The sequence below is a fragment of the Micromonospora sp. NPDC048830 genome, from assembly GCF_043198215.1.
Classification (GTDB): Bacteria; Actinomycetota; Actinomycetes; order Mycobacteriales; family Micromonosporaceae; genus Micromonospora.
This window is the reverse complement of record NZ_JBICUP010000043.1, coordinates 1-52,409: the sequence shown is the minus strand read 5'-3', so window position 1 is coordinate 52,409 and position 52,409 is coordinate 1. Positions and strand designations below refer to the sequence as shown.

The 52,409-nt window shown below is 73.7% G+C and carries 43 protein-coding genes and 2 pseudogenes; 23 read left to right on the top strand and 22 right to left on the bottom strand.

Annotated elements, in window-relative coordinates; genetic code table 11:
- Positions 1-2: 2 nt before the first annotated feature.
- The gene (locus tag ACGFIZ_RS27795; protein WP_393424070.1) at positions 3-224 is read left to right on the top strand and encodes a zinc ribbon domain-containing protein; all 222 of its coding nucleotides are present in this window, start codon (positions 3-5) and stop codon (positions 222-224) included.
- Positions 225-268: 44 nt separating this feature from the next.
- Positions 269-553 carry a hypothetical protein gene (locus ACGFIZ_RS27790; RefSeq protein WP_393424067.1) on the top strand — a complete coding sequence of 95 codons (285 nt, stop codon included), beginning with the start codon at positions 269-271 and terminating at the stop codon, positions 551-553.
- Here ACGFIZ_RS27790 and murD read toward each other — a convergent pair.
- The gene (gene murD / locus ACGFIZ_RS27785) at positions 478-1,827 is read right to left on the bottom strand and encodes a UDP-N-acetylmuramoyl-L-alanine--D-glutamate ligase (protein ID WP_393424064.1); all 1,350 of its coding nucleotides are present in this window, start codon (positions 1,825-1,827) and stop codon (positions 478-480) included. The genes ACGFIZ_RS27790 and murD overlap by 76 nt on opposite strands.
- A 72-nt stretch (positions 1,828-1,899) precedes the next feature.
- Here murD and ACGFIZ_RS27780 point away from each other — a divergent pair, with 72 nt between their 5' ends.
- The gene (locus tag ACGFIZ_RS27780; RefSeq protein WP_393424085.1) at positions 1,900-3,225 is read left to right on the top strand and encodes a hypothetical protein; all 1,326 of its coding nucleotides are present in this window, start codon (positions 1,900-1,902) and stop codon (positions 3,223-3,225) included.
- Positions 3,226-3,291: 66 nt separating this feature from the next.
- On the opposite strand, the gene ACGFIZ_RS27775 is transcribed toward ACGFIZ_RS27780, so the two are convergent.
- Together ACGFIZ_RS27775 and ACGFIZ_RS27770 are read right to left on the bottom strand one after the other, a co-directional pair.
- Entirely contained in the window at positions 3,292-5,145 is a 1,854-nt protein-coding gene (locus ACGFIZ_RS27775) for a PucR family transcriptional regulator (protein WP_393424061.1), read from the bottom strand.
- A gap of 98 nt (positions 5,146-5,243) precedes the next feature.
- A complete protein-coding gene (locus ACGFIZ_RS27770; protein ID WP_393424058.1) occupies positions 5,244-6,215 on the bottom strand; it encodes a TrmH family RNA methyltransferase in 972 nt (323 codons plus the stop codon).
- On the opposite strand from ACGFIZ_RS27770, the gene ACGFIZ_RS27765 reads away from it, so the two are divergent.
- On the top strand, positions 6,145-6,486 hold the full coding sequence (locus ACGFIZ_RS27765; protein WP_393424055.1) for an ArsR/SmtB family transcription factor: 342 nt from the start codon (positions 6,145-6,147) through the stop codon (positions 6,484-6,486). The genes ACGFIZ_RS27770 and ACGFIZ_RS27765 overlap by 71 nt on opposite strands.
- 3 nt (positions 6,487-6,489) lie before the next feature.
- On the top strand, positions 6,490-6,975 hold the full coding sequence (locus ACGFIZ_RS27760; protein WP_393424052.1) for an SRPBCC domain-containing protein: 486 nt from the start codon (positions 6,490-6,492) through the stop codon (positions 6,973-6,975).
- A 45-nt stretch (positions 6,976-7,020) separates the two neighbouring features.
- On the opposite strand, the gene ACGFIZ_RS27755 is transcribed toward ACGFIZ_RS27760, so the two are convergent.
- Entirely contained in the window at positions 7,021-7,584 is a 564-nt protein-coding gene (locus tag ACGFIZ_RS27755) for a dihydrofolate reductase family protein (protein WP_393424049.1), read from the bottom strand.
- Positions 7,585-7,719: 135 nt separating this feature from the next.
- The gene (locus ACGFIZ_RS27750) at positions 7,720-10,998 is read right to left on the bottom strand and encodes an NACHT domain-containing protein (RefSeq protein WP_393424046.1); all 3,279 of its coding nucleotides are present in this window, start codon (positions 10,996-10,998) and stop codon (positions 7,720-7,722) included.
- A gap of 655 nt (positions 10,999-11,653) precedes the next feature.
- Here ACGFIZ_RS27750 and ACGFIZ_RS27745 point away from each other — a divergent pair.
- The 8 genes from ACGFIZ_RS27745 to ACGFIZ_RS27710 all read left to right on the top strand — a co-directional run bounded on the left by ACGFIZ_RS27745 (position 11,654) and on the right by ACGFIZ_RS27710 (position 23,658).
- The gene (locus ACGFIZ_RS27745) at positions 11,654-14,251 is read left to right on the top strand and encodes a lantibiotic dehydratase (RefSeq protein ID WP_393424043.1); all 2,598 of its coding nucleotides are present in this window, start codon (positions 11,654-11,656) and stop codon (positions 14,249-14,251) included.
- Positions 14,252-14,284: 33 nt separating this feature from the next.
- Positions 14,285-15,640, top strand: coding sequence for a B12-binding domain-containing radical SAM protein (locus tag ACGFIZ_RS27740; protein ID WP_393424040.1), 1,356 nt, complete (start codon positions 14,285-14,287; stop codon positions 15,638-15,640).
- Complete coding sequence (locus tag ACGFIZ_RS27735) at positions 15,637-16,722, top strand: arginase family protein (RefSeq protein WP_393424038.1); 1,086 nt, start codon at positions 15,637-15,639, stop codon at positions 16,720-16,722. Before ACGFIZ_RS27740 ends, ACGFIZ_RS27735 begins: the two co-directional genes overlap by 4 nt.
- Positions 16,719-17,780, top strand: a complete 1,062-nt coding sequence (locus ACGFIZ_RS27730; protein WP_393424035.1) for a hypothetical protein — start codon at positions 16,719-16,721, stop codon at positions 17,778-17,780. The genes ACGFIZ_RS27735 and ACGFIZ_RS27730 overlap by 4 nt, the downstream gene beginning before the upstream one ends.
- Entirely contained in the window at positions 17,780-18,712 is a 933-nt protein-coding gene (locus tag ACGFIZ_RS27725) for a PHP domain-containing protein (RefSeq protein WP_393424032.1), read from the top strand. The genes ACGFIZ_RS27730 and ACGFIZ_RS27725 overlap by 1 nt, the downstream gene beginning before the upstream one ends.
- The gene (locus ACGFIZ_RS27720; RefSeq protein WP_393424029.1) at positions 18,709-21,309 is read left to right on the top strand and encodes a lantibiotic dehydratase; all 2,601 of its coding nucleotides are present in this window, start codon (positions 18,709-18,711) and stop codon (positions 21,307-21,309) included. The genes ACGFIZ_RS27725 and ACGFIZ_RS27720 overlap by 4 nt, the downstream gene beginning before the upstream one ends.
- The gene (locus ACGFIZ_RS27715; RefSeq protein WP_393424026.1) at positions 21,309-22,547 is read left to right on the top strand and encodes an MFS transporter; all 1,239 of its coding nucleotides are present in this window, start codon (positions 21,309-21,311) and stop codon (positions 22,545-22,547) included. Before ACGFIZ_RS27720 ends, ACGFIZ_RS27715 begins: the two co-directional genes overlap by 1 nt.
- Before the next feature lie 172 nt (positions 22,548-22,719).
- A complete protein-coding gene (locus tag ACGFIZ_RS27710) occupies positions 22,720-23,658 on the top strand; it encodes a phosphotransferase family protein (RefSeq protein WP_393424023.1) in 939 nt (312 codons plus the stop codon).
- 107 nt (positions 23,659-23,765) lie between these two features.
- Here ACGFIZ_RS27710 and ACGFIZ_RS27705 read toward each other — a convergent pair whose 3' ends face one another.
- From ACGFIZ_RS27705 to ACGFIZ_RS27690, 4 genes are all read right to left on the bottom strand, one after another.
- Entirely contained in the window at positions 23,766-25,943 is a 2,178-nt protein-coding gene (locus ACGFIZ_RS27705) for a transglycosylase domain-containing protein (protein WP_393424020.1), read from the bottom strand.
- A 259-nt stretch (positions 25,944-26,202) separates the two neighbouring features.
- Positions 26,203-27,018: a hypothetical protein gene (locus tag ACGFIZ_RS27700; RefSeq protein ID WP_393424017.1), complete on the bottom strand. Its 816-nt coding sequence runs from the start codon at positions 27,016-27,018 to the stop codon at positions 26,203-26,205.
- Between the two features lie 152 nt (positions 27,019-27,170).
- Positions 27,171-28,277, bottom strand: coding sequence for an SPFH domain-containing protein (locus ACGFIZ_RS27695; RefSeq protein WP_393424014.1), 1,107 nt, complete (start codon positions 28,275-28,277; stop codon positions 27,171-27,173).
- 5 nt (positions 28,278-28,282) lie between these two features.
- The gene (locus ACGFIZ_RS27690) at positions 28,283-28,750 is read right to left on the bottom strand and encodes an NfeD family protein (RefSeq protein ID WP_393424011.1); all 468 of its coding nucleotides are present in this window, start codon (positions 28,748-28,750) and stop codon (positions 28,283-28,285) included.
- Positions 28,751-28,839: 89 nt separating this feature from the next.
- Between ACGFIZ_RS27690 and ACGFIZ_RS27685 the strand changes: the two genes are divergently transcribed.
- A complete protein-coding gene (locus ACGFIZ_RS27685; RefSeq protein WP_393424082.1) occupies positions 28,840-30,156 on the top strand; it encodes a serine hydrolase domain-containing protein in 1,317 nt (438 codons plus the stop codon).
- A 19-nt stretch (positions 30,157-30,175) separates the two neighbouring features.
- On the opposite strand, the gene ACGFIZ_RS27680 is transcribed toward ACGFIZ_RS27685, so the two are convergent.
- Entirely contained in the window at positions 30,176-30,988 is an 813-nt protein-coding gene (locus ACGFIZ_RS27680) for a DUF3097 domain-containing protein (protein ID WP_393424008.1), read from the bottom strand.
- Between the two features lie 179 nt (positions 30,989-31,167).
- Between ACGFIZ_RS27680 and ACGFIZ_RS27675 the strand changes: the two genes are divergently transcribed.
- On the top strand, positions 31,168-31,962 hold the full coding sequence (locus tag ACGFIZ_RS27675) for a hypothetical protein (RefSeq protein WP_347671272.1): 795 nt from the start codon (positions 31,168-31,170) through the stop codon (positions 31,960-31,962).
- Between the two features lie 60 nt (positions 31,963-32,022).
- On the opposite strand, the gene ACGFIZ_RS27670 is transcribed toward ACGFIZ_RS27675, so the two are convergent.
- The 7 genes from ACGFIZ_RS27670 to ACGFIZ_RS27640 all read right to left on the bottom strand — a co-directional run bounded on the left by ACGFIZ_RS27670 (position 32,023) and on the right by ACGFIZ_RS27640 (position 39,506).
- Positions 32,023-32,886 carry an HAD-IIA family hydrolase gene (locus ACGFIZ_RS27670; RefSeq protein WP_393424005.1) on the bottom strand — a complete coding sequence of 288 codons (864 nt, stop codon included), beginning with the start codon at positions 32,884-32,886 and terminating at the stop codon, positions 32,023-32,025.
- Entirely contained in the window at positions 32,838-33,866 is a 1,029-nt protein-coding gene (locus ACGFIZ_RS27665) for a ferrochelatase (protein WP_393424002.1), read from the bottom strand. The genes ACGFIZ_RS27670 and ACGFIZ_RS27665 overlap by 49 nt, the downstream gene beginning before the upstream one ends.
- Before the next feature lie 178 nt (positions 33,867-34,044).
- A complete protein-coding gene (gene fabI / locus ACGFIZ_RS27660; protein WP_393423999.1) occupies positions 34,045-34,812 on the bottom strand; it encodes an enoyl-ACP reductase FabI in 768 nt (255 codons plus the stop codon).
- A 39-nt stretch (positions 34,813-34,851) separates the two neighbouring features.
- Positions 34,852-35,556: a 3-oxoacyl-ACP reductase FabG gene (fabG, locus tag ACGFIZ_RS27655; protein ID WP_347671276.1), complete on the bottom strand. Its 705-nt coding sequence runs from the start codon at positions 35,554-35,556 to the stop codon at positions 34,852-34,854.
- An 886-nt stretch (positions 35,557-36,442) separates the two neighbouring features.
- Positions 36,443-37,393: a VWA domain-containing protein gene (locus tag ACGFIZ_RS27650; protein ID WP_393423996.1), complete on the bottom strand. Its 951-nt coding sequence runs from the start codon at positions 37,391-37,393 to the stop codon at positions 36,443-36,445.
- Positions 37,390-38,415 carry a DUF58 domain-containing protein gene (locus tag ACGFIZ_RS27645; protein WP_393423993.1) on the bottom strand — a complete coding sequence of 342 codons (1,026 nt, stop codon included), beginning with the start codon at positions 38,413-38,415 and terminating at the stop codon, positions 37,390-37,392. Before ACGFIZ_RS27645 ends, ACGFIZ_RS27650 begins: the two co-directional genes overlap by 4 nt.
- Complete coding sequence (locus ACGFIZ_RS27640; RefSeq protein WP_347671279.1) at positions 38,394-39,506, bottom strand: MoxR family ATPase; 1,113 nt, start codon at positions 39,504-39,506, stop codon at positions 38,394-38,396. Before ACGFIZ_RS27640 ends, ACGFIZ_RS27645 begins: the two co-directional genes overlap by 22 nt.
- A gap of 235 nt (positions 39,507-39,741) precedes the next feature.
- Here ACGFIZ_RS27640 and ACGFIZ_RS27635 point away from each other — a divergent pair, with 235 nt between their 5' ends.
- From ACGFIZ_RS27635 to ACGFIZ_RS27625, 3 genes are all read left to right on the top strand, one after another.
- Positions 39,742-39,972, top strand: a complete 231-nt coding sequence (locus ACGFIZ_RS27635) for a hypothetical protein (RefSeq protein WP_393423990.1) — start codon at positions 39,742-39,744, stop codon at positions 39,970-39,972.
- Between the two features lie 82 nt (positions 39,973-40,054).
- A complete protein-coding gene (locus ACGFIZ_RS27630) occupies positions 40,055-40,618 on the top strand; it encodes a PH domain-containing protein (RefSeq protein WP_393424079.1) in 564 nt (187 codons plus the stop codon).
- Positions 40,615-42,006 carry a PH domain-containing protein gene (locus tag ACGFIZ_RS27625; RefSeq protein ID WP_393423987.1) on the top strand — a complete coding sequence of 464 codons (1,392 nt, stop codon included), beginning with the start codon at positions 40,615-40,617 and terminating at the stop codon, positions 42,004-42,006. The genes ACGFIZ_RS27630 and ACGFIZ_RS27625 overlap by 4 nt, the downstream gene beginning before the upstream one ends.
- A gap of 23 nt (positions 42,007-42,029) precedes the next feature.
- Here the strand turns inward: ACGFIZ_RS27625 and ACGFIZ_RS27620 are convergent, their stop codons facing one another.
- On the bottom strand, positions 42,030-43,127 hold the full coding sequence (locus tag ACGFIZ_RS27620) for a phosphatase PAP2 family protein (RefSeq protein ID WP_393424076.1): 1,098 nt from the start codon (positions 43,125-43,127) through the stop codon (positions 42,030-42,032).
- A gap of 50 nt (positions 43,128-43,177) precedes the next feature.
- Here ACGFIZ_RS27620 and ACGFIZ_RS27615 point away from each other — a divergent pair.
- Positions 43,178-43,567 (top strand): annotated as a pseudogene (locus ACGFIZ_RS27615) (thioesterase family protein); the annotation flags it as partial.
- 95 nt (positions 43,568-43,662) lie between these two features.
- Entirely contained in the window at positions 43,663-44,493 is an 831-nt protein-coding gene (locus tag ACGFIZ_RS27610) for an MBL fold metallo-hydrolase (protein ID WP_393423984.1), read from the top strand.
- Positions 44,494-44,568: 75 nt separating this feature from the next.
- Here the strand turns inward: ACGFIZ_RS27610 and ACGFIZ_RS27605 are convergent, their stop codons facing one another.
- Positions 44,569-45,213, bottom strand: a complete 645-nt coding sequence (locus ACGFIZ_RS27605) for a 2'-5' RNA ligase family protein (protein WP_393423981.1) — start codon at positions 45,211-45,213, stop codon at positions 44,569-44,571.
- 11 nt (positions 45,214-45,224) lie between these two features.
- Positions 45,225-46,025 (bottom strand): GntR family transcriptional regulator, encoded by an 801-nt coding sequence (locus ACGFIZ_RS27600; RefSeq protein ID WP_393423978.1) that lies wholly within the window; start codon positions 46,023-46,025, stop codon positions 45,225-45,227.
- Between the two features lie 747 nt (positions 46,026-46,772).
- Here ACGFIZ_RS27600 and ACGFIZ_RS27595 point away from each other — a divergent pair.
- Positions 46,773-47,063: a hypothetical protein gene (locus ACGFIZ_RS27595; protein ID WP_393424073.1), complete on the top strand. Its 291-nt coding sequence runs from the start codon at positions 46,773-46,775 to the stop codon at positions 47,061-47,063.
- Here the strand turns inward: ACGFIZ_RS27595 and ACGFIZ_RS27590 are convergent.
- On the bottom strand, positions 47,053-47,988 hold the full coding sequence (locus tag ACGFIZ_RS27590) for a carbohydrate kinase (RefSeq protein WP_393423975.1): 936 nt from the start codon (positions 47,986-47,988) through the stop codon (positions 47,053-47,055). The genes ACGFIZ_RS27595 and ACGFIZ_RS27590 overlap by 11 nt on opposite strands.
- 17 nt (positions 47,989-48,005) lie before the next feature.
- Positions 48,006-49,967 carry an asparagine synthase (glutamine-hydrolyzing) gene (gene asnB, locus ACGFIZ_RS27585; RefSeq protein WP_393423972.1) on the bottom strand — a complete coding sequence of 654 codons (1,962 nt, stop codon included), beginning with the start codon at positions 49,965-49,967 and terminating at the stop codon, positions 48,006-48,008.
- Between the two features lie 107 nt (positions 49,968-50,074).
- On the opposite strand from asnB, the gene ACGFIZ_RS27580 reads away from it, so the two are divergent.
- Both ACGFIZ_RS27580 and ACGFIZ_RS27575 read left to right on the top strand, forming a co-directional pair.
- Positions 50,075-51,556, top strand: coding sequence for an aminopeptidase P family protein (locus tag ACGFIZ_RS27580; protein WP_393423969.1), 1,482 nt, complete (start codon positions 50,075-50,077; stop codon positions 51,554-51,556).
- 475 nt (positions 51,557-52,031) lie between these two features.
- Positions 52,032-52,409, top strand: a pseudogene (locus ACGFIZ_RS27575) (hypothetical protein); the annotation flags it as partial.

Sequence of the window (52,409 nt, the reverse complement as noted above, 5' to 3'; positions counted from 1 at the left end):
AAGTGCCAGCAGCGTACACGTCGCAAACGTGCTCAACCTGCGGGCACCGTGACCCCCGCTCCCGTAACGGCGTCGCGTTCACCTGTACTTCGTGCGGGCACCTCGACCACGCCGATACCAACGCGGCCCTGAACATTCTCAACGCGGCCGGGCGTGGTCGTGTACGGACGTGGAGCCCGGCACCTGCGGGCTGCGAAGCGTCAACCACCCGGCGCGCCGCATGAGCGCCGCCAGGAATCTGCCCTCTTCAGGGGGCAGAGGAAGTCAAGTGCCATTCCAGCACGCCGACGCGATCCGCACCCTGGGTGTCCCCCTCGGCGTCGACGTGGACACCGTCGGCGTCGAGCCCCACTGGTCCCCCGAGGCGGGCCTGCACCAACCGGTCGCCCCGGGGACGTACCTGCAGGAGCTGCGCTCGGCGATCCGGTCGATGCGGGCCCTCCACGACGCGCTGTCGGACGGCCGCGCGAGGGCCGCTCAGCCCGCCCCGGTCTCCGCGACGGCCGCGCGGAACGCCTCCGAGCGGTGCTCGAAGTTGCGGAACCGCCCGTAGCTCGGCGCGGCCGGCGACAGCAGCACCACCCCGCCGGCGGGGGTCAGCTCCCGGGACAGCCGGACGGCGTCGACCAGGTCGTCGACCGTCTCGGTGCGCACCTTCGGCAGCCCGGCGAGCGCCTCGACGATCCGCGGCCCGCTGTCCGGGATGCCGATCACGGTGAGCTCCCGCTCCGCCAGGTGCTCCCGCAGCGGCGTGTAGTCCAGCCCCCGGTCGGTGCCGCCCACGATCACCGTCAGCGGCCGCTCCTCGTACGCGTCGATCGCGTGCATGGCCGCGTACGGGCTGGTGGCCAGGGTGTCGTCGACGAAGGTGAGCCCCGACGGGTCGGCGATCTCGGCGAGCCGGTGGGCCAGCCCCTGGAACCGGGCGACCGCCGCCGCGAGGTCGTGGCGGCGGGCGACCACGTCCACGCCCAGCGCCTCCAGGACGGCGAGGGCCACGCACAGGTTGCCCTCGTTGTGCCGGCCGACCAGGGGCAGCGCCGTGCGCGGGAACAACGGCCGGTCGCGCAGGTGGAACCAGGGGGCGCCGTCCGGGCCGGGGGCGACGTGGGTGGTGTCCGGGAGGCCGGCGCGCACCGCCGGCCGGTCACCCAGCTCGGCGGCGAGCCGGGGATCGGCGCCGTTGACCACCACGGTCTGAGGACCGTGCGCGACCAGGTTCAGCTTGTCCCGGTAGTACTCCCGCTCGCCGCCGTGCGCGTCCAGGTGCTCGGGGAACAGCGCGGTCACCACCGCCACCCGGGGCGAGTCGGTGAGGTCGGTGCACTGGTAGCTGGACAGTTCCAGCACGTACAGCTCCGCCTCCGGCAGGTCGAGCAGCGGGACGCCGATGTTGCCGCCGAAGACGTTGGGCCGGTCGACCGCGGTGAGCAGGTGGCTGATCAGGCTGGAGGTGGTGCTCTTGCCCTTGCTGCCGGTCACGCCGACCGTGCGGCGGGCGTGGTCGGCCATCCACAGCGCCGTGCCCTGGGTCACGGTCACGCCGCGGCGGCGCAGCTCGGCCATCCACGGGTGGGTGTTCGGCACCCCCGGGGAGCGGACCACCACGTCCGCGGCGAGCAGGCGGGCCAGCCCCTCCTCGCCGGTGACCAGCGGCGCCGCCTCCGCCAGCGGTCCCTCCCAGGGCAGCGACAGGAAGGTCGCGCGGTCGTTGACCGCGCAGAGACTCGCCGGACCGTGCGCGGCGACGGCTGTCGCGGCGGCCATTCCCTCGCGGCCGGTACCCCAGACAGCCACAGAACGTCCGCGCAGGTCGGAAAGGTGCACCGGTGATCTCCTCGCTCCTGGGGGGGCCGACGCGGACTAGTATGACCTGTGCTTACCGGACAGCTCGGGCGGATGGACGCCTTCACCTTCCCGTCCTACTCCATCGACCTCTCCACCGGCGAGGCGTTGTTCGACTACGCCCTGACCGGCCCGGACGGCGAGCTGCGGTTCACCGAGGCGATCACGCTGCCGCTGCCGGCGGACCCGCCGTCGGACGCCACCGTGGCCAGCCTGGGCCGGGTCCTGGAGCTGCTGCACGTCGTCGCCGGGGTGAGCTACTACAAGGCCGCCGCGCCGCGCCGGCTGGTGCTGCCGGCGCCGCTGGGCCCGGCCGCCGCCCGGCTGGTCACCGCCGTCTACACCAAGGGCCTGGCCGAGTACGCGTACCGCAACCGGCTGCCGCACGTGCTGGAGCTGACCCCCGAGGTCCCGGCCGGCGAGGTCGCCCCGGCCCGGCCGTACGACGACTCCGACCGGCGGCCCCTGTCGGCCGTCGGCGGCGGCAAGGACTCCATCGTCACCCTGGAGGCGCTGCGCCGGGCCGGCCTCGACCCGGTGCCCTTCTCGGTGAACCCGAACCATGTCATCGTCTCGGTCAACCGGGCGTCCGACCTGGTCCCCCTGGCCGCCCGCCGCCGGCTCGACCCGGCCCTGTTCGACCTCAACGCGGCCGGCGCGCTCAACGGGCACATCCCGGTCACCGCGATCAACTCGCTGATCGCGGTCGCGACCTCGGTGCTGGGCCGGCTCGGCCCGGTGGTGATGTCCAACGAGCGCTCCGCGTCCGACCCGAACCTGGTGTGGAACGGCCACGAGGTCAACCACCAGTGGTCCAAGGGCGTGGAGGCGGAGGGGCTGCTGCGGGCGGCGCTGGCCGAGCACGCCGGCCTGACCGAGCCGTACTTCTCGCTGCTGCGGTCGCTGTCCGAGCTGCACATCGCCCGGCTCTTCGCCGAGACCGACCGCTACGACGACGTGGTGACCAGCTGCAACGCCGCGTTCAAGCTGCGCGACGCGAGCGAGCGCTGGTGCCGCGACTGCCCCAAGTGCCGGTTCGTGTTCCTGGCCATGGCGCCGTTCATGTCCCGGGAGCGGGTCACCCACATCTTCGGCGGCGACCTGCTGTCCGACGAGGCGCAGCTTCCCGGGTACCGCGAACTGCTGGGCGTGGACGGGCACAAGCCGTTCGAGTGCGTCGGCGAGGTCGAGGAGTCGGTGGTGGCGCTGAGCCTGCTCGCCGAGCAGGAGCAGTGGCGCGACGCGCCGGTCGTCCGCGCGCTGGTCGACGCGGTGCCGGCCACCGCCTGGTCTGCGGCGGCCGCCTCCGACGTGTTCACCCCCGGCGGTCCGAACCACGTCCCCGCGCCGTACGCCAAGGCCCTGACCGCCCTGACCTGACTGTGAGGCGTGCCGCCCGTTCGCGGCCGGCCACCCGGCCGGGACGGGCCGGGCGGCGGCTCCGCGTCACGGCGAGCGGATGGCGTCGAGGGTCAGCAGGGCCACGTGCAGGGAGAGGCAGGCCTCCACCGAGTCGAGGTCCACGTCGAGGACGCGGGCGATGCGGGCCAGCCGCTCGTAGAAGGCGGGCCGGGACAGGTGCGCCGCGGCCGCGGCCGCGGACTTGTTCCGGCCGTGCTCCAGGTACGCCCGCAGCGTGCCGAGCAGCTGCTCGCGGGGGTGCCGGGCGTCGTACGCCAGCAGTGCGCCCAGCTCCCGCTCGACGAACGTCTGCAGGCGCGGTTCCTCCCGCAGCAGGTGCAGCAGGCCGGCCAGCCCGACGTGCGGCAGCCGGAAGATCGGCAGGTCCCGCCGGTCGCGCCGGGCCGCGTCGGCGATCTGCCGGGCCTCGACCAGCGAGCGGCGCGCCTCGCGCAGGCTGCCGACCCCCGAACCGGCGGCGACGATCAGCCCGCAGCCGGCGCTCCGGGGCGCCCCCACGCCCGGGCGGGCGCCTCCGGCGCCGGCGCGACGGCCCGGGGCGGCCTCCGGCGCGCGGCTCGGCCCGGCGTCCACCCGGGCGCGGCGCAGCGCGGCGGCGAACGCGGCCAGCGCCCGCTCCTCGGCCGCCGCGTCGGGCAGGGCGAGCAGGACGCCCACGGCCTGGTCGTCGACGGCGCTGCTCAGCCCGGTGAGCTTCGCCTCGCGCAGGGCCTGCCCGACCGCCTCGGAGAGGTCCCGCAGCCGGGCCGGGCCGGCCTCCGGGTCGATGGGGCCGGGCTCGCCCGCGCCGCCGTTCTCCCCGGCCGGCTCGTCGCCGCGGTGCCGCACCACCACGCCCACGAGGTGCCGCCGTTCCAGCACCACGCCCAGAGCCCGCGCCCGCAGGGCCACCTCGTCCACCGGCCGGGAGTGGTCGAGCAGGGCGGTGAGCAGGGTGCGGTGGATCTGCCGCTCCAGCCCCTCGGCGTCGCGGCGGATCAGCCGGCCCAGCGCGAGGGTGGAGGCGGCCCGCTCGACGAGGATGGTCAGCCGGGTCGGCGGGGCGGCGGGCGGCGCCGCCACCTCGGCGCGGCCGGGCACGGTGTCCCCGTCGGGGTCCGCCTCCGCGCCCTGGCCGGGGCCGGGCGACAGCCGTCCGCAGGTGGTCAGCTCGCTGCCGGCCGGCCAGCGCAGCAGCAGCCGTCCCCAGTCCTGCCCCCGGGCTCCGACGGTGGTCACCAGCCAGCCGCTGTCCGGGTCGTACGCGGTCCGCCCGGCCGGGTTGATCCGCCGCGAGTGCTGTTCCCAGCCGTCCAGCAGCAGCTCGGCGCTCTCCCCCGCCGGGTCGTACGCGAGCACCTGCCGGGACAGGTTCTCCAGCACCACCGGGCAGCCGGCCAGCTCGGCGGCCTGCGAGACCACCTCGGCCGGCCCGGCGCCCTCGACCGACAGCTCGGTGAAGCGCTGGTGGATCTCCTCGGTCGCCCGCAGCTCGGTGAGCTGGGCGTCCACGATCAGCGCGTGCACGGCCTCGGTGACCCGGACGAACGGGGTGGCCCGCCGCAACTCGACCAGGGGCAGGCCGCGCCGCTCGGCGGCGGCGGCCATCACCCGGGGCACCGCGCTGGCGTACCGGCGGCCCAGCTCGACCACCAGGCCGGAGACCCCGACGTCGGCCAGCGCGCTGACGAACTCGCGCAGCCCCGCGTCGTCGGCCGGCAGCCCGATGCCGGTGGTCAGCACCAGATCGCCCCCGCGCAGCAGCGGGGCGATGTCCGGCACCTCGGCCACGTGCACCCAGCGCACCGGCCGGTCCAGGCCGGACTCCCCCGCGACCAGGCGGGGCGCGCCGTGGCGCACCGGGTCGAGCGCGAGAACCTCACGGACGCTGGGGAACACGGGCGACACGCTACCTGGATGCGGGCCACCGCTCCGCCCGCCGCGTCGGCGCCCGGCGGGAGCGCCGCCTCGGTCCCTGCCACCGCCCGGCGGCCTTCCTACACCGGGTCGTCGCGGCCCAGTTCCCAGAAGGCGACGGCGGCGGCCGCGGCCACGTTCAGCGAGTCCACCCCACGGCGCATCGGGACGACCACCTTCACGTCGCTGGCGGCCTGGGCCGCCTCCGTGAGGCCGGGACCCTCAGCGCCCAGGAGCAGCGCCGCCCGCTCCCGCTGCGCGGGGGTGAGCCGCTGGATCGGCACGGCGTCGGAGGCCGGCGTCATGGCGAGCACGGTGAAGCCCGCCTCCCGAACCTGGTCCAGGCCCGCCGGCCACCGCTCGAACTTGGCGTACGGGACCGCGAAGACCTCCCCCATGCTGACCCGTACGCTCCGCCGGTACAGCGGATCGGCGCAGGTGGGCGAGAGAAGAACGGCGTCGATGCCGAGCGCCGCCGCCCCCCGGTAGATCGCGCCGAGGTTGGTGTGGTTGTTCACGTCCTCGAGGATCGCCACGCGCCGGGCGGCGGCGAGCACCTCGGCCGGGTCGGGCAGCGGCTTGCGCCGGAACGAGGCGAGCACCCCCCGGTGCACGTGGAAGCCGGTGGCCCGCTGGAGCACGTCCTGGCTGGCCGCGTACACGGGGGTGTCGCCGGTGTCGAGGTCGGCGAGCTGGTCGACCCGTTTCGCGTCGACGAGGAACGACCGGGGGGCGTACCCGGCCCGCAGCGCCCGGCGCAGCACCAGTTCCCCCTCGGCGATGAACAGGCCGTGTGGCGGCTCCCACCGGGTGCGCAGCTCCACGTCGGTCAGGGCGCGGTAGTCGGCGATCCGGTCGTCGTCGGGTTCGGTGATCTCGTGGACGGGCACCCGACGATTCTGCCGGACCGCCCCGGGCCGCCCGCCGCTGGTTGTCGAGGGCGCTTGACAACGTACAACCGATCGGTTGTATATTGGAGCGGTGAGCGAGGAGAGCGACGACCGGGCCGACGCCCTGTTCCACGCGCTCGCCGACCGCACCCGGCGCGACATCCTGCGCCGCGTGCTGGCCGGGGAGCACTCGGTCTCCGCGCTCGCGGCGAAGTACGACATGAGCTTCGCCGCGGTACAGAAGCACGTCGCCGTGCTGGAGAAGGCCGGCCTGCTGACCAAACGACGCAGGGGTCGTGAGCAGCTGGCCAGCGGCGACGTGGCGGCGGTGCGGTCGGTGACGTCCATGCTCAGCGAGCTCGAACAGATCTGGCGCGGCCGCATCGCACGCATCGACCTACTCATCGCAGCCGACCCCGACCAGGAGGACTGAACAATGCCCGTGACCGACGTCCGGCACGACCTCGACAACCTGACCCTGACCATCACCGCGGACTTCGCCGCGCCGGTGGAGCGCATCTGGCAGGTGTACGCCGACCCCCGCCAGCTGGAGAAGGTGTGGGGACCGCCGAGCCACCCGGCGACCGTGGTCGACCACGACCTCACGCCCGGCGGCCGCGTGACCTACTACATGACCGGCCCCGAGGGCGACAAGTACGCCGGGTACTGGTTGGTCACCGCCGTGGACGAGCCCCGCGGCTTCTCCTTCGACGACGGCTTCGCCGACCTGGACTTCAACCCGAATCCGGAACTGCCGGTCTCCAAGAACGTCTACACCTTCACCGCGCACGACGGCGGCACACGCGCGACCTACGTGGGCACGTACGCCTCCGCCGAGGCGCTGCAGCAGGTGCTGGACATGGGCATCGTGGAGGGCGCCTCGGGGGCGATCAACCAGATCGACGACCTGGTCGCCTCCTGATCGTCGGGGGCCGGGGCCGATGCGGCCCCGGCCCCGGCTCCGGCCTCAGCCCGCCGCGCGCCGACAACGCAGCAGCACCGACCGACCGTCGAAGGTCCGCGTCCCCACCAGCCGCAGGTCGAGGCGCTCCCGGTCGGGGAAGACCGGCGTGCCCCCGCCGAGCACCACCGGATGCACGACCACCTGGTACTCGTCGACCAGGCCCAGCCGGGTCAGCGCGGCGGCGGCGCCGGAGCCGCCGGTGAGCAGCAGGTCCCCGCCCGGCCGCCCCTTCAGCTCGGTGATCTCGGCGGCCAGGTCGCGGCCGATTACCCGGGCGTCGTACTCGGCGCGCTCCAGCGTGCGGGAGATGACGATCTTGGGGGTGCGGCGCCACACCGGCGCGAACGCGAGGTTGTGCGGGTCCTGCGACAACTGCTCCGCGCGCGGCCAGTAGTGCGACATCAGGTCCCACACCCGGCGGCCGTAGAGGAAGGCGTCCGCCCGGCCGGTCAGCTCGATGGAGTACGCGGACAACTCCGGCCCCATGACGGGCCAGTCGAACTCGCCGTTCGGTCCCTCGATGAACCCGTCGACGGACTGGTGCACCCAGTGGACGAGCTTGCGCATGGCGACGACCTCCTGCCCGGCAGCGCCCCCGGCGGGCGCCGTCACCGATGGGTCGGAGCCACCTGGCCGGATCCGACACGCAACCCTTGTTTCCTGCAGGGTTTTCCGGGATGCGGGTTCCGGACGGCGTACCGGCTACTTCCGCCAGGCGGGGGCCATCCGCTCGGACATCTCCCGCCAGAAGGTCCGCAGGTCGTTCCGGTTGACCGCCTGCCAGCCGGCCCGCCCGGGCGATCGGAACCGGGTGCCCACCAGGTCGATCTGACGAGCGCAGAAGGCCTCGTCCATCTGGTACGGCAACTGGTCCCCCTTCGGCGGCAGGGGACACAGCCGGAAGGGGCAGTCATCGATGCAGGTGGAACCCGGCTGGACGTCGTTGGCCTGGCGACGGCTCAGGGTGACCCGCATGGCGGTGCGGTCGATGGTGAGGCACGGGGGCAGCTCGGCCCGGCTGGCCCGGCTGAGCCGGCGGGCCCGCTCGTCGTTGTCCCGTCCCCGGTCCGCGAGGTTGAGCAGCAGCATCACGTCGGCCAGCAGCCGCTGGGCCCGCGGCTCCAGCACCGCCCAGCCGTGCGAGGGCGGCAGCCAGGAGTCCTGGAGCCGGCGGATGCCCGGCTGCGGGCTGACCGACCCCACCCGCCCGACGATCTCCCGCTCGTCCAGCCAGCAGTGCCGCTCGGGATGACGGTCGATCAGCGCCTCGACGCAGAGGTCCGCGACCGCGCGGACGAGCGGGTGGGCCGTGCCGCTGCCGGGTTCCGGGGCGCGGCTGCCGCCCCCGGCGATGGAGGTCCAGAAGCCGACCAGCCCCCGCGGGTCCGAGCCGTGTCCCCGGTCGCGCAACACCTCGCCCGGATCGCGGGGCAGCGCCAGCAGGGTGAGCGCCTGGATGAGCACCAGGTGGGAGTACCAGAACCGGGAGTGCCGCAGCGCCTTCTCGGCCTCCTCGATCAGCACGCTGCGGTGCGCCGGGTACGCCCGACAGTTGGCCGCCAGCCGGAACCCCTGCGCCAGCGTGATCTCGTAGACCCGCGCTCCGTCGGAGGCGTCGGTGGCCAGGCGGTGGACCCAGCGGCGTAGCGTGTCCCGGGCGACGCCCCGCCAGTCCGGTTCGTCGGGGGCGTGCTCGCCGTCGGCGAACAGGAACAGCGACGGCGCGATCCAGGCCCGCAGTTCCTCCAGCCGCTCCCTGCTCTGGGTGCCGGCCGCCTGCGGCGGCTCGTCGAGCAGGTCGCGCAGCGCGTGCACGGCCGCGTTGCCGCCGCTGGCGATCTCCCGGGCGGCGGCCAGCCGAGGAAGGTACGAGGTCTCGTCCGCCATCATCTGGAACAGTTGCCGATACTGCGGCTCGGGTCGCTGCCCCCGCAGGCCGGGCTCCGGCGGCCGGTCCCGCAACTGCCGGGCGGCGTCGCCGTACCGGTGCACCATCGCGGTCTTGGCATCTTCGAGGGGGCGGTCGGTGACCGAGCCGTCCCCCTGGTAATTCGGCCAGGCCTGCTGGATGGCGTCGGCCAGCCTCCGGTGGGCCGTGTGCCCGGTGGCGGCGTCCATCTCCAGCGCCGCCGCGAACATCTCCACCGCCCGCGTACGGTTGCGCGTCCCGGTCGCCGCGTCGCAGAGCCGGTGTACGAGGGTGATCGAGCGGTTTCGGGTGGCCCTGACGTCCCTGATGTCGGCGGACAGTCCCATCCGGTGCCGGACGGCGTCGCCGAGCCGCAGCCGTTTCCCGCTCGCCGCAGGCGGGTTCCGCCGCCCGTCCAGCCGTTCGAACGCCCCGCCGCTGCGCGTGTAGAGGGTGAGGGCGGAGAGCATCTCCCGGCCGGGGCCGTCGTTGTTGGCGAAGGCCCGGGCCAGGAAGTCGTCGTCGTGCAGGGCGGCGGTGAGGTAGCGGCAACCGAGGTACGCCTGGATCACGCCGTGCTGGAATCGAACCCCGTCCTGCTGCTTCACCACGATGTTCAACCCGTCCCCGGTGGTTTCGGCGAGCCCGAGGTCCTGCGGGTTGTCGGCGCTGAGCTTGCGCAGCCGCGTCCGCAGCTCGGCCAGGATCCACCGACGGCCCGCGTCGGGCCCGTCGTCGGCGCCGGCGAGTTCGGTGGTACGCACCGACAGCCGGTTGTTGCGCAGCCCGATGCAGGCGAGCGCGGAGAGCACCTCGATCGCGTCGGCCCGTTCGGTCTGGGGCATGCCGTAGTCCTCGTACAGGTCCCCGGCCGTGATGGCGTCGCACCACTCCTCCAGCAGGCTCCAGCGCAGTGCGGATCTGCCCTCGTCCCTGGATCGGACGTGGTCGAGGCGGTCCACCTCGTGCAGCTGGCTGATGACCCGCAGGAAGAACGGCGAGTCGGCGACATCGGCCGCCTTGACCAGCCCGGCGATCCCGTCCCACTGGTTGCCCGCGTTCGAGCGTCGACCGCGGGCTTGTACGTACTCCAGGGCGGCGCCCTGGGAGAGCGGATCCAGCTGCAGCAGCAGCGCGTCCAGCCCGCGCAGCGGATCGTCGGGCCGCGAGGCGACCACCAGCGGGAGACGCTCGCGCACCGCACCGCGCATGGCCTCCCGCAGTACGCTGTCCCGGTCGGCCGGCTGGGCGGAGTCGGCGAGGACCTCCTCCAGGCCGTCGGCCAACACCACGACGCGGTTCTCCAGCCAGAGCCGCCGCCACACCTTGTCGGCCTCACCGGCGGCGTGCAGCCGGGTGTCGATGGTGCGTTGGAACTGTTCCAGCGCGAGCTGGTGGAAGTTCAGCTTCTCCGGATCGGTGACGGTCCGAAGGTCGACCCCGATCGGTACGACCTTGGTGGCCATCAGCATCTCCGCCAGGCGGACCAGGGTTGCCGTCTTGCCGGTGCCGATGCTCCCCACCAGCAGCAGCGGCCGCCGGCTGCGTTCGTCCTGTAGCCGCTGGATCATGAGTTTGCACAGTTCGTCGCGGCCGACGACGTGGCTCGCGTCGACGTCGCGTTCGGCGGTGGGCAGCAGCATGCGCAGGTTGCGCAGGGCGTTGCGGTCGTACCAGCGGCGGACGGGGCCGTACCGCCAGAAGAGGAAGACCGCCAGTCCCAGCGCCAGCGCCAGCGGGCCCTTGACGAACCCCTCCACCTGCCCGCAGTAGTACGACCTGGGCGGCTCCCCCGCGCACCACGTCGACATGGGCAGGAAACCGGGCTCGGTGTCGAGGACCGTCAGAACCAGGGAGAAGACGGTCCACACCACGAGCACGCCGGCGGTGGCGAGGATGGCCCACCGCAGCCTGCGGTGGTACCGCCAGCCCATCCGCTGCTCGACCCGCTCGTCCGTCCGCCGACGGCGGCTCCGCTCGGTCTGGCGTTCCCGTCGGGTGCGCCACCTGCGCCTGCGCTGGCGTAACCACAGCTCGGTCGCCCAGACCGGGCCACGTCTCGGCCCGCGCATGGACACCCCCATGATCCACATGGCCGCCTACGGCACAGCGGGCCACACCTGCCCTCCACACCCAAGCTACTGCCCCCTGCCGCAGCCCAGTGCCTGGTTACGGCGAATCCCGCGGCGCCAGGGCCGCTGTCGGCACGACGGCGGTGGGCAGTTGGGTGCCGGTGCCGGTGCCGACGCCCGATGGCCCCCTGCCTGGTGGCACCCCGACGACCGTCGACCGTTGGCCTTTCACATTGATTCTGGTATATTTCCGGCGAAGGGGATCAAGGTAGCCACAAAACTGGGGAGCTTCGTCTCGTAATGTTTATGCATCGCTGGTGCTGGATGGCGCACCGAACCTTCCATCGCGATCCAGGCGGCGGCGCGCAGTGTCAGAGAGTCTACCCGGTTCCGCCCTGACTGCCAGCCCGACGCGCTTCCTGACGAAGCTCCCACAGCCTGCGGCGCCGGCAGCCGGTGTTGCGAAAAGCGTCTCGACCGAGCTGCCGCATCAGCACCCGAGCGGCACCGCCGGCTATTTCCCGGCGCGTCGGCAAATGACATCAGGCGGGCCCGCACGAGCCTGCCCTTGGTCAGCCCGCCGACTCCTACCCGACCTGTCCGGGCAAAAGGTTGCCGGCGTGCCGTCACAACAGTCAATTGTGGAGACCCGCACATGGAAACTGCCGCCGCAGAACTGAAACGCCCGGAGGTCGCAGCCTCCGCCGACGACGTCCGCTCCGGTTGGTCGCTGGTTCCCGTCGCGCTGCTGCGCCAGGCCGGTTTCCCCCTCTCGCTGCTGGACCGGCTCGTGGACGCCCCGGCGGTCCGGCGAGCCGAGGCCCTGCTCGACCGGCGCGACGCCACCCGCCGCCTCGCCGGGCAGGTGAAGGCGGTGCTGCGTGCGGCCGGCGCGGGCACCGGGGGCGACCTCGCCTCCGGCGTGGGCATGCTCCGGCCGTTCTCGGAGCCGGAGCTGGCCCGGCTGCGAGCCGCGCTCACGGCCCCCGAACTCCGTGTCGTCGAGAGCTACCAGGAGGCGGCCGACGACCTCGACCGGGCCTGGACCGGGCTGGACTCGTGCGTCACCGAGGGGCTGGCGAGTTCCCGCCGAGCCGTGGTGGAACTCTTCGCCGATCCGATGCTCCGTGAGGTGCTGCTGCTGTCGAACGACGCGCGGTTCGGGGACTTCTCGACGTGGCTCGACCGCGGCGCGACCGGGTCGCCCGGCCACGTACGGCGGATGACGGACCTGCTCACCATGTACCTCCAGCGGGTCACGGCGAAGAACGAGACCCACTCGCACTTCGGTCCGCTCTCGGTCGCCCGGCTGGACCCCGACGCCACGGGCGTCTCGTGGTCCACCGGGCCGCTGCGCCGGGTCGCCTTCCTCAGCCACTGGGCGGGCGAGCGCCTGGCCGAGGTGTTCAGCGCCCAGCCCGCGGCGTTCGAGTTCGTCCGACCCCGGCGCCGGCCGCTGGCCTTCGTGACCGGTTCCCGGCTCGCCCTGTACGCCTTCCGGACCACCACCGGGATGCCGGACGACTGGCGCTTCGTGGCGGTCGCCTCCGCCGAACTCGACGCCGACCAGCTGTGGCTCTGGCACCACTGCGACGGGGACCGGACGGTCGCCGAGCTGCGGGCGGCCTGGCGGCGCCGCGACCCGGCCGTCACCCGCGACCTCGACGAGGTGCTGCGGGAGCTGGTCGACCGGGACTGGCTCGTCGGCCGCTGGGAGATCCCGATCGGCTCCCCCGACCCGCTGGGCGTGCTGGCCGCGCAGCTGCGGGGCCTGGCGTCGGAGGGCCACGAGGTCGGGGCACGTGGGCTGGCGGTCGTGCGGCGGTTCCGCACGGCGCTCGACGACTTCGCGGCAGCCGCCCCGGCCGACCGTCCGGCCGCGCTGGCGGCCGTCAAGGACGACTTCGAGACGGTCGCCGGCACCAGCGCCAACCGGGGCAGCGGCACGCACTACGCCGACCGGTCCGTCCTCTACGAGGAGGCGTACGGGCGGGTCCGGGGGCTGCGCATCGGCACCGACGTCGCCGAGTTGATCAGCCACGAACTCTCCCTCGTGTACGAGATCGCGCTGCTCGGCCCCCGCCTGCGGATCCTGCGGGAACGGGAACTGCTCGCCCGGTGGGTGCGCGAGCGGTTCGGCAGCGGGGTCGAGGTCCCACTCGACCGGTTCTACGCGGACTTCCACGCCCACGGGGGCGCCCTGCGGGACGACTGCCTGCTGGTGGACCGGGAGATCGACGCCGCGTACGGGGCGGTCCTGGAGACGCTGCTCGACGGATGGACCGGGACCGAGCCCGAGGTCGTCGTCGACCGGGAACGCGTCGAGCGGGTGCTCGCCCGGTACCCGGCCGAACTGCCCGCGCTCTGCAACCCGGACGTGATGCTCGCGGCACCCGACGCGGCCGCCCTGGCCCGGGGGGACTTCCTGGCCGTGGTCGGGGACTGCCACGCCCTGCGGGAGGTGCTGACGCATTCGAGCTTCGCCCCGCTCATCCAGGCGGAGGCGCCGGAGCTCCTCGACGAGGTCCACACCCGCTACCTGGACCTCCTGGACGACGGTGAGGTGCTGGTCGACCTCGCCCGGGCCCACCCCGACAAGACGGGCGCGCAACTGGTCTATCCCTGCCCGGACCTCGAGGTCTACGGTCGCTCGCCCAAGGACCGCGACCTCGTCGTCCGACCCGGCCAACTGGTCGTCGTCGCCGACCGGGACCGACTGGAGCTCCGCGTGCGCGGCACCGGTCGGCGGATACGGCTCATGGCGCCGCTCGCGGGTGGTCCCAGCATCCGCCAGGACCCGCTCTCGCCGTTCTCCTTCCCGCGCCACTTCGGCGGCCTGGGGCTGCGCACGGATCGCCGCAGACTACCCCGGATCAGGTACGGCCGGGTGGTGCTCCAGCGGGCTCGCCGGCGGATCCCGGCGCGCGAGTTCCGGGGATGGAGCCCGGGCGTCCGGCCCGCCGGCGGGGACGCGGCCGAGTTCGCCGGGGCGCAGAGCCTGCGGCGGTCGCTCGGCCTGCCGCGGACGGGATTCGTGAAGGTCAGGGGCGAGCCCAAGCCGGTGTACGTCGACTGGTCGTCACCGTTGCTGGTACGGCAACTCTTCCGGCTGGTGCGGGGCGTCGATTCGGATGTCGAGTTCAGCGAAATGCTGCCGGATCGCGACGGCCTCTGGTTGGAAGTGGACGGAGAGAAATACACCAGTGAACTCCGGTGCGCTGTCTTCTCGCGACGAGGAATGCCTGCCCGCTGACCGCCGCGCAAACTCCATTGAAGGAGTCGAGTCGTGCCCAGATGCTGCATCGTGCAACTCCCGTTCCCGTCGACCCGGGAGCCGGACCGAAATCTCGCCGACTACTACCTGGACTACGACAAGGTGTTCCGCCAACTCTTCCCGGAGTACTTCATCCCCTCCGGGGGGCTGTGGGAGATGCCGTTGTGGGTGGCGCACCTGACGGCGCTGATGGACAGCGCCGGCTTCGAGTCCACCTTCCAGGACCTGTCGAGGACCCCCGCCGAGGTCACCGCGTGCGTCGAGGCGCTGCTGGACGCGACCGTCCCGGGCGAACTGGTGCTGGCGTCACCGCTGGCCCAGAACTTCCGACTGACCCTGGACGTCGCGCGCCGGCTGGAGGCCGCGGGACGACGTGTCGTCCTCGGGGGCAACATGGCACCGCTCGCGCCGAAGGACGCCGTGCACCTCGTGCACCGCGGCCAACTGGACGTCGGCTTCGCCCGCCGGATCAGGGTCCTGGGCGGCAGCGACGGCGGCGAGAGCGAGAAGGCGACCCGGCGGGGACTGTCGGCGGAACGCATCACCTGGACGCCGGAGTACCGGCACCTCGAGAACTACGGCGGCAGCGTGCCGCTCATCCGGCTCAACGCGAGCCACGGCTGCCTCTACGAGTGCGCCTTCTGCGGTGACGCGTGGAGCAGGCAGCTGACCCTCGTGTCGCGCGACGCCCTGGCCGCCGAGGTGGACGACATCGCCCGCCGCTTCCCCGACACCCGGTTGCTCTACATCGGCGACAAGACCTTCGGGCAGTCACGGGAGGCGGTCCAGAACCTGATCGACGTCTTCCGGGACCGTCCCGGCTACCGGTTCATCGTGCAGACCCACGTGATGCAGGTGAAGGACTGGGTCGTCGACAGCATGCGCGAGCTGGGCGTCATCGCGGTCGAGCTGGGCTTCGAGTCGGCCGACTCGGAGATGATGAAGCGGCTCAACAAGCTCTCCCGCGGCCTCGACCACTACACGGAGAAGATCCACGACCTCAGGGACGCCGGCCTGCACATCGTGCTGAACATGATGGGCGGGCTCGACGAGGAGACCGAGCAGTCGCACCGCCAGACGCTCGACTGGCTGAGCGACAACAGCGACGCGCTGTGGCTGTTCAACCTCTACAACTTCGTGCCCTACCCGCTGATCCCCGACTTCGCCCGGCTGCGGGACCGCATCGTCAACTGGGACTTCGCCGACTGGCGGGAGGACGCCCCGGTCGTGTACCGGCCCGCGCACCTCACCCCCGAGCGCAGCTGGGAGCTGTTCCAGGAGAAGGTCGCCGCCGCCCACCGCATCGTCCGCGCCTCGACGCACGACCGGACGGCCCCCCTCACCACCGCTGGATCGGAGACCCGATGACCGAGCTACCGGACTTCGCGGCGCTGCAGAACAGCGTCAAGCCAGAGGACTTCGCCGAGGATCCGCTGCCCGGCTGGGCCGGCGTGGCCACCCTGTTCGGGGCCCCGTCGGCGCGCGCCGACGAGTTGGACGTGGGCCCGGACGGGTGGGCGGTCTCCGGCATCCCGTTCGACGCGACGGCCAGCTCCCGGCCGGGCGCCGCCGAGGGGCCGCGGGCCGTACGCCAGGCGAGCCTGGTGTTCGCCAGCTACCTGCGCAGCCTGGGCGAGTGGAAGATGCTCGACACCCGCACGGGTGACACGTTCCGGTACGTCGCGCCCCGGGTGGCCGACGTCGGCGACCTGCACATCTACCCGACCGACACCGTGCGCACCTTCCAGGCGGTGGCGACGGAGAGCCAGCGACTGGCCCGGTCGGCGCCGCACCTCATCTTCCTCAACGGCGACCACTCCACGACGTTCCCGACCTTCGCCGGCTTCCGCGCCGCCCGGACGGAGGCCGGACAGTCCCGGATCGGTTTCGTCAACATCGACCACCACTTCGACTTCGGCAACACCAGCGTGCTGCACGGGCCGCTCTACCACGGCTCGAACTCCCGCCGGATCAGCGAGCTGCCCGGCATGCGGCCGGAGGACATCGCCTTCGTCGGCGTCGGCGACGTGACGAAGTACGACCAGTTCCAGGGCCTGCGGGAACGCGGCTTCCACGTCGTGCCCGGCGCCGCGATCCGCCGGGACGGCGCCGCCGTCGCACTCCGACAGGTCGTCGAGCGGCTGGGCGAGCAGTGCGACACCGTCTACGTCTCGCTGGACATCGACGTACTCGACAGCGCGTCGGCCACGGGCACCGGCCACGTGACCATGGGCGGCATCGCCGGCGGCGAGTTGCTGGACGTCTACGAGGCGCTGCGCGCGCTGCCGGTCGGCGCCCTCGACGTCGCGGAGATCGCACCGCGCTACGACCCGTCGGGCAGCACCCCGCAGATCGCCGCGCACCTGCTGTTCAACTTCCTGTTCCGTACCGGCACCGCCCCGTCCGGCCTGGCTCCCTGGGCGGCGGAGAACGCGCAGGAGGCACGATGAGATTCCCGCCCGTCGCCGCGTCCATCGACTGCGCCGATCTGCTGCGTGCCCCGGACCGCCGGGACGAGGTCACCCACCGGCTGGCCGCCGAGGCCGTCCGGCTGCTCACCACGACCGGCTTCGCGGTGTTCCGCATCGGCCGGCTCCGGCTCGGTGTCGAGGAGAGCCGCGGGCTCGCCCTCGGCCTGGCCGAGCAGGTCCGCAGGACCCTGATCGACCGGGGCGCCCCCGACCGGATGCGGCTGGAGGTCGACAAGCCCCAGCAGACGTACGTGCCCGACGGGTACCAGACGCGGACGCTGCTGCCGCACCACGACGGGCAGCACTGCTCCTACCTGACGCCCAGCCTGCTGGACGCGCCCGACTGGGATCCGGCGCTGCGCGAGTTCGGCTCCTCCGGGTACACGACGACACCGGCGCACAAGATGTACCAGGGCATCTTCCTGGCCGATCCCGGCGAGGGGCTGAGCGTCACGACCTACTACGACTGGCTCGCCGTCATCGACGGCGTGGTCCGCGCACGCGACCTCGCCACCGGACCCGACTTCGCGGCCGACCCGGTCGCGGCGACGGCCCGCTGGTTCGGCGCGAACCTGCGGGCGATGGCCGAGCGCCAGCCGGAGCACGGCTGCCCCTACCCCTCCCCCGGCGCCATGCTCGGCCTCGCCGAACCCATGTGGCACGGCATCTCCTTCCACCACGCCGAGAACGACCTCGACGCCGAGAGCCGGAAACGCTACCCCGCGGCGGTGCCGCTCGCCGAGCGCTGCCCGTGCGGCCGCTGCACGGGACCGGCCGCCCGGCTGTACTGCCACCAGACCCTGGCGGCCACGGGGCTGAACTGGACGGAGTTCCGCGACCGGTGGGAGGTCATGGCTCCGGGAGAACACTGCGACCTGCTGCTCGGGCACAACCTGACCATGCTGCACGGCGGCCTCGCCGGCGGCCCCGGCCGGCTGCTGGAGCCGCTCTGCCTGGTGGTCGACACACCGACCGGCCCGGAGTACGAGCGCTGGCTCGCCGCGGCCTGGCGGCGGCGGTTGCCGGAGGTGGGCTGATGCCCGGTGTCGCGGCGACCGTGGCCACACCGGTCGACCTGCACCTGCACACCCGCTGCTCGGACGGCGACGAGACACCGGCCGGGTTGGCGGCCCGGTGCCTGGCCGCCGGCCTGCGGATCGTCGCCGTGACCGACCACAACACGATGGCGGGCGTCGAGCCCTTCGCCCGCGCCGCCGGGGAAGCCCTCACGGTGCTGCCGGGCTGCGAGATCACCGCCACCTGGCGCGGCGAGGAGGTGCACTGCCTCGCGTATCTCGTCGACCCGGCCGACCCGGTCCTCGGCGAGCGGCTGCGCCGGGTGCACGACGGGGAGCTGGCCTGGTGGCGGACGTGGGCGCGGCGGGCCGAGGAGCTGGGCGTGCCGCTCGGCTGGGCGCGGGTGGCCGCCCGGCTGGGCGGCGACCGGGTCGCCTACGTGGGCGACTACCTGGCGCTGCTGGCCGAGGTGGCCGGCGAGGATCCCCGCTTCCGCGGGTACGGGCCGGACACCTACTGGAAGATCGCCGAGGACTGGTGCCGGCCGGGTCAACCGTTGCACGTGCCGCAGCCCTGGCGTCCGCACCTGACCGAGGCGCTGAGGTGGGTGGCCGACGCCGGTGGGGTCGCGGTCCTCGCCCACCCGGCCGCGCTGCTGGCGTCGATGTCGGACGCCGAGTGCCTCGGCACGTTGCGGGAGTGGGCGGCGGCCGGGCTGGCCGGGCTCGAGGTCTGGACCAGCTGGCACACCCCTCGGGAGAGCGCCCGGCTGGAGCGGCTGTGCGCCGCCGCCGGGCTGACACCCACCGTCGGCTCGGACTACCACGGCCCACGCGTCAAACGGTGGGTGTCCGCCCCCGGGCTGCTGCCGGCGCCGGTCGCCGAGCCGTACGCCCTGGTCGACGCCCTGCGCGGGCGTCGGGCCGGACACGTCAGCGGGGTGCGCCGATGACCACGGACAGCGTTGCGGCCACCGCGCCGGGCGACGGCGCGTTCCGGGCGACCGAGGCGACGTGGCACCTGATGCCGGTCGTCGTCCTGCGGCAGGCCGGTTTCCCCATGGAGCTGCTGGAACCGCTCGTCGCCCCGGAGGCGGGCGCGGAGGCCGACGATCTGCTCGCCCGGCGGGCCGCCCTGATCGCGCGGGCCGACGAGGCGCGGGGCCTGCTGCGGTCGCACCGGGTGGCGGGCCGGCAGCGGGTGTCGTCCCGGATCGGCCAGTTGCGCCCGATCCCGGCGGACGACTACGCGGCCGTGGCCGCCGAGCTGCCCGAGTCGGCCGCGTCGGTGCTGCGCGCGTACCAGGAGGGCGCCGCCGCGCTGACGCGGGCGTGGTCGGCGTTCGGCGAGCGTCACCGGCAGCGCCTGGAGGCGGCTGGTCTCGCGGTCGTCGCCGCCTTCGCGGATCCGGCGCTGCGGGAGGTGCTGCTGCTGTCGAACGACGCGGCCTACCCCGGGTTCGCGGCCTGGCTCGACTCGTTCCGGGCCGGGCCCGAGGCGTTCCGGGGCGAGGTGGGGCGGCGGACCCGGAAGATGACCGACCTGCTCACCATGTACCTGCAGCGGGTCACGACGAAGAACGAGACCAACTCCCACTTCGGGCCGTTCACCGTCGGACGGGTCGGCGCCGCCCCGGGCATCACCTTCGCGGCCGGGGGCTCGCTGCGGCGCCACGCCTGCTTCGCCCACTGGGCCGCCGAACGCCTCGCCATGGCGGCGGGCGAGATCCCCGAGCTGGCCGGGTACGTGCGTCCGCGGCGGCGGCCCCTGGCCTTCCTGCGCGACGGCCGGCTCGACCTGTACGCGTTCACCACGCGGGACGGCCTCGACACCGAATGGCACTTCCGGCACGTCGCGCGGACCGACGTGTCGCCGGCCGAGGAGCGGCTCTGGCGGCGCTGCGACGGTGAGCGCACGCTCCGCGAGCTGCGCGCCGAGTGGCAGGAGTACGGCGCCGGCAACGGGCGGTCGTTCGACGAGGTGCTGTCCGCACTCGTGCGCGACGAGCAGCTCATCGCGGAACTGGAGGTTCCGGCCGGCGACTCCCGTCCGCTGGCCGCCCTGCGCGAGCTGCTGCCCGCCGACGACGAGCACGCCCGGCCGGTCCTCGACGAGGTCGCCGCGTTCGAGCGCGACCTGGTGCGGTTCGCCGCCGCGCCGCCGGCCGCCCGCCCCGGGCTGCTGGCCGAGGCGAAGGCCCGCTTCGAGCGGCTCACCGGCGGCCCGGCGAACCGCAACAGCGGACTGCACTACGCCGACCGCGCCATCCTCTTCGAGGAGGCCCACTCGCCGCTGCGGGAACTCACGATCGGACCCGACGTCGCGCGCTTCGTCGCCGACGAGCTGTCCATCGTGTACGAGGTGGTACTGGCCGGGCCGCGGCTGCGCATGCGGCGCGAGATGCGGGTGCTGACCCGGTGGCTGACCGAGCGGTTCGGCCCCGGGGTGGAGGTGCCCCTCGACCTGCTGTACGCGGAGTTCATCGCCGACCGCGACCGGCTCGCCGCCGAGTGCGCGCCGATCGACGCGGAGCTGGCCGCCCTGGACGAGGCGATCATGTCGACGCTGCTGGGTGCCGACACCGACCGCTCCGAGGTGGTCGTCGACCGCGCGCGGATGGCGGAGGTCCTCAAGGAGTGCGTCGCCCACCCGTCGGCGGTGTGCAACCCGGACGTGCTGTTCGCCGCGCCGAGCCGGGAGGCCCTGGCCGCCGGCGACTTCACGGCGGTGATCGGTGACTGCCACGCCGTACGCGAGGTCATCACCCACACCAGCTTCGGCCCGCTCGTGCAGGAGCGCGCGCCGGACCTGCTCCCCGAGGTGTACCAGGGCTACCTGTCCCTGCTCGACGAGGACGAGGTGCTGGTCAACCTGACCCGGGGACACCCGGACAAGTCCTCCACCCAGCTCTGCTACCCGTGCCTGGACCTGGAGGTCTACGGGCGCTCCCGGCAGCGGCGCGACCAGGTGATCCAGCCGTCCCAGCTGTACGTGACGGTCCGGGACGGGCGGGCGGAGCTGCGGGCGTACGGCGTCACCGGACGGATCCGGCTGATGGCGCCGCCGGCCGGCGGGCCGAGCATCCGGCAGGATCCCCTGTCGCCGTTCTCGTTCCCCCGGCACTTCGGCGGGGTCGGCCTCCAGACCGCCGTACTGGCGCACGTGCCGCGGATCCGGTGCGGGCGGGTGGTGCTCCAGCGGGAGACGTGGCGGGTGCCGGCCGACCGGCTGCGCGGGCTGGCGTACTCCGGCGACCGGGTGGCGGCGGACGACGCCGCCGAGTTCCTGGCCGCGCGCCGGCTGCGCGCCGAACACGGCCTGCCGCGGCACGTCTTCGTGAAGCTGCCCGGCGAGCCGAAGCCGATCTACGTCGACTGGGAGGCGCCGCTGCTCGTCCGCCAACTGTGTCGCCTGGCCAGGCGGGCCCGGGGGACGGTGGAGATCAGCGAGATGCTGCCGGGGCCCGACCAGCGGTGGTTCGCCGTGGACGGACAGCGGTACACGACGGAACTGCGCTGTGCGGTGTTCTCTCCCGGGCGGCCCGGCTGATGGAGCGGAGTACCGGCGTCGACGTGGCGGCCGGCGGCGGCACCGCCGCGCGTTGGCTGGTCGGCGCGGCGGGCGTCTCCGCCCTCGGAGACGGCATCCGGTTCGCCGCGCTGCCCCTGCTGGCGACGGTGCTGTTGCGGGACGGCTTCCAGGTGGCCGTGGTGACCGCGGCCACGACGCTGCCCTGGTTGCTGTTCGGGCTGCCCGCCGGCGCCTACGCGGACCGGGTCGACCGGCGCCGGCTCATGGTGCGGGCCGACCTGCTCCGCGCGGGGACGCTGGTGGCCGCGATCGGCCTGCTGGCGGCCGGGTGGCTGACCCTCTGGCCGTTGGTGGCGGTCGCGTTCCTGCTCGGTGTCGGCGAGGTGCTGTTCGACTGCGCCGCGTTCGCGTTCCTGCCGAGCGTGGTGCGGCCCGAGCGGCTGGAGACGGTGAACTCGCGCCTGTTCGCCGTCCAGACGCTCTGCCGCGACCTGCTCGGCCACGTGCTGGGCGGGGTGCTCTTCGCGGCCCACCGCCTGGTGCCGTTCGCGGTGGACGCGGTCTCCTTCCTACTCTCGGCGGCGCTGCTGGCCAACATCCGCGGCCCGGCCGCCGCGCCGGCGGCACCCGCGACGGACGGCCACGCCGGCGTACGGCTGTGGCGGGACATCCGGGACGGGGTCGCCTACGTGGCGGGCGATCCCCTGCTGCGCGTGTTGACGGTGACCGCCGGGCTGATCAACGCGGTCTACCTCGGCCAGATAGCCGTCTTCGTCATCCTCGTCCGGGAGGTCCTGGGGCTGCCGTCCGCGGCCTACGGCCTGCTGGTGTCCGCCGGTGCGCTGGGCGGAGTGCTCGGCGGTGCGGTGGCGGCCGCCGTCGCCCGATCGGCCGGGCGGGTGCCGGCGCTGCTCGGCAGCCTGGCGCTGATCGGCGCGGCGGGCCTGGGTGTGGCGGCGACCGCCAGCACGGCCGTGGTGGCGGTCGCGTGGGCCGCGGGCGGCGCCGGGATCATGGTGTGGAACGTCGTCGCGGTCTCGCTGCGGCAGTCGATCATCCCGGATCGGTTGCGGGGCCGCGCCACGGGCGTCTACCGGCTCGTCGCCTGGGGGATGATGCCGTTCGGCGCGCTGGCCTTCGGCTGGGTGTCCGACACGGCCGGCCCGCGGGGGGCGTTCGCCGCCGGCGGGGTGGTGCTGCTGGCCCTGTGCCCGCTCGTCGCGCCGGCCCTTAGGCGGGACGGCCGGGCCGGGTGAGGCGGGACGGCCGGGCCCGGTGAGGCGGGACGGCCGGGCCCGGTGAGGCGGGACGGCCGGGCCCGGTGAGGCGGGACGGCCGGGCCCGGTGAGGCGGGACGGCCGGGCCGGGTGAGACAGGCCGCCGGCGGCCGGACGGAAGACGAGAACGACGCGAGAGACGAGGTACCGCGTGGACGCCCGAGAAGACCTGATGGAACGCCTCGCCACCCGCTGGCGGCTCGACAGCCTGGAGCTGATCGGCCAGGGGCTCGAGTTCACCGTCTACCGGGGACTCGCCACGGGACGGCGGCCCGTGGTGCTCCGACTGGCCCCGCGCAGGTTCGACTCGAACGCGAACGATCCCGGGGTGGACACCCGGGCCCTGCTGATCCAGGAGTACGAGATCACCCGGCACCTGTCCGGCCTGGGCTTCCCGGTGGCCGAGCCGGTGAGCATCCACCTCGGAAACGACGCCGGCAGCACCCCGGGCGGCGCGGCGGGGGACCTTCCGGACGTCCTGGTCTCGCGATACGTCGACGACGACGGCAGCCCGCTCGACTGCCACGATCTCGGCCGGTTGCTGGCCCGCCTGCACCGACTGCCCCCACCGCCGCGCGTGCTTCCCGCCGCGACGGAGGGCCTGCGCGGCGCGGAGGTGATCGCCACCAGGCTGCGGCGGCGCTGGAACGAGATCGGCCGGCTGGTGGCCGACTGGCCCGCCGGGCCCGATGCCGCGCTGCTGCTGAGCCGGCTCGCCGGCGTCACCGGCGCCGGCCTCGTGCACCTCGACGTACGCAGCGCCAACATCCGTCGCGCCCACGGCCGGACGGCGGCGCTGCTGGACTGGTCCAACGCCCTGCTCGGGGACGCCACCGTCGAGTTCGGCCGGCTCGTCGAGTACGCCCGCTACCCCGAGAACGAGCTGGACGTCGCCGCCGTACGCGCCGGGTACGCGGCCTGCGCCGAGGTGCCCCCGCCGGACGACCCGGCGCTGCTGGTCTGTCGGCTCGACGCGGCGGTGATGCTCGCCCTGGTCTTCCTGTCGGAGGCCCCCGATCCGGAGCGCGGTCTGCCGGCGGCCGCCCATGCCCGCGACCTCGCGGACCGGCTGGCCGTCGGCGTCCGCTGACCACCCGTCCTACGCCGGCGACGTCCTCTGGCAGCCGGGCGCCGACCGCTGACCACCGCCCCGGGTCGACCCACCGGCGACCCACCGGCGGGCCTCGCCTCGGGAGGTCAGCCGCGCCGGCCCTGCAGCCAGCGGAGCAGGCCGGGAGGAAGGCCGCTCCGGTCGGACTGCTGCTGCGGCCGCGTGGGCTCGACCGGGCGGTGCACCTCGCCGGCCAGCTCGCGGCTGGGTGCGGTGAAGTCGCGTACCGGCTGGCCGGCCACCGCCGTGCTGATCACCCGGGCCACGGCGTCGATGACCCGGGCCTGCACGGCCGAGCCGACGGAGTCGCCCGGGTCGTCCGGGTTGGCGGCGATGCCGGCGACGGCCGCCTGCGGGGTGAAGCCGACGAAGGTCTCCGTGGCGTTCTCCTCGGAGCTGCCCGTCTTTCCGGCGACCGGGCGGCCCACGATCCGGTCCACGGCGGTCGCGGTGCCGCCGTCGCACTGGCCGTACGTGGTCTGCTGGCCGACCGGGCAGCGCGCCGCGTCGGTGGCCGCCCGGGCCACGTCGGTGTCGAGCACCTTCTTGCAGGACGGCTCGCCGACGGGCACCTTCTCGCCGTTGCCGGCGGTCACCGAGACCACCGGCAGCGGCGTGCAGTACGTCCCCTCGGCGGCCACGGTCGCGTACGCGTTGGCCAGGTCGAGCGGGGTGGTGGCGGCCACCCCGAGGGTGAACGACCCCCAGTTGGCCGCGTCGTCGCGGGCGAAGTTTGCGTCGGCGTCGGCCCGGAACCGGATGCCCAGGCGCTGCGCCATCTCGACCACCTTGTCCTCGCCGACCTGCTCGGCGAGCCAGACGAAGTAGGTGTTCACCGAGCGGCCGAAGCCGTCCCACATGGTGCGGTAGCCGTCCATCCACTGCGGGTTGGCGTTCGCGGGGCACCACTTGCCGTCGCAGTTGCCCTCGCCCCCGTCGGGGTACCGGGTGGGCAGCTTGCTGGGCGCGTCGAAGCCGGTGGCCAGGGGCCGCCCGGACTCCAGCGCGGCGAGCATGGTGAACAGCTTGAACGTGGAGCCGGCCTGGTAGCCGTCGACACCGCCGCCGCCGGAGATCAGCGGGTTGACGGTGTTGGGGTGGTTGGCCTGCCCGGCCGGGTTCGCGTCGAGGCTGTAGTGCCGGTTGACGGCCATGGCCAGCACCCGGCCGGTGCCCGGCTGGACGGCGGCGATCGGCAGGGCACGCTTGTTGTCGTACCCGTAGACGGCGGTGGCCTGCTGCTGCGCGGTGGCCTGGATCTTCGGGTCCAGCGAGGTGACCACGGTGTAGCCGCCCCGGCGCAGCGCCTGCTCGCGCTCGTCCACTGTCGCGCCGAAGGCGGGCTGGGTCAGCCACCACTGCCGCAGGTAGTCGCAGAAGAAGCCCCAGTCGTCGTGGCCGTCGGCCACAGCGGTGCAGCCGTTGGGCTGCGCGGTGGGGTGCAGGGCGAGCTTCTCGGCCTTCGCCGCCGCGGCCTGCTGCGCGGTGACCGCGCCGGTGGCGACCATCGAGTCGAGCACGTACGCGCGCCGGGCCAGCGCCGCGTCGGCGTTCCCGCCGATCGGGCTGTACGCGTCCGGGGACTGCACCAGCCCGGCGAGCAGGGCCGCCTCGGCGAGGGTCAGGTCCGCCGGCGCCTTGCCGAAGTAGCGCTGGCTGGCCGCCGCGATCCCGTACGCGCCGGCGCCGAAGTACGCGATGTTGAGGTAGCGGTTGAGGATCTCGTCCTTGCTCAGCCGCTGCTCCAGCGCCGTGGCGTACCGGATCTCCTGGAGCTTGCGCCCGACGGTCTGCTCGGTGGCGGCCGCCCGCTGCTCGGCGGTGCGGTTCGGGTCGGTCTTGAGCACGTTGCGGACGTACTGCATGGTCAGCGTCGAGCCGCCCTGCTCGGTGCCGCCGGTGACGTTGGCGACGAGGGCGCGGGCCAGGCCGCGCAGGTCGGCGCCGCCGTGGTCGTAGAACCGCCGGTCCTCGGCGGCGACGATGGCCTGGCGCATCACCGGGGCGATCTCGGTCAGCGGCACGTCGGTGCGGTTCACGTCGTAGAACGTGGTGATCAGCGTCTTGCCGTCGCTGGCGTAGACGTACGACCGCTGCGGGGTCGCCGGGGTGCGCAGCGCCGCGGGCAGCGCGGCGTACGACCCGATGGCCGACTTCGCGGCCCAGCCGAGCAGCAGGTTGCCCGGCAGCGCGGCGACCGCCAGGGCGAGGCCGGCGAGTAGGCCGGCGAGCAGCACGGTGAACAGCCGCGACAGGGGAGCCATGGCCCCAAGGATTGCCACGAAAGCCGCGATCCGGCCAGCCCGGCCGGCGATTGTCAGCGAATTCACCGCGGCCTGCCAGCACTCTCTCTGCCGAACCCACCCACCCCGCCCCCAACGGGACGCGTCAAGATCCGCGCAGTTTCCCAGAAACTGTGGCCTGCCGTCGCGCTGAAGTGACACTTTCCGTGAACTTGTCCGGATCTTGGATCGCGCAGGGCAGGCCCGGCGCGGGGGGGGGGGCAACCCGGGCGGGGCGGCGTCAGCCGGCGGCGACGGGGCCGCCCGGCCCCGCGACGGCGCCGCCACCCGGGGCGGCGGTGGCGACGCTGGCGCTGGCCGCGTCCCGGACGATCGCCGCCGGCAGCAGCCGGCCGGAGCGGTAGCCGATGCCGATCCCGGCGATCAGCACGAAGAGCGCCCCGAACGTCTGCAGCGAGCCGACCAGCGCGCCGCCGACGCCCAGCAGCGGAGCGGCGACCATCAGCATCCCGCCGTCGGCGATGCTGAAGGTCCCGGAGCGCGCCACCGCCCAGCCGGTCAGGAACCAGCCGACGGTGTAGCAGCCGGCGCCGACCAGGACGAGCGTGCGGGCCGTGGTGCCGAACACCGGGGCCTGCTCGGCCAGCCCGGCGAAGGGCAGCATGAGCACGGTCCCGGCGATGCTGACCAGCAGCCCGGCCACGGCCGACCCGCGGCTTCGGGTGGCGGCGAGCAGGCCGGTCAGGGCCAGCAGGGCGAGCAGGCCGAGCCAGACGGCGGCGACCCAGCCGAGCAGGTACAGCGGCCGGCCGTCGGCCGGGTACGGGTCGTTGCCGACCCCGCCGTCGCTGGCCATCGCCACCACGCCGTACAGCAGCGCGTACGCGGGCAGCAGCCAGACCGCCGCGCGGCCGAGGCGGCGCAGCGACCACGCCCAGGTGGCGTTGGTCGCCGGGCCGGGCGGCGCCGGTTCGACGATGAACGGCAGCACCCCGAACCCGCCCCCGGTACGCCGGGTGCCCAGCGGCCCGGCCGGGTCGTGCGCGCCGGGCACGGCCGCCCTGGAGAAGATCTTGTTCGCCGGGTCCCTGTCCATGCGTCACCTCGCTGCGCTCTTCGGCGGAGCCGGGGCGCGCCGCGGCGCCCCGTTCCTGGTCACCACCCGTCCCTCGGGACCGATCGTGTCAGGCACCGGAGCGCCGCATGAGGATTTCTCTCATTCCCGCCCGGTCCTCGGCCGGGCCGCCGTCAGCCCCGTTCGCGCCGGTCGGCCGGGTCGTTCAGCAGGCTCGCCGGGGACACCGGCTCGGGCGCCGGCAGCCCCTGCGCGCCCTTGCCGCCGCTGGCCTGCGCCTCGGCGACGCGTACCTCGTCGTGGATCTCCTGGGCCGCGGTCGCCGCCGCCCGCGCCGCCTCGGCGGCCTCCCGCTCCACCTCGCCGGCGTCCCTGGCCGCCTCCGGCGACGGCACGTCGCCGACCATGTCGGCCAGCCCGCCCAGCGCGCCGCCCATCCCCTCCAGGGCCTTGGTCAGCTCCGCCGGGACGATCCAGACCTTGTTCGCGGTGCCGTTGGCGATCTGCGGCAGCGCCTGCAGGTACTGGTAGGCGAGCACCTTCTGGCTCGGGTTGGCCTGGTGGATCGCGTCGAACACCGTCCGGATGGCCTTGGCCTGGCCCTCGGCCTGGAGGATGCGGGCCTGCCGGTCACCGTCGGCGCGCAGCACCGCCGCCTGCTTCTCGCCCTCCGCGGTGAGGATCTGCGACTGCTTCAGGCCCTCGGCGTTGAGGATCGCCGCCCGGCGGTCCCGCTCGGCGCGCATCTGCTTCTCCATCGAGTCGCGGATGCTCGGCGGCGGCTCGATGGCCTTGATCTCCACCCGGGTGACCTTGATGCCCCACCGGCCGGTCGTCTCGTCCAGCACGCCGGACAGGTGCCGGTTGATCTCCTCCCGGCTGGTCAGGGCCCGCTCCAGGTCGAGCGAGCCGATGACGTTGCGCAGCGTGGTGACGGTGAGCTGCTCGATGGCCTGGAGGAAGTTCGAGATCTCGTACGTCGCGCGGACCGAGTCGACGACCTTGAAGTAGAGCACCGTGTCGATCGAGACCACCAGGTTGTCGGAGGTGATCACGGGCTGCGGCGGGAAGCTGACGACCTGCTCCCGCATGTCGACCTTGGTGCGGACCGCGTCGATGAAGGGGACCAGCAGGTTCAGCCCCGGGTTCAGGGTGCGCTTGTACCGCCCGAGGCGCTCGACGACGTCCTGGCGCTGTTGCGGCACGATCCGCACCGCCTTGATCAGGGTCACCACGGCGATCAGCGCCACGGCGACCAACAGCACCGTCACAAACTCCATACCCTTCACCCTCTCGTTCCGGGCAGTTCGCCCGGGGAAGAAACGTCGTCCTGCCACACCAGGGCCGTCGCGCCCTGGACCTTGATCACCTGCACCCGCTGACCGGGCGCGAAGCTCTGCGTCGCGTCGTACGAGCGGGCGCTCCACAGCTCACCGTCGATCTTGACCAGGCCGCGCTCGGCGTCCACCGGCTCCAGCACCAGCGCGCTGACCCCCTCGATCGCCGCCACCCCGAACGGCTGGTCGCCGAGGGCGGGCCTGGCGTGCCGCCGGATCGCCGGCCGGGCCACCGCCACGGTCAGCGCCGAGACCACCGCGAAGACCAGCGCCTGCACGGCTGTCGGCGCGCCCAGGGCCGCCGCCCCGGCCGCGGCGAACGCGCCGACGGCGAACATGATCAGAAAGAGCGTCGTCGTGAGGATCTCGGCGACCGCCAGCACCACGCCCAGCACGACCCAGAACACCGCGTCCACCCCCCGATCGTGACATGCGGAAGCACGTGCGGCCCGTTGGCAAGATCAGTAAGCTCGGCGGCGCCCGTGCCGAGCAGTGGAGGATCGCCGTGTCGCTACCGCCCGAGACCGTCCGCCGGGTCGACGCCCTCGTCGCCGAGGCGCAGGCCGCCGGCCGTACGCCCTCGCTCGTGCTCGGGGTGGTCCGCGACGGGCGGCTGGCACACCTGGCCGCCGCCGGGGAGCACCCGCGCCCGGACGCCGGCCTGCAGTACCGGGTCGGTTCGATCACCAAGACCATGACGGCCGTGCTGGTGATGCAGCAGCGCGACGCCGGCGCCCTGACCCTCGACGACCCGCTCGAGGCGCACCTGCCCGGCACCGGGGTCGGCGCGCTCACCGTACGCCAGCTCCTCGGCCACGCCGGCGGGCTGCAACGGGAGCCGGACGGCCGGTGGTGGGAGCGGTCGGAGGTCGGCGACCTGGCCACGGTGCTGGCCGGGGTGAGCGAGCGGAAGATCGCGTACCCGCCGCACCGGGTCTACCACTACTCCAACCTCGCGTACGGGCTGCTGGGCGGGCTGCTGGAGGCGGTCACCGGCACGCCCTGGCTCGACCTGCTCCGGCAGCGCCTCCTGGAGCCGCTGGGCATGGGCCGCACCACGTACCAGGCCAGCGAGCCGTTCGCCCGGGGGTACGTGGTGCACCCGTGGCACGACACGCTGCGGGAGGAGCCGCGCACCGACACCGGGGCGATGGCGCCGGCCGGGCAGCTCTGGTCGACGATCGAGGACCTCGTCCGCTGGGCGGCGTTCCTGGCCGATCCGGACCCGGCCGTGCTCGCCCCGGAGACGCTCGCCGAGATGTGCGCCCCCGTCGTGATCAGCGACCTGGACGCGTGGACCGGCGGGCACGGCCTCGGCGTCGAGCTCTACCGCTGCGGCGAACGGGTGTACGTCGGCCACGGCGGCTCGATGCCCGGCTACGTCGCGTGCCTGGCGGTGCACCGCCCCACCCGCACCTCGGTGGTCGGCTTCGCCAACTCGTACGGCCTGCGGGTCGGCAGCCTCGGCGCGCTCGGCCAGCGGCTGCTGACGACCGTGCTGGACGCCCTGCCGGCCCCGGTCACCCCGTGGCGCCCGGCCGACGCCCCGCCCCCGGCCGAACTGGCCGAGCTGACCGGCCGCTGGTGGTGGATGGGCAAGGAGTTCGAGTTCCGCGCCGACGCGGCGGCCGGCGAGCTGCGGGCCGGGCCGGTCGGCAACCCCTCGCTGCGGTTCGTCCCCGAGGGACCGGACCGCTGGCGGGGGCGCTCCGGCGCGCAGGACGGCGAGATCCTCACGGTGCTCCGCGACGAGGCAGGCCGGCCGGTCGCCCTGGACATCGCCACCTTCGTCTTCACCCGCACCTCGGACGAGGAGCCCTGACCGGGCCCGGAGCAGGCGATCAGTGCGCCGGCTCGGTGACGAAGTCGATCAACCGCTCCATCGAGTTGATCAGCGGCGTCTCCACGTCGGCGAAGGTGGCCACGCGGGACAGGATGTGCCGCCACATGTCGGCCGGCTCGGCCACCCCGAGTGCCGCGCAGACCCCCTCCTTCCACGGCCGCCCCGGCGGCACCACCGGCCACGCCGCGATGCCGAGCGCGGCCGGCCGGACCGCCTGCCACACGTCGACGTACGGGTGCCCGGTGACCAGCACGTGCGGCGAGGTGACCCGCGCGACGATCCGGCTCTCCTTCGAGCCGGACACCAGGTGGTCGACCAGCACGCCCAGCCGGCGACCCGGCCCGGGGGCGAAGTCGCGCACCCGGGCCTCCAGGTCGTCGATGCCGTCCAGCGGCTCCACCACGATGCCCTCGATCCGCAGGTCGTCGCCCCAGATCCGCTCGACCAGGGCGGCGTCGTGCACCCCCTCCACCCAGATCCGGCTGGCCTTCGCCACCTGCGCCCGGACGCCGTCCACCGCGATCGACCCGGATGCGGTGCGCCGGCGGGCCGCCGGCACCGGCGTCCGGGTCGGCCGGCGCAGCGTCACCGGCTGGCCGTCGAGCAGGAACGCCGCGGGCAGCAGCGGGAAGTTGCGCCGCCGGCCGTGCCGGTCCTCCAGCACCACCGCGCCCGACTCGAACCCGACGACCGCGCCGCAGAAACCGGAGTCCGCGTCCTCGACCACGAGGTCCGGCTCGGCGTCCACCTCCGGGGTCGCCCTCCGCCGCCGCCAGTCCCCCGCCAACACGTCCTCGCCGTACCGCCGCATCCGGTCACGCTAACGCCGGGCGTGCTCCCCCGCGCGGCAGCCGCGCCGGGGAAGTCGATCACGGGCGACGAAAGGCGCAGACCGGTCGCCACTGTCCCATAGGGGGCAGGTCGGGGCAGGGATCGCCGCGCCCTCGGCAGTCGAGACACAGGCGCCGGGGACGACGTACCCTCTCTTGCATGTCCTCCCCCGCAACGGGCGCGATGACGCTCGCGCCGCGCCGGTCGAGCCGGTTCGTTGCCTGGGTACGCGCGTGGCGCGCCGGGCTCGTGCCGTACGACGAGGTCGCCGAGGAGATCTCCGGCGACGAGGAGCACCTCGTCGCGGACGCCCCCGGCACCTGGACCGACGTCCCGCTGCGGGACGCGCTGCCCGTCCTGGCGAAGCTCTCTCCGGACGAGATCCGCCTGGTGCTGCCCGCACCCGGCGACCCGCGGGGGCTGCCCGGTCCGGGCGACTTCACCGGAGCGGCACTGCTCGCCGGCGAGGCGGTCGTCGCCGGGAGCCTCGGGCTGATCCCGGAGGTCCGCACCCACACCTCCGGTTCCGGGATGACCTGGGAGACGGTGCTCTGGCGGGTCTACCCGCTGCCCGCCGACGCGCCGGCCGCGTCGGCGGCCTCGCCCGGCGCCGCCGAGGCCGAGGCCGAGCTGGCCGCCGCGCTCGCCGAGACCACCGCCGCGCTGACCCGGCTCGACGTCGCCCAGTGGCGGCCGGAGCTGGCGGGCGCGCTCGCCGCGCTGCGCCGCCCCGACGGCGCCACCGACCTGCCCCCGGGCTTCGACCCGCGGGCGCGGCGGCTGTTCGCCCGCGCGGCCGTGCTCGACCGGGTGCTGGCCCTGGCCGGGCACAGCGCGCCGGGTGGGGCGATCAACAACTACGAGGCGCAGCAGCGCGACGCGGCGCTGCGGCCGCTGACCACCGCCTGCCGGCAGGCCCTCGTCGCCGCCTGCAACGCCCCGCTGCGCCTCTGACGCCGCCCCGCGGCGGACGCGTCCGGGCCGCCCCGGACGGGCGGCCGCCGACCGGCCGGGTCAGATCTCGTCCATCAGGTCGGCGACGGAGTCGACGATCCGGGACGGCCGGTACGGGTACCGCTCGGCCTCCGCCCGGGTGCTGATGCCCGTCAGCACCAGGATCGTCTCCAGGCCGGCCTCCAGGCCGCAGAGGACGTCGGTGTCCATCCGGTCGCCGATCATCGCGGTCGTCTCGGAGTGCCCCTCGATGGTGTTCAGCGCCGACCGCATCATCATCGGGTTGGGCTTGCCCACGAAGTACGGCTCCACGCCGGTCGCCTTGGAGATCATGGCCGCCACCGAGCCGGCGGCCGGCAGCGCGCCCTCCACCGACGGGCCGGTGACGTCGGGGTTGGTGCAGATGAACCGGGCCCCGTCGTTGATCAGCCGGACCGCCTTGGTGATCGCCTCGAAGCTGTAGGTGCGGGTCTCGCCGAGCACCACGTAGTCGGGCGCGTAGTCGGTGAGCACGTAGCCGACCGCGTGTAGCGCCGTGGTCAGCCCGGCCTCCCCGATCACGTACGCGGTGCCGCCCGGCCGCTGGTCGGCCAGGAACTGCGCGGTGGCCAGCGCCGACGTCCAGATCGCCTGCTCGGGCAGCACGAAGCCCATCCGGGTGAGCCGCGCCTGCAGATCCCGCGGCGTGTAGATGGAGTTGTTGGTGAGCACCAGGAACGGCTTGCCGGAGGACCGCAGCCGGTTGATGAACTCCGGCGCGCCGGGCACCGGCTGGCCCTCGTGCACCAGCACGCCGTCCATGTCGGTCAGCCAGCTCTGCACCGGCTTGCGCTCAAGCATCTGTCGTCCCAAGGGGGTGTCGGGGGCGGGATGGGTCAGGGGCGGCGGGCCGGCACGCAGCACACCGCGGGGCACGTGTCCCACAGCGGCAGCTCGCCGAGGCGGCGGCGCTGCCGCTCCGCGCCCGGCTCGGTGCGCTCGGCGACCAGCTCCCGCACCATGGCCACGAAGCGCGGGTCGATGCCCGGGGTGGCGGCCCGGACGAAGTCCAGCCCGACCCGCTTGGCGGTCTCCAGCGCCTCGGTGTCCAGGTCCCAGACCACCTCCAGATGGTCGGAGACGAACCCGATGGGGCTGACCACCACGCCCGTGGCGCCCGCCTCGGCGAGCGCGGCGAGGTGGTCGTTGACGTCCGGCTCCAGCCACGGCACGTGCGGCGGGCCCGACCGGCTCTGCCACACCAGGTCGTACGGCAGGTCGGGCGCGGCGGCCGCGTGCACCAGCCGGGCGACCTCGGCGAGCTGGGCGGTGTACCGGCCGCCGTGTGGGCCGGCGCTCGCGGCCATCGAGGTGGGGATCGAGTGGGCGGTGAACACCAGCCGGGTGGTGGCCCGCTTCGCCGGGTCGAGCTGGGCGAGCGCCGCCCGTACCGCGTCGGCGTGCGGCTCGACGAAGCCCGGGTGGTCCCAGAACTGGCGGAGTTTGTCGATCACCGGGGCGTCCGGGCCGACCGCCGCCCGGGCCCGCGCGATGTCCTCCTGGTACTGCCGGCAGGAGGAGTACCCGCCGTAGGCGCTGGTCACGAACGCCAACGCGGTGGTGACCCCGTCGTCGCGCATCCGCGCCACGGTGTCGGCGAGCATCGGGTGCCAGTTCCGGTTGCCCCAGTAGACGGGCAGGTCGACGCCGTGGGCGGCGAAGTCCGCCCGGATCGCGGCGAGCAGGTCGCGGCACTGCTGGTTGATCGGGGAGACGCCGCCGAAGTGCTGGTAGTGCTCGGCGACCTCCGCCAGCCGCTCCGGCGGCACGCCCCGGCCCCGGGTCACGTTCTGCAGGAAGGGCAGCACGTCCTCGGGCCGCTCGGGGCCGCCGAAGGAGACCAGCACCAACGCGTCGTACGCCATGCCGCCCATTCTTCCGTTACCTGAACGCAGCAGTTAACTACCCCGCCGGCCTGGCCACGCCCAGCAGGGCCCCTGCCCGCTACGGGCCGCGCGCCACCGGGGCGTGGCGCGTCTGGGCGCGTGTCAGGAAGGGCCCTTCCTATACCGAATGCGTTAAGAAAGGGCCCTTCCTTGCCGGTCAGGCGCCGATGGCGTGGTAGCCGCCGTCGACGTGGACGATCTCGCCGGTGGTGGCCGGGAACCAGTCCGACAGCAGGGCCAGGCAGGCCCGCGCGGCCGGCTCCTGGTCGGTGAGGTTCCAGCCCAGCGGGGCGCGCTCGGCCCAGGCGTCCTCGAACTGCTCGAAGCCCGGGATCGACTTCGCGGCGATGGTCCGCAGCGGGCCGGCGGCGACCAGGTTGCTGCGGACGCCCCGCTTGCCCAGGTGCAGGGCGAGGTAGCGGGACGCCGACTCCAGCCCGGCCTTCGCCACGCCCATCCAGTCGTAGACGGGCCACGCCTTGGTGGCGTCGAAGGTCAGGCCGACCACCGCGCCGCCCGGGCCCATCAGCGGCAGCGCCGCCATCGCCAGGGACTTGTACGAGTACGTCGAGACGTGCAGCGCCGTGGCCACGTCGTCCCACGGCGCGTCGAGGAAGCCGCCGCCGAGGCAGCTCTGCGGGGCGAACCCGATCGAGTGGACCACCCCGTCGAGGCCGTCGACGTGCTCCCGGACCCTGTCGGCCAGCCCGGCGAGGTGCTCGGCGTCGGTGACGTCCAGCTCGATCACCGGGGCCGGCTCGGGCAGCCGCTTGGCGATCCGCTCGACGAGGGAGAGCCGGCCGTAGCCGGTGAGCACGACCTGCGCGCCGTTCTCCTGGGCGAGCTTCGCCACCGAGAAGGCGATCGAGGCGTCGGTGATGACGCCGGTGACCAGCAGCCGCTTACCGGCCAGCAGTCCGGACATGGTGGGAGTTCCTCCGTCGGGTCGGTGCGTACGAGGTGGTCAGTGGCCCATGCCCAGGCCGCCGTCGACCGGGATCACGGCACCGGAGACGTAGCCGGCCGCGTCCGAGGCGAGCCAGGTGACCGCCCCGGCGATCTCCTCGGGGGCGGCGAACCGGCCGGCCGGGATGGTCTTCTGGTAGTCGGCCCTGCGGGCCTCCGGCAGCGCGGCGGTCATGTCGGTCTCGACGAAGCCCGGCGCGACCACGTTGGCGGTGATGTTGCGGCTGCCCAGCTCGCGGGTGATCGAGCGGGCCACGCCCACCAGGCCGGCCTTGCTGGCCGCGTAGTTGACCTGGCCGGGGCTGCCGTAGAGGCCGACCACCGAGGAGATGAAGATCATTCGGCCCCACTTCGCCCGGAGCATCTTCGGCGACGCCCGCTTGGCGCAGCGGAACGCGCCGGTGAGGTTGGTGTCCAGCACCCGGACGAACTGCTCCTCCGTCATTCGCATCAGCAGGGTGTCGTCGTTGATGCCGGCGTTGGCCACCAGCACCTCGACCGGCCCCAGCTCCTCCTCGATCGCGGTGAACGCGGCGTCGACGGAGGCGGAGTCGGTGACGTCGGCGCGTACGCCGAACAGCCCCTCGGGCGCGTCGCCGCTGCGGTGCGTCACCGCCACCCGGTCGCCCTGCTTGGCGAAGGCCTGCGCGATGGCCAGTCCGATCCCCCGGTTACCGCCGGTCACCAGCACGGTGCGGGCCACGGGTCCCCCTCTGTCAGCTGATCTACGGTCGGTCCGGAGCCTAGGGGTTACCGACAGGTAAGCGCTAACGCGGGCGCGGCGCGGCGGCCCCTCGGCCAGCGGTGGGAGGTGCGCACCGACCGCCGAGGGCCGGGCCGGAACGGGGCGGGCGCGGCGCGGGTGTAAGATGATCCGCGTTCCGGACCCGGCCGACCGCAGGAGGTGATCGCTGTGCGAGATAGCGATCCTCCCAGTCGTGGCCGGGCCGCCCGTCAGCCCCGCTGAGCCACGGCTCGGCCGGTGAGCTGACCCAGTTCCCGCTCCCCGCACCCTGCGCCCCTCGGCCCCACGGCCGGGGTGTCCGCGCTGCGCCGTCCGCCCGGGCGGACGCGGGGAGCCGTCCGGTCACGACTTCGTGTGCGCGTCCTGATCAACCCCCGCGGTCCCCCGTGCCGGCGCGGACCGTCCAGTCGCCACCGGAGCCACTCCATGAGCCGTTACCTCGCCCCGCTGGGCTTCACCCTCGCCGCCGTCTGGGTGGCCGTCGTCTTCGTGCTGGCCGGCGGCGGCACGCACTGACCGCGGCTCGCCGCCCGTCGTCGCTGCACACCGCGTAACACGGCACGGGTCTCACCCAGAGTGCCGCAGCGCCTGGCCGTGAGACGTTCCCTTGCTCCCTTTGCTCTGCACCCAGGGATGCGACACCCCTGCCGACCAGCGCAAGCACCGGTCGGGGCCTCCGGCGCGGATCGCCAGGGTGGTTACGCACGGCGAGCGTCGCGTCGATGGGTGCAGAGCAAAGGGCGCGTGCCCGGTCCTCCCGGTCGGCTGGTGGTGACCGTGGGTCGACCGACCGCTGTCCACCTCTCGGACGGCCGCTCACCCGGGCGCCCGTCGAGGACGACGGTCACAGCAGCCGGGACGACCAGAGCAGGCTGGTCGCGCCCGCGCAGAGCGCCAGCAGCAGGGCGATGCCCGCGTACCACTGGGTGACCTCGCGGGGCTGGGTGCGGAAGCCGATCGAACTGCCCATGTCCTGGTAGACCTGCTTCAGCTCGCTGACCGAGGCCGCCTCGTAGAAGTAGCCCTCCGTGGTCTCCGCCAGCTCGGCCAGGGCCAGCCGGTCCACCGGCACCCGCTGGAGCTGGCCGCCGATGTCGACCTGCCCCGAGTCGGTGCCGAACGCGATCGTGGAGACCGGCACGTTGGCCGCCTGGGCGGCGGCGCCCGCCTCCTCGACCGACCGGCCCGACGTGCGGAACCCGTCGGAGAGCAGCACGATCCGGGCCGGCGGGATGCCGGCCGCGCCGTCGGCCGGCACCGACCGGATCGCCTCCAGGCAGGTGAAGACCGCCTCCCCGGTCGCGGTCGCCTCGGCCAGCACCAGCCCGTCGATCGCGCTGGTCACGGCGTCCCGGTCCTTGGTGGGCGCCACCAGCACGTTGGCCGACTTGGCGAACGACACCAGCCCGAGGTTGTAGCTCTTCGGCAGCTCGCCGACGAACTGCTTGGCCGCCTCCTGGGCGGCCTCCAACCGGTTCGGCGCGACGTCGTCGGCCTGCATGGACAGCGACACGTCGATGGCCAGCATGACCGTGGCCCGCTCCAGCGGCTCCTTGGTGTCCACGGCCGGCCGGGCCAGCGCGGTGGCCAGCACCAGCAGGCAGAGCAGGAACGCCGCCGCCGGCACGTGCCGCCGCCAGCCCAACCCCCTCGGCGCGAGGGTGCGCAGCAGGTCCACATTGGTGAACCGCATCGCGTACGCCCGGCGGTGCCGCTGCCGCCAGACGTACAGCCCGGCCAGGGCGAGCACCGGCAGCACCGCCAGCAGCCACCACGGTTGCAGTAAACGGATCATCGTGTCGTCCCCCGGGTGCGGGCGTGCCGCTGCGCGGCGACGAAGCGCACCATGTCCAGCAGCCAGTCGGTGTCGGTCCGCAGTCGCAGGTGGGCGGCGCCGGCCGCCCGGAGCTGGGTGGCTATCTCCGCGCGGTGGGCGGCGGCCGCCTCGGCGTACCGGCGGCGCAGCCGCGGGTCGGCGGTCTGCACCTCGTGCAGCTCCCCGGTCTCCGGGTCGACCACCGGCAGCACCCCCACGTCCGGCAACTCCAGCTCGCGCGGGTCGACCACCTCGATCGCCAGCACGTCGTGCCGGACCCGCAGCTTACGCATCGACCGCGACCACTGCTGCGGCGGCGCCAGGAAGTCGGAGATCACCACCGCCACGCCGCGCCGGCGGGGCGGCCGGTTGAGCGCGTCGACCAGCGCCCCCAGGTCGCTGCGCCCCGGCCGCGGCTCGGTGCCGGCGATCGCCCGCAGCAGCGCCTGGGCCTCCTTGCGGCCGGAGCGGGCCGGCAGCCGGACCAGCTGCCCCGGGCCGGCCGGCGGCGCGGGCCGCCAGCGACCCGCCGGGGCGGCCGGCGGTGCGCCGCTGCCGACCACCGCCCCGATCCGGTTGCCGCCCCGCACGGTCAGGTGGGTCAGCGCGGCGGCGGCGGCCACCACCACGTCCCGCTTGAGCCAGCGGCCGGTGCCGAAGTCCAGGCTCGCCGAGAGGTCCACCGCGAGCCAGGTCTCCAGCTCCCGGTCGGCCACCGTACGCCGCACGTGCGGCGTCGTCGTCCGGGCGGTCACCGGCCAGTCCATCCGGCGTACGTCGTCTCCGGGGCGGTACTCGCGCGACTCCCCCGCCTCGCTGCCCGGGCCCGGCAGCAGACCCGCGTAGTCGCCCTGGAGCAGGCCGTCGAGCTTGCGGGTGACCAGGAGCTGGAGCCGGGACAGCACCGCCTCCGTACGGGGCGTGACGGCCGGCGACGGGGTCCACCGCGTATCCCGGGAGGGGAGGGAGGCGGGTGAGGTCACGGCCGCTGCCCGGGCCACCCGGCACCGGCGACCGGCGAACCGGGCGGGGCCGGGGTGGCCTGCTGGCGTGGGGCCACCGACGGCAGCGGGATGGTCGACATCACCCGGTGCACGACGTGGTCGGCGGGCACGTCGTCGGCGAGCGCGTCGTAGCTGAGCACCAGGCGATGGCGCAGGATGTCGGGGGCGATGTCCTGCACATCCTGCGGCAGGGCGTAGTCCCGCCCCCGCAGCAGCGCGAGCGCCCGGGTGGCCCGGACCAGGCCGAGCGAGGCACGGGGGCTGGCGCCGTACTGGATCAGTTGCGCGACGTCGGGCATGCCGTGCTCGGCCGGGGTACGGGTGGCCAGCACCAGCCGGACAGCGTAGTCCACCAGCGCGTTGTGCACGAACACCTGGTCGGCCTTGCGCTGCAGCGCCACCAGGTCGTCGGTGTCGAACACCCGCGCCGGTTCCGGCGGCGCCACGCCCATCCGGTAGACGATCTCCCGTTCCTCGGCGTCGGTCGGATACCCGACGACGATCTTCATCAGGAAGCGGTCCCGCTGCGCCTCCGGCAGCGGGTAGACGCCCTCCTGCTCGATCGGGTTCTGGGTGGCCATCACCAGGAACGGGTCCGGCACCCGGTGGGTCTCCCCGCCGATGGACACCTGGCGCTCGCTCATCACCTCGAGCAGAGCCGACTGGACCTTCGCCGGCGCGCGGTTGATCTCGTCGGCGAGCAGGAAGTTGACGAAGACGGGCCCCAGCTCGACGTCGAACTTCTCGCTGGACTGGCGGTAGATCCGGGTGCCCATGATGTCGGCGGGCACCAGGTCCGGGGTGAACTGCACCCGGGCGAACGACCCGCCCACCACCTTGGCGAGGGTCTCCACGGCGAGGGTCTTCGCCACGCCCGGCACGCCCTCCAGCAGACAGTGCCCCCGGGCGAGCAGCGCGACGAACATCCGCTCGACCATCCGGTCCTGCCCGACGATCACCCGCTTGATTTCGAACAGCGCCCGCTCCAGCAGAGTCGCGTCCTGCGCGGGTGTGGTCGGCGGTGGCGGGGGCGCCTGCGGGGCGCTGCCGTTCGGCGTCGGGGCGTCGGGCGTGGTCGGCTGGGCCACCGGTCCTCCACAGCATGATCGGTTGTCGCGGCGTGGTGCGTATCAAGACTCGCATGCCCGGCTGAGAGCCGAGGTGGGGTGAAGCCGATTTTCGCCACGCCGTCCCGCCGTTCCGAATCGCCGCTCACGGCTGGACATCGGGGGGTCCCGCATGTGTACCATTCACCCCGTCGCCGGGCGGCTCCCCCCGTGGCCGCCCGGCGCTCACTCTTCGCCGCGCCCCTAGACTGGCCGGATGAGCGATTCCCTCTCCGCCGAGGAGGCCCCGATCTGCTCGGCCAAGGGCTGTCGTGCCGCCGCGGAGTGGGCCCTGCGCTGGAACAATCCCCGCCTGCACACCGCCGACCGGCGCAAGACGTGGCTGGCCTGCGCCGACCACCGTTCCTCCCTCGGCGATTTCCTCGCCGCGCGCGGCTTCCTGCGGGAGGTCGCGCCGCTGCCCGCATCGCCTACGCTCGACTCGTGAGCGCGCGAAGCGGACCATCCCGGTGACCGGCGAGCCGACCGGCGCGTCGCCGCCCCCCTCCGGCCCCTCGTCGCACCCCGCTGTGCCCCCGCCGCACCCAGCCGGGCCCACACCGCATCCCGCCGGCCCGCCGTCGTATCCTGCCGGGCCGCCCCCGCGCGGGCCGCTCGACCCGTGGCCGCACACCGTCTCGTGGCAGCCGGTCTCGCCGGACCTGATCTGGGTGGAGCTGATCCGCCTGGCGGCGGTCCTGGGGGTGCTGCTGCTCGGGGTGGCGATCGGCTGGGCGCTGACCGGGCACTGGCTGTTCGGGGTGGCCGTCGGCGCACTCGTGCTGTCCGGCGCGTGGCGGGTGGTCACCATCGTCCGGGCGGTGCACGCCTGGGGGTACGCCGAGCGCGAGGACGACCTGCTGGTCCGGCACGGCCTGCTGGTGCGCCGGCTGTCCATCGTGCCGTACTCCCGGATGCAGTTCGTCGACGTCAGCGCCGGGCCGCTGGAACGGGCGTTCGACCTGGCCACCGTGCAGCTGCACACCGCCGCCGCGGCCAGCGACGCCCGGGTGCCCGGGCTGCGCCCGGCCGAGGCGTCCCGGCTGCGCGACCGGCTCACGGCGCTCGGCGAGGACCGCGCGGAGGGCCTATGAGCCACGGGCCGTCCGGCACCGATCCCGGCCACCGCCCACCGTCCGCTCCCGGCCCAGCCACCGCCCACTCCGGTACGGGCGAGCCGCGGCAGCGGCTGCACCCGCTGAGCCCGGCGCTGCACGGGGCGAAGTCCCTGGTGGTGGTCATCGCCGGGCTGTCCTGGTCGACCCTGTCCCGGGTCGGCTTCGGCTGGTTCGTGGCGATGGCCACCGTGCTGGCCCTCGGCGCGACGGTGCTGGCGGTGGTGAGCTGGTACAACACCGGCTACCACGTGGTGGGCCGGGAGCTGCGGGTGCACGAGGGGCTGCTGTGGCGGCGTACCCGGGCGATCCCCCTGGAACGCCTTCAGGCCGTCGAGGTGGTCCGCCCCCTGCTCGCCCAGCTCACCGGGCTGGCCGAGCTGCGGCTGGAGGTCGTCGGCGGCGGGAAGACCGAGGCGCCGCTGGCGTACCTGGGGGTCGCGGAGGCCGCCGCCCTGCGGCAGCGGCTGCTCGCGCTGGCCGGCCGGGCGCCCGCGCCGGGGCCGCAGCCGGTGGCGGAGCACGCGGTGGCGGACCAGGTGGCCCCGTTCCCGCCCGGGCGGCTCCTGCACGCCGTGGTCAACCGGGACCTCCTGGTCAGCCAGCTGCTCACCCCGCAGGCGTTCTTCCTTCCCTTCGGCGTGGCCTTCGTCGTGGCGCAGTTCCTCTCCGAGGGGTCCTGGTCGTTCATCGCGGTGGCGAGCACCCTGACCGCGATGGCCGGGGTGCTGCTGCAACCCGTGCGCCGCGTACTGGACGACTGGAACTTCCGGCTGGCCCGCGACGACGGCACCCTGCGGATCCGCAACGGCCTGTTGGAGACCCGGGCGCAGACCGTGCCGCTGCACCGGGTGCAGACGGTCGGGGTGACCTGGCCGCTGCTGTGGCGGCCCAAGGGCTGGCTGCGGCTGCGCCTGGAGGTGGCCGGCTACTCGAGCGGCGAGCCCGACGACCGGAACCGGCCGGACCGGCTGCTGCCCGTCGGCGACCTCGGCACCGGCGAGCTGGTCGTGGCGGAGGTGCTGCCCGGCGTACGGCTGACCGGGCTCGCGACGACCCCTCCCCCGCCCCGGGCCCGGTGGCTGCGCCCGCTGAGCCGGCGGGCGGTCGGCGCCGGGCTCGACGAGCGGGTCTTCGCCGCCCGGTCGGGGCTGCTCACGAGGCAGCTCGCCATCGTGCCGTGCGCCCGGATCCAGAGCGTGCGGGTGACCCAGGGGCCGGCCCAGCGGCGGCTGGGGCTGGCCACCGTGCACGCGGACACCGCGGGCGGGTCCGGCGCCGCGGCGCACGACCGCGACCTGGCGGAGGCGTGGTGGCTGGCGGCGGAGCTGACGGCCCGGGCGCGCGCCGCCCGGCGGGTCGGCTGACCCCGGGGCGACGGCGGCGCGGCTCAGCGCCCGGCCGGTACCGGGGGCAGGTCGACGGCGGCGGGCAGGTCGACGTCAGCGGGCAGGTCGACGTCGGCGGGCGGGGCGACGGCGGGCACGATCACCCGCGCCCCACCCCCGTCCGAGTGACCGGCGACGGGGGCCGCGCGGCGGGCCCGCCGGGCCGCCCACCAGCGCTCGCCCAGGCCGACGACCAGGAACGTCATCCCGACGTACGCCCAGCCCACCAGCACGTCGGTGACGTAGTGCTCGCCGGAGTAGACGAGGGTGAACGTCATCGCCAGCGGATACGCCAGCAGCAGCGGCCACCAGCGGCGGCGGGTGGCCCGCAGGAAGAACAGCACCACGAACAGCGCCCACGCGGTGTGCAGCGACGGCATGGCGGCCACCGGGTTGGCGGCGATCTGCCCCGTGTTCAGCAGGTTGCCCGCGCCGTGCATGCCGAACGCCTTCCAGCCCCGGGTGGAGATCCGGACGACCTCGGTCAGCAGTCCGTTCTGCGCCGCCCACCACGGCGGCGCGGCCGGGTAGAGGAAGTAGGTGGCCAGCCCGGCCGCGCACAGGAACCCGAAACGCCGCATGTACGCGGCCCACCGGCTCCGGTCGCGCAGCCAGAGCACCCCGGCGGCGGCGAGCGCCACCACGAAGTGCGAGAAGTAGACCCAGCTGGCGAGGACGTCCCACCAGTGCACCTGCGGCCGGTACAGGTGCTCCTGCAGCCACACGGTCGGCACCTCGCCCCCGGTGGCCCAGCCGAACATGAACCGGTCGGCGACGATCAACTCCAGCGCGTGTGGGGTGGCCCCGTTGTCGGCGAAGCCGCGGGACAGGTTGTACACCACGAGCAGCAACACCACGGGCAGCCAGTCCCGGCCGAAGCGCAGGTGGCTGCGCCACGGGCGGTGGGAGTTCCACGCGACCGTACCCGCCCAGATCCACAGGAACGCGTACGCCGGGTCCGTGGGCAGGCCGATGCCGAGCCAGCCGGCCACGAAGGCGACGGACCAGATCGACAGGCCGAGCACGCGACGGCGGCTGCCGTCGGGGGGTGCGGGCGGTCCGGTCGGGGCGGGGGGCTGGGGGTGAGTCACGACGGCCAGGTTAACGGCGGTGCCCCGACCGGCCGGCGCCGACCACCTAGGCTGTGGCCATGCAGGAGCAGTCCGAGCAACCCCTCGCCCCGGGGCTGTCCGCCCGGGTCGAGCTGACCGTGACCGACGCCGACACCGCTCAGGCGGTCGGCTCCGGGGACGTACCGGTGCTGGGCACGCCCCGGGTGCTCGCCCTGGCGGAGGCGGCGACCGTGGCGGCGACCGCGACCCGGATGCCGCCCGGCAGGACCACCGTCGGCCTCCGCGTCGAGCTCGACCACCGCGCCCCCACGCCGGTCGGCCGTACGGTGGTGGCGTCGGCCCGGCTCGTCGAGGTCGACGGGCGGCGCCTGCGGTTCGAGGTGAGCGTCACCGACGGCGACGAGACGGTCGCCGACGGGCGGGTCGATCGGGTGCTGGTCGACCGGCAGCGCTTCGTCGAGCGGGCCACCGGCGTCGGCGCAACCGAGCCCGCGGCCACGGTCATCGGCACCACCAAGCCCGCGGCCACGGTCATCGGCGCGGACGAGCCGGCGGTCGCGCCGTGACGCTGCGCTTCGACGAGGTCGCCGACCGGGTGTACGTGCTGCGGGAGCCGCTGCTCGACGTCAACGTCACGCTCGTGGTCGGCGACGGCGCGGCGCTGGTGGTGGACACGCTCTCCACGGCCGCTCAGGCCGCGGAGCTGGCCGCCGCCGCCCGCGCGGTCACCCCGCACCCGTGGACGGTGGTGAACACCCACCACCACTTCGACCACTGCTTCGGCAACGCCACCCTCGCCGCCGACCCGGCCCGCCCGGTGTACGCGCACGAGGCCGCCGCCGCCTGGCTGCGCGAGCGCCCCGACGAGCTGCGCCGCGCCGCCGCCGAGGAGATGCGCGACGGGCGGCCCGAGTTGGCCGCCGAGCTGGCGGAGACGACGCTGCTGGCCCCGACGCACACCGTGCGCCTGGAGACGGCGCTGGACGTCGGGGGCCGCCGGGTGGTGCTGCGCCACCCCGGCCACGGGCACACCGACGCCGACCTGGTCGTGCACGTGCCGGACGCCGACGTGCTGGTCGCCGGGGACCTGGTCGAGCAGGGCGGGCCGCCGGCCTTCGAGGAGTCGTACCCGCTGCAGTGGCCGGACGCGGTCGCGGACCTGCTGCGGCTGACCGGGCCCGGCACGGTCGTCGTGCCCGGGCACGGCGAGCTGGTCGACCCGGAGTTCGTCCGGGCCCAGCACGCGCAGCTGGTCGAGCTGGCCTGGCTGATCCGGGCCGGTCACACCGGCGGTGCCCCGCCGGAGCGGGTGGCGGCCGAGGCCCCCTTCGGCGCCCGAGCCGCCCTCACGGCGGCTCGCCGCGGCTACGCGGAGCTCACCGGCACGGCCTGACCGAACGCCTCGGCATCCTGATGGCAGGCGATTCCCGGTCCCGGTTACCAGGGCCGGGGAACTCCGCTGCGCCAGCTATCTCCCGATCCAGAGCGGTACGGCTTCCGTCCACTCGTACATCCGTTGATCGCGGTGGAACCGCATCAGGTCGAGACGGTCGAGCGCGAGTGGGACCGGCTCCAGCTCGACCTTGTCGAGCACTTCGGCTATCGGCTGGGCATCCTGCTCCGACTTCGAATAGGCGATGCTGACATGCGGCCGGTAATCCCCCGAATCATGTGGTGGGGGCTCGGCCCGGTTCTCGCCCAGCACCTCGACGATGACGCTGTGCACGACGGCACGCAGGGCTCTGACGGGCTCGGGCGGGTCGGCCGGCAGGTAGACCGCCTCCGGTCGGACAACGGGCCGGTGGAACGCCACCGCTGGCGGCGTCAGGATGGCGAGACGGGCACGGAGCCTGTCCGTCAATTCGGCTAGCTCGCTGTCGTTTACCTCGTCCACGAATCCGACGCCCTGCATTGTCAGGTGGAGCCACCGGGCGGGGATCAGGTCGAGCGCCGAAAGGCCACGGATACTGGCCTGATAGGTCTCCACCATCCGCACGAGCGCGGCGTGACGAGCCATGCTGAAGTGGCAGGCGTAGAAGTGCCGCCCTGACCGCCAGCCGGGCCGCCACCACCAGTGGTCGCGCATCCTGTCAACGTCGTCGGCCCCGCTCATGTCGCCCCCGGCTACACGTCTGAGAGTCCCCGAAGGTCCTCGGGACCAGCGGGGATGTCGTACTCATCGATGATCTCGATGCTGTCCGCGGGCCAGATCGACTCGGACACCTCAAGAAGCGTCTGGTCAGCGGCCCGCGCGACATGCACCAGGTGCAGGACTCCCCTGCTTGCAGAAATGCGCAGCGCCTCGGCCTCAGCCGTGCTGGGCATCCTCCACTGCCAGTGGTCCCGAGCGTGCGCGTACCGCTTGCCACTCAGATCCTCCACGCACAGGAACAGCGCTTTCGGCACGACCTCCCGGGCTTCCAGGTAGGAGCCGGCAGCGAAGGACAACGGCAGGTAGCTCGCGCCCAACTCCTGTGGCTTACCCGTATCCCGGTTGAAGAGGGTGCGGCGACGGACGACCATCTCCGTGCCGGGCTCAAGGGCGGCCAGCAACGCGATGCGCTCCGGCGGGGTGATGCGTCCGACCTCGGTGATCTCGTGGCGAAGGTGCGAGGTGAGCAGTTGCCGGTCGTTTCGGGCTCGGCCGTACCGGAAGCGCGAACGGCGCTGTAGCCGTCGATTCTGGGCGACGAAGGTGCCCACTCCGTGTCGGGCCTCCACCAAGCCCTCGCCCCGGAGCACCCCGATCGCGTTTCTCATCGTTTGCAGCGATAGCCCGGGGAAGCTCGTGCGGAACCGTTCGAGCAGAGCGGTCTCGGGAGGCAACCGCTCACCCGGCCCGTAGAGCCCATCCTTGATCTCACGGCGCAGCTCATCGGCAATGCGCTGGTACTTCGGAGCCTTCGCGCCGAGGTCGCTCGTCATCACTACCTCCCCGTCCAAGCTTAATCCTCTAGAGGACTTGACGTCTGCGCCGGGCAATCATAATGTGCCAACTGCGGATCCTCTAGAGGACTACAGGTCTCGGGGGTAACCCGCTGTTGAGCAGGCCCGGAGCGGGTGCTGGGTCAACGGTCGGCCGCGATGGGTCGACTGCCCCCGCCCGCTCCGGCGCCGCTACACCCAGCGAAGAAGGGCTTGAAGGTGCAGACGACCGTCGACCGTCCCGTGGACACGGTGGAGAAGGTGCTCGGCGAGGTGCCGGTACCGCCGTACGTGACGCAGCAGCACGTGGGACTCGCTATGCGGGCAGTACTGCAACACGGGCCGGAGTCGTGGCCGGTTGGCGAGCTGTGCCGCAGCGATCTGACCCCGTACCCGTGCCGGCTGCACCGGTGGGGGCGGGCGGTGCTGCGTACCCGGGGCATGACCGACCGGGCCGTCGACGACCTCGTGGCCCGCGCGGAGCAGTCGGTGCGCGTACCCGACGGGCGGCGGGCGGTGGCGGCGCTGGTGCTCCTGCGGCCTGCGCTGGACCACCTGCCCCGACCGCCACGCACCCGTGCCTACCGAACCCAGCGCCTGTGGAGCTGCCCCGTCCATGCGCCCAGGCACCCAAACCGCCCCACCGCGCAACAGCCGCTGGTGGGACGAGGCGACCCGCGCCAACCCACAGGTCGGCCGCGTCGGACGCCTCACCCCCGCGCAGACCTGGCGGGCCAACGGCGGCCACTGGTGACCCCACCACGCCCGCACCTGCCGATCCACCCGCTGTGGCTGTGCCGCGCCTGCGCCGCACCCTGGCCGTGCGCCACCGCCCGACTCACCCTCCTCCGCGAGTACGCCCACGACCGCGTCGCGCTGCTCGTCCACCTCGGCGGGCAACTCCACGACGCCGCAGACGACCTGTACCGACTCAACCCGCACGACGGACCGGAGCCCCGGCACCTCTTCGACCGGTTCCTGGGCTGGGCACTCATCCGCCGGGCAGCTGGCGACGACCGGACCCGGATCAGTCCGTGAAGCGGCGCAGGACCTCGGCGCGGGTGGGCATGGCGGTGGCGCCACCTGGGGACTCGCAGACCAGCCCGGCGACCCGCAGCGCGAACGCCACCCGCCGGTGCCACTCGGCGGGGTCGGTGGGCTCGCCGTCGACGAGCAGCTCGGCGACGAGGGCGCCCATCACCGAGTCGCCCGCGCCGGTCGCGTCGACGGCGCGCACCTTCGGCGCGGGGACGCGTACCGGATCGCCGTCGGCCGCGGCGACCACGGCGCCGTCCGGGCCGAGGGTGACCACGACGGTCGCCGCCCCCAGCTCCCGCAGGTACGCCGCGACCCCCTCGACCGGCTCACCGGGGTAGAGCAGCCTCGCGTCGGCGGCGCTCAGCTTCACCAGGTGCGCGGAGGCGGCGAACTCCGCCACCGTCTCCCGCAGCCCGGCCAGCGCGTCCGGCCCGTCGAGCAGCCGGGGCCGGACGTTCGGGTCGAACACCCGTAGCGCGCCGGCGGTGGCCCAGGCCCGCCGCGCCGCGGCCAGCACAGCCGGGCAGAGCAGCACGACGGACCCGCAGTAGAGCACGTCGGCGCCCTCGACCAGGCCGACGTCCAGGTCGTCGGCGGTGAGCAGGCCGTACGAGGGCGGCTCGCCGTAGAAGCGGAACTCCGGCTCGGCGCCGGAGTGGGTGGCCACCGCCAGCGCGGTCGGCACGGCGGCGGTGACGGCCCCGTCGAGCCCGACGCCGGCGGCCTCCAGGAACGCCCGGATCCGCCCGGCGAGCACGTCGTCGCCGAGCGAGCCGACGAACTGCACGCGCCCGCCGAGCCGGGCCACCGCGACGGCCACGTTGAGCGGCCCGCCGCCGATCGCCTGCCGGAAGACGGGCGCGCCGTCGCACTCCGCGTCGAGCAGGTCGACCAGCGCCTCGCCGAGCACCACCGCGTATCCCATGGCCGCTGCCTACCCGCTCAGCGGACCATGGAGCCGACCACCGGCTTGGTGAGCAGCGCGGACTGGTTGCGCTGGATGCCCGGGTCGAGCGTCTTGGCGACGAAGATCGCGTGCCAGATGCAGAAGATCAGCACGGTCCACACCTTGCGGGAGTGGTCCGCCTCCTCCCGCTTGTGCTCCTCCAGCAGCCGCATCGCGTACGACAGGTCGATCAGCTCGCCCGCGCCCGAGTTGGACAGCACCCAGCGGGCCCACTCGTACATCTCGCCGCGCAGCCAGACCCGGGTGGGGGTCGGGAAGCCGAGCTTGCGGCGGTTGACGATGGCCGGGGGCACCACACCCTGCAACGCCTGGCGCATCGCGTACTTGGTGGCGTCCGAGCGGGGCGGCAGCTTCAGGTCCACCGGGATCTGGGCGGCCACCTCGAACACCTCCCGGTCCAGGAACGGCACCCGGACCTCCAGCGAGTGCGCCATCGAGATCCGGTCGGCCTTGACCAGGATGTCGCCCCGCAGCCAGGTGTACAGGTCGACGTACTGCATCTTGGTGACGTCGTCCAGCTCGGTGCACTCGGCGTAGATGGGGGCGGTGACGTCGGTGTAGCGCACCGAGGGGTCGTAACGGCGCAGCAGGTGCTGCTTCTCCTCCTCGGTGAACATCCGGGCGTTGCCGTAGTAGCGCTGCTCGATCGGGGTGGTGCCGCGCTCCAGGAAGCTCTTGCCCTTGACCCCCTGCGGGATCGCCTTCGACACCGCCCGCAGGCCCTTCTGCACGCCGCCGGGCAGGCTGTTGACGCTGTTCAGCGACAGCGGCTCCCGGTAGATCGTGTACCCGCCGAAGAACTCGTCGGCGCCCTCGCCGGACAGGACGACGGTGACGTGCTCGGCGGCCTTCTTCGCCACGAAGTACAGCGGCACCAGCGCCGGGTCGGCCACCGGGTCGTCCAGGTGCCAGACGATCTTCGGCAGCGCCTCGATCATGTCCTGCGGACCGATCTTGGTCGGGATGGTGGTCACGTCGAGGTGCCGGGCCGAGTCCTGGGCGACGTCGATCTCCGAGTACCCGGGCACGTCGTAGCCGACCGTGAAGGTGAGGATGTTCGGGTTGAACTCGCGGGCGAGGGCGACCACGGCGGTCGAGTCGATACCGCTGGACAGGAACGAGCCGACCGGCACGTCCGAGCGCATGTGCATCCGGACGCTCTCCCGCAGCGTCTCCCGGATGTGGTGGTAGAGCCGCTGCTCGTCGCTGACCGGGGTGGGCCGGAACACCGGCCGGTACCACCGGCGCACCTCGATCCGGCCGCCCGGGGTCCAGGTGAGGTACTCCCCGGAGCCGATCCGGTTGATCCCCCGGTGCAGCGTGCCGGGCTCCGGGACGTACTGCAGGGTCAGGTAGTGGCTCAGGTTCGCCGTGTCGATCCCCGCGTCCCCCTGGTACGCCGACTGCGCGAACGGCAGCAGCGCCTTCTTCTCGGAGGCGAGGTAGAGCCCGTCGGCCGTCTCCAGGTAGTGCATCGGCTTGATGCCGAAGTAGTCGCGGGCACCGAACGCGCGGCGCTCCTGCCGGTCCCAGATGACGAACGCGAACATGCCGCGCAGCCGGCTGAGCACCTGCTCGCCCCAGTAGTGGTAGCCGGCGACGATGACCTCGCCGTCGCCGGCGGTGGCGAACTGGGCGCCGTAGGTGCGGGCCAACTCCTCCCGCAGCTCGATGTAGTTGTAGATCTCGCCGTTGAAGGTGAGCAGGTAGCGACCGCCCGCGTAGGGCAGTGGCTCGTGGCTGGACGCCACATCGATGATCGCCAGGCGCTTGTGGCCGAACACCGCGTCCGCGTAGTGGCCGGTGGCGTCCCCGACCACCTCGACCCCTGTCTCGTCCGGTCCGCGGTGGTGCAGGCATTCCAGCGCCCCCGCGATGTTGTCGCGGTGGGCGGCGGCGTTGCCGTTCGCACTGAAGAAGGCCAGGAGTCCGCACATGGTGGTCATCTTTCCATGCGCCGGCGGCGGGCGTCGCAGCACCGGGCTCTGCGGGAAGGCTCGCGCGCGATACCGTCTGCACCAGCGACGAGGCGGAGGGAGCGGACATGACCGAGCAGCGCACGGACGGCCAGCCGGCGGACGGCACCGAGTCGCACGACCCGGACTTCCCGGAGGCGTTCCTGGCCTTCATGCGCCAGGGGTGGCGGGACAGCACGCTGCCGGTCGGGCCCCGGGTCGAGGTGCCCAACCACGCCAAGCGGCGGGCCGCGCTCTCCACGGCCTTCCCGGGCGAGACGCTGGTGATCCCCAGCGGCGGGGAGAAGGTACGCGCCAACGACACGGAGTTCCGGTTCCGGCCCGGCAGCGACTTCGTGTACCTGACCGGCGACCACGCCCCCGACAGCGTGCTCGTGATGCGCCCGAACGGCTCCGGGCACGACGCCACCCTGTACATGCGGCCCCGGGCGTCCCGGGAGACCGACGAGTTCTTCCGCAGCCGGCACGGCGAGCTGTGGGTCGGCCGCCGGCACACCCTCGCCGAGAAGTCGACGGAGCTGGGCCTGCCGACCGCCGACCTGGCCGAGCTGGACGCCGCGCTCGCGGGCCTCGCGCCGGGGCGTACCCGGGTGCTGCGCGGCTTCGACAGCCACGTCGACGCGGCCGTGCTTCCGTACGACGGGCCCCGCGAGCAGGGCCAGCCGGGGCGGGACCGGGAGCTGGCGATCGCCGTCTCCGAGCTGAAGCTGGTCAAGGACGAGTGGGAGATCGCCCAGCTCCAGGACGCGATCGACGCCACCGTGCGCGGCTTCGAGGACGTCGCCCGGATACTGCCGGCCGACCGCGCCGTCTCCGAGCGGCTGCTGGAGGGGATCTTCGCGCTGCGCGCCCGGCACGACGGCAACGACGTCGGCTACGGCTCGATCGTCGGTGCCGGCGAGCACGCCACGATCCTGCACTGGGTGCACAACCACGGCGTCACCCGCCCCGGTGAGCTGCTGCTGATGGACATGGGCGTGGAGAACCGCAACCTCTACACCGCCGACGTCACCCGCGTGCTCCCCGTCGACGGGCGGTTCACTTCGCTGCAGCGCCAGGTCTACGACATCGTGTACGCCTCGCAGCAGGCCGGCATCGACTTCATCAAGCCGGGGGTGAAGTTCAACGACGTCCACCGGACGTGCATGCGGGTGCTCGCCGAAGGGCTGCACGAGCTCGGCCTGCTGCCGGTGAGCGTCGAGGAGGCGATGGACGAGAAGTCGACGATCTACCGCCGGTGGACGCTGCACGGCTTCGGGCACATGCTCGGCATCGACGTGCACGACTGCGCCAACGCCCGCAAGGAGATGTACAAGGACGGCGAGCTGAACGAGGGCTACGTGCTGACCGTCGAGCCGGGCCTGTACTTCCAGCCCGAGGACGACCTGGTCCCCGAGGAGCTGCGCGGCATCGGCATCCGAATCGAGGACGACGTGCTGGTCACCACGGCCGGCGCGGTCAACCTCTCGGCGGGCCTGCCGCGGCGGGCCGACGAGGTGGAGATCTGGCTGGCCGAGCAGCGCGAGGCGGGTCCGCGCCTGCCCGGCTGATTCCCGGTACGACCCACGCGGCGGGCCCCGCCGCCGCCCGATCTGCACCGGCGGCGGGGTGACCCGATCGCCGCGTCCGGGTCAGGGTGATGCACCCATGTCCGCGACATGGGGGTGTTCGAGCGCTCCGGATGCCGCCATGTCGCCGACATCGAGTCGATCAAGACGCGGCGCCCCCCGACCCCACCCGGAGCCGGTCACCCCCCGTCGTGCGCCGGCATCGACCCGACGTGCCGACCTGCGGCCGGCGACCCTTTTCCGGCCCGGATCCTCCGCCCGGCACGTTCCTGCCCGGGGCCGCTCCGTGCCACCTGCCGCCCGATGCGAGCAAAATGCGGGGTTTTTTCAGATACGTCCTCGTCGTGGAGGATCCTTCTCATACGGTGGAGATCGGAGGCTGCAACCGATTTGTAGCTGGTCGCGCCCGCTCGGGCGGTGCGACCCCGTCTGGTAGCAGGAAAGGGCGGAAGCTCTGATGTCCAACGACGAAACCACTCCCGGCAGCGGGCCGACGGCCGCACCGAACAGAAGACGGCGCATCTGGGTCGCCACCGGCGTGGCCGGCCTGACCGGCGTTGTCGGCCTGGCGGCGATCGGTGGGTTGGCCGCCCGCAACGACAGGTCCGACGACACGAAGACGGACCAGCACGCGGCCAGCACGAGGCAGAACGTCAGCGACACGGGCAGGGCCGAGGAGGAGGCCGGTGAGGAATCCGGCAAGGACGACTGGCGCGACGAGTGGTCCGACCGTGACGAGCGCGATCACGACGAGGGCCAGGTTCGTGAGGTGCGCTGTGACGACGACGCGTTGGTGGAGGCGTTCGTCCGGCTCAACAACGAGGAGGGCGGCACG

Bases quoted from the DNA above. Each gene is read 5' to 3' on its own strand.
- ACGFIZ_RS27760 (WP_393424052.1), top strand. From the start codon at position 6,490: ATGCCCGTGACCGACGTCCGGCACGACCTCGACAACCTGACCCTGACC.
- ACGFIZ_RS27600 (WP_393423978.1), bottom strand. From the start codon at position 46,025: ATGACGAGCGACCTCGGCGCGAAGGCTCCGAAGTACCAGCGCATTGCC.
- ACGFIZ_RS27750 (WP_393424046.1), bottom strand. From the start codon at position 10,998: ATGCGCGGGCCGAGACGTGGCCCGGTCTGGGCGACCGAGCTGTGGTTA.
- ACGFIZ_RS27715 (WP_393424026.1), top strand. From the start codon at position 21,309: ATGGAGCGGAGTACCGGCGTCGACGTGGCGGCCGGCGGCGGCACCGCC.
- ACGFIZ_RS27680 (WP_393424008.1), bottom strand. From the start codon at position 30,988: ATGCGGCGGTACGGCGAGGACGTGTTGGCGGGGGACTGGCGGCGGCGG.
- ACGFIZ_RS27780 (WP_393424085.1), top strand. From the start codon at position 1,900: ATGGACGCCTTCACCTTCCCGTCCTACTCCATCGACCTCTCCACCGGC.
- ACGFIZ_RS27675 (WP_347671272.1), top strand. From the start codon at position 31,168: ATGTCCTCCCCCGCAACGGGCGCGATGACGCTCGCGCCGCGCCGGTCG.
- ACGFIZ_RS27650 (WP_393423996.1), bottom strand. From the start codon at position 37,393: ATGATCCGTTTACTGCAACCGTGGTGGCTGCTGGCGGTGCTGCCGGTG.
- ACGFIZ_RS27755 (WP_393424049.1), bottom strand. From the start codon at position 7,584: ATGCGCAAGCTCGTCCACTGGGTGCACCAGTCCGTCGACGGGTTCATC.
- ACGFIZ_RS27730 (WP_393424035.1), top strand. From the start codon at position 16,719: ATGAGATTCCCGCCCGTCGCCGCGTCCATCGACTGCGCCGATCTGCTG.
- ACGFIZ_RS27770 (WP_393424058.1), bottom strand. From the start codon at position 6,215: ATGTCGCGCCGGGTGCGGTCGGCGAGCGCGTGGAACAGGGCGTCGGCC.
- asnB (WP_393423972.1), bottom strand. From the start codon at position 49,967: ATGTGCGGACTCCTGGCCTTCTTCAGTGCGAACGGCAACGCCGCCGCC.
- ACGFIZ_RS27580 (WP_393423969.1), top strand. From the start codon at position 50,075: ATGACCGAGCAGCGCACGGACGGCCAGCCGGCGGACGGCACCGAGTCG.
- ACGFIZ_RS27745 (WP_393424043.1), top strand. From the start codon at position 11,654: ATGGAAACTGCCGCCGCAGAACTGAAACGCCCGGAGGTCGCAGCCTCC.
- ACGFIZ_RS27735 (WP_393424038.1), top strand. From the start codon at position 15,637: ATGACCGAGCTACCGGACTTCGCGGCGCTGCAGAACAGCGTCAAGCCA.
- ACGFIZ_RS27695 (WP_393424014.1), bottom strand. From the start codon at position 28,277: ATGGAGTTTGTGACGGTGCTGTTGGTCGCCGTGGCGCTGATCGCCGTG.
- ACGFIZ_RS27625 (WP_393423987.1), top strand. From the start codon at position 40,615: ATGAGCCACGGGCCGTCCGGCACCGATCCCGGCCACCGCCCACCGTCC.
- ACGFIZ_RS27665 (WP_393424002.1), bottom strand. From the start codon at position 33,866: ATGGCGTACGACGCGTTGGTGCTGGTCTCCTTCGGCGGCCCCGAGCGG.
- ACGFIZ_RS27635 (WP_393423990.1), top strand. From the start codon at position 39,742: ATGAGCGATTCCCTCTCCGCCGAGGAGGCCCCGATCTGCTCGGCCAAG.
- ACGFIZ_RS27700 (WP_393424017.1), bottom strand. From the start codon at position 27,018: ATGGACAGGGACCCGGCGAACAAGATCTTCTCCAGGGCGGCCGTGCCC.
- ACGFIZ_RS27720 (WP_393424029.1), top strand. From the start codon at position 18,709: ATGACCACGGACAGCGTTGCGGCCACCGCGCCGGGCGACGGCGCGTTC.
- ACGFIZ_RS27590 (WP_393423975.1), bottom strand. From the start codon at position 47,988: ATGGGATACGCGGTGGTGCTCGGCGAGGCGCTGGTCGACCTGCTCGAC.
- ACGFIZ_RS27705 (WP_393424020.1), bottom strand. From the start codon at position 25,943: ATGGCTCCCCTGTCGCGGCTGTTCACCGTGCTGCTCGCCGGCCTACTC.
- ACGFIZ_RS27605 (WP_393423981.1), bottom strand. From the start codon at position 45,213: ATGAGCGGGGCCGACGACGTTGACAGGATGCGCGACCACTGGTGGTGG.
- fabI (WP_393423999.1), bottom strand. From the start codon at position 34,812: ATGTCCGGACTGCTGGCCGGTAAGCGGCTGCTGGTCACCGGCGTCATC.
- ACGFIZ_RS27725 (WP_393424032.1), top strand. From the start codon at position 17,780: ATGCCCGGTGTCGCGGCGACCGTGGCCACACCGGTCGACCTGCACCTG.